This is a genomic window from Streptomyces sp. WAC00040 (assembly GCF_056835925.1).
Genome location: NZ_JAKQZE010000001.1, coordinates 1,250,474 through 1,305,587, shown reverse-complemented (window position 1 = coordinate 1,305,587; position 55,114 = coordinate 1,250,474). Strand labels below are relative to the sequence as shown.

General features: G+C 71.9%; 55 protein-coding genes and 1 pseudogene (2 of these 56 cut by a window edge). 29 read left to right on the top strand and 27 right to left on the bottom strand.

Features of this window, described 5'->3' with window-relative positions; all coding sequences use genetic code 11:
* On the bottom strand, positions 1-1,545 hold the 5' portion of the coding sequence (locus MDN94_RS05875; protein WP_482724897.1) for a DNA repair helicase XPB. Its footprint begins 111 nt before the window's first position; only the first 1,545 of its 1,656 coding nucleotides appear in the window; it begins with the start codon at positions 1,543-1,545; its stop codon lies off the left edge, out of view.
* Positions 1,546-1,652: 107 nt separating this feature from the next.
* On the opposite strand from MDN94_RS05875, the gene MDN94_RS05870 reads away from it, so the two are divergent.
* Positions 1,653-2,216 (top strand): VanZ family protein, encoded by a 564-nt coding sequence (locus tag MDN94_RS05870; RefSeq protein WP_482724896.1) that lies wholly within the window; start codon positions 1,653-1,655, stop codon positions 2,214-2,216.
* On the opposite strand, the gene MDN94_RS05865 is transcribed toward MDN94_RS05870, so the two are convergent.
* Positions 2,182-4,650, bottom strand: a complete 2,469-nt coding sequence (locus tag MDN94_RS05865; protein WP_482724895.1) for a helicase-associated domain-containing protein — start codon at positions 4,648-4,650, stop codon at positions 2,182-2,184. The genes MDN94_RS05870 and MDN94_RS05865 overlap by 35 nt on opposite strands.
* 140 nt (positions 4,651-4,790) lie before the next feature.
* Between MDN94_RS05865 and MDN94_RS05860 the strand changes: the two genes are divergently transcribed.
* On the top strand, positions 4,791-5,825 hold the full coding sequence (locus tag MDN94_RS05860; RefSeq protein ID WP_482724894.1) for a hypothetical protein: 1,035 nt from the start codon (positions 4,791-4,793) through the stop codon (positions 5,823-5,825).
* A 156-nt stretch (positions 5,826-5,981) separates the two neighbouring features.
* Here the strand turns inward: MDN94_RS05860 and MDN94_RS05855 are convergent, their stop codons facing one another.
* From MDN94_RS05855 to MDN94_RS05840, 4 genes are read right to left on the bottom strand one after another with little or no spacing between them, the layout of a single operon-like run.
* On the bottom strand, positions 5,982-6,959 hold the full coding sequence (locus tag MDN94_RS05855) for an ABC transporter substrate-binding protein (RefSeq protein WP_482724893.1): 978 nt from the start codon (positions 6,957-6,959) through the stop codon (positions 5,982-5,984).
* A gap of 13 nt (positions 6,960-6,972) precedes the next feature.
* Positions 6,973-7,803 (bottom strand): ABC transporter ATP-binding protein, encoded by an 831-nt coding sequence (locus MDN94_RS05850; protein WP_482724892.1) that lies wholly within the window; start codon positions 7,801-7,803, stop codon positions 6,973-6,975.
* The gene (locus MDN94_RS05845) at positions 7,803-8,870 is read right to left on the bottom strand and encodes a FecCD family ABC transporter permease (protein WP_482724891.1); all 1,068 of its coding nucleotides are present in this window, start codon (positions 8,868-8,870) and stop codon (positions 7,803-7,805) included. Before MDN94_RS05845 ends, MDN94_RS05850 begins: the two co-directional genes overlap by 1 nt.
* Positions 8,867-9,877 carry a FecCD family ABC transporter permease gene (locus MDN94_RS05840; protein WP_482724890.1) on the bottom strand — a complete coding sequence of 337 codons (1,011 nt, stop codon included), beginning with the start codon at positions 9,875-9,877 and terminating at the stop codon, positions 8,867-8,869. The genes MDN94_RS05845 and MDN94_RS05840 overlap by 4 nt, the downstream gene beginning before the upstream one ends.
* A 144-nt stretch (positions 9,878-10,021) precedes the next feature.
* Here MDN94_RS05840 and MDN94_RS05835 point away from each other — a divergent pair, with 144 nt between their 5' ends.
* Positions 10,022-10,657: an HAD family hydrolase gene (locus MDN94_RS05835; RefSeq protein WP_482724889.1), complete on the top strand. Its 636-nt coding sequence runs from the start codon at positions 10,022-10,024 to the stop codon at positions 10,655-10,657.
* Here the strand turns inward: MDN94_RS05835 and MDN94_RS05830 are convergent.
* Complete coding sequence (locus MDN94_RS05830; protein ID WP_159690605.1) at positions 10,636-10,884, bottom strand: hypothetical protein; 249 nt, start codon at positions 10,882-10,884, stop codon at positions 10,636-10,638. The genes MDN94_RS05835 and MDN94_RS05830 overlap by 22 nt on opposite strands.
* Before the next feature lie 181 nt (positions 10,885-11,065).
* On the opposite strand from MDN94_RS05830, the gene MDN94_RS05825 reads away from it, so the two are divergent.
* Positions 11,066-11,449 (top strand): cold-shock protein, encoded by a 384-nt coding sequence (locus tag MDN94_RS05825; protein WP_005315833.1) that lies wholly within the window; start codon positions 11,066-11,068, stop codon positions 11,447-11,449.
* 97 nt (positions 11,450-11,546) lie between these two features.
* Here the strand turns inward: MDN94_RS05825 and MDN94_RS05820 are convergent, their stop codons facing one another.
* From MDN94_RS05820 to MDN94_RS05805, 4 genes are all read right to left on the bottom strand, one after another.
* Entirely contained in the window at positions 11,547-12,425 is an 879-nt protein-coding gene (locus tag MDN94_RS05820; protein WP_482724888.1) for a 1,4-dihydroxy-6-naphtoate synthase, read from the bottom strand.
* Entirely contained in the window at positions 12,422-13,111 is a 690-nt protein-coding gene (locus MDN94_RS05815; protein WP_482724887.1) for a futalosine hydrolase, read from the bottom strand. The genes MDN94_RS05820 and MDN94_RS05815 overlap by 4 nt, the downstream gene beginning before the upstream one ends.
* 21 nt (positions 13,112-13,132) lie before the next feature.
* Positions 13,133-13,612: a DUF2771 domain-containing protein gene (locus MDN94_RS05810; protein WP_441265193.1), complete on the bottom strand. Its 480-nt coding sequence runs from the start codon at positions 13,610-13,612 to the stop codon at positions 13,133-13,135.
* Positions 13,613-13,754: 142 nt separating this feature from the next.
* Complete coding sequence (locus tag MDN94_RS05805) at positions 13,755-15,107, bottom strand: MFS transporter (protein ID WP_482724886.1); 1,353 nt, start codon at positions 15,105-15,107, stop codon at positions 13,755-13,757.
* 491 nt (positions 15,108-15,598) lie between these two features.
* On the opposite strand from MDN94_RS05805, the gene MDN94_RS05800 reads away from it, so the two are divergent.
* The 4 genes from MDN94_RS05800 to MDN94_RS05785 all read left to right on the top strand — a co-directional run bounded on the left by MDN94_RS05800 (position 15,599) and on the right by MDN94_RS05785 (position 22,365).
* Complete coding sequence (locus tag MDN94_RS05800; RefSeq protein WP_441265191.1) at positions 15,599-16,543, top strand: DUF3027 domain-containing protein; 945 nt, start codon at positions 15,599-15,601, stop codon at positions 16,541-16,543.
* Positions 16,544-17,356: 813 nt separating this feature from the next.
* The gene (locus MDN94_RS05795) at positions 17,357-20,503 is read left to right on the top strand and encodes a sacsin N-terminal ATP-binding-like domain-containing protein (protein WP_482724885.1); all 3,147 of its coding nucleotides are present in this window, start codon (positions 17,357-17,359) and stop codon (positions 20,501-20,503) included.
* A 113-nt stretch (positions 20,504-20,616) separates the two neighbouring features.
* Entirely contained in the window at positions 20,617-21,699 is a 1,083-nt protein-coding gene (locus MDN94_RS05790) for a cation diffusion facilitator family transporter (protein ID WP_482724884.1), read from the top strand.
* Between the two features lie 12 nt (positions 21,700-21,711).
* Positions 21,712-22,365: a class I SAM-dependent methyltransferase gene (locus MDN94_RS05785; RefSeq protein WP_482724883.1), complete on the top strand. Its 654-nt coding sequence runs from the start codon at positions 21,712-21,714 to the stop codon at positions 22,363-22,365.
* 211 nt (positions 22,366-22,576) lie between these two features.
* Here the strand turns inward: MDN94_RS05785 and MDN94_RS05780 are convergent, their stop codons facing one another.
* The 3 genes and pseudogenes from MDN94_RS05780 to MDN94_RS05770 all read right to left on the bottom strand — a co-directional run bounded on the left by MDN94_RS05780 (position 22,577) and on the right by MDN94_RS05770 (position 24,768).
* Positions 22,577-23,488 carry a hypothetical protein gene (locus tag MDN94_RS05780; RefSeq protein ID WP_482724882.1) on the bottom strand — a complete coding sequence of 304 codons (912 nt, stop codon included), beginning with the start codon at positions 23,486-23,488 and terminating at the stop codon, positions 22,577-22,579.
* A 274-nt stretch (positions 23,489-23,762) separates the two neighbouring features.
* A pseudogene (locus MDN94_RS05775) lies at positions 23,763-23,885 on the bottom strand (DUF397 domain-containing protein); the annotation flags it as partial.
* Positions 23,854-24,768 (bottom strand): helix-turn-helix domain-containing protein, encoded by a 915-nt coding sequence (locus tag MDN94_RS05770; protein ID WP_482727013.1) that lies wholly within the window; start codon positions 24,766-24,768, stop codon positions 23,854-23,856. The gene MDN94_RS05770 and the pseudogene MDN94_RS05775, both read right to left, overlap by 32 nt.
* Before the next feature lie 169 nt (positions 24,769-24,937).
* Between MDN94_RS05770 and MDN94_RS05765 the strand changes: the two genes are divergently transcribed.
* Positions 24,938-25,456, top strand: a complete 519-nt coding sequence (locus MDN94_RS05765) for an ATP-binding protein (protein WP_482724881.1) — start codon at positions 24,938-24,940, stop codon at positions 25,454-25,456.
* On the opposite strand, the gene MDN94_RS05760 is transcribed toward MDN94_RS05765, so the two are convergent.
* Entirely contained in the window at positions 25,414-26,013 is a 600-nt protein-coding gene (locus MDN94_RS05760; RefSeq protein WP_482724880.1) for a hypothetical protein, read from the bottom strand. The genes MDN94_RS05765 and MDN94_RS05760 overlap by 43 nt on opposite strands.
* A 275-nt stretch (positions 26,014-26,288) precedes the next feature.
* Here MDN94_RS05760 and MDN94_RS05755 point away from each other — a divergent pair, with 275 nt between their 5' ends.
* Complete coding sequence (locus tag MDN94_RS05755) at positions 26,289-26,696, top strand: VOC family protein (protein WP_482724879.1); 408 nt, start codon at positions 26,289-26,291, stop codon at positions 26,694-26,696.
* Between the two features lie 52 nt (positions 26,697-26,748).
* On the opposite strand, the gene MDN94_RS05750 is transcribed toward MDN94_RS05755, so the two are convergent.
* Entirely contained in the window at positions 26,749-28,056 is a 1,308-nt protein-coding gene (locus MDN94_RS05750; RefSeq protein ID WP_482724878.1) for a phytase, read from the bottom strand.
* Positions 28,057-28,455: 399 nt separating this feature from the next.
* Here MDN94_RS05750 and MDN94_RS05745 point away from each other — a divergent pair, with 399 nt between their 5' ends.
* The 4 genes from MDN94_RS05745 (at position 28,456) to MDN94_RS05730 (ending at position 32,550) form a co-directional block, all read left to right on the top strand.
* Complete coding sequence (locus MDN94_RS05745; RefSeq protein ID WP_482724877.1) at positions 28,456-28,947, top strand: hypothetical protein; 492 nt, start codon at positions 28,456-28,458, stop codon at positions 28,945-28,947.
* A 292-nt stretch (positions 28,948-29,239) separates the two neighbouring features.
* Positions 29,240-29,698, top strand: a complete 459-nt coding sequence (locus MDN94_RS05740; protein WP_482724876.1) for a hypothetical protein — start codon at positions 29,240-29,242, stop codon at positions 29,696-29,698.
* A gap of 15 nt (positions 29,699-29,713) precedes the next feature.
* Positions 29,714-31,954, top strand: a complete 2,241-nt coding sequence (locus MDN94_RS05735; protein WP_482724875.1) for a DUF6571 family protein — start codon at positions 29,714-29,716, stop codon at positions 31,952-31,954.
* A 2-nt stretch (positions 31,955-31,956) separates the two neighbouring features.
* Positions 31,957-32,550, top strand: a complete 594-nt coding sequence (locus tag MDN94_RS05730; RefSeq protein WP_482724874.1) for a hypothetical protein — start codon at positions 31,957-31,959, stop codon at positions 32,548-32,550.
* Between the two features lie 187 nt (positions 32,551-32,737).
* Here MDN94_RS05730 and MDN94_RS05725 read toward each other — a convergent pair whose 3' ends face one another.
* Together MDN94_RS05725 and MDN94_RS05720 are read right to left on the bottom strand one after the other, a co-directional pair.
* Positions 32,738-35,179, bottom strand: a complete 2,442-nt coding sequence (locus MDN94_RS05725) for an HAD-IC family P-type ATPase (RefSeq protein ID WP_482724873.1) — start codon at positions 35,177-35,179, stop codon at positions 32,738-32,740.
* An 87-nt stretch (positions 35,180-35,266) separates the two neighbouring features.
* Complete coding sequence (locus MDN94_RS05720; RefSeq protein ID WP_482724872.1) at positions 35,267-35,566, bottom strand: DUF2530 domain-containing protein; 300 nt, start codon at positions 35,564-35,566, stop codon at positions 35,267-35,269.
* A 205-nt stretch (positions 35,567-35,771) separates the two neighbouring features.
* Between MDN94_RS05720 and MDN94_RS05715 the strand changes: the two genes are divergently transcribed.
* The gene (locus MDN94_RS05715; protein WP_482724871.1) at positions 35,772-37,226 is read left to right on the top strand and encodes an NCS2 family permease; all 1,455 of its coding nucleotides are present in this window, start codon (positions 35,772-35,774) and stop codon (positions 37,224-37,226) included.
* Between the two features lie 132 nt (positions 37,227-37,358).
* On the opposite strand, the gene MDN94_RS05710 is transcribed toward MDN94_RS05715, so the two are convergent.
* Positions 37,359-37,541 (bottom strand): hypothetical protein, encoded by a 183-nt coding sequence (locus tag MDN94_RS05710; protein ID WP_005315906.1) that lies wholly within the window; start codon positions 37,539-37,541, stop codon positions 37,359-37,361.
* A 129-nt stretch (positions 37,542-37,670) separates the two neighbouring features.
* On the opposite strand from MDN94_RS05710, the gene MDN94_RS05705 reads away from it, so the two are divergent.
* From MDN94_RS05705 to MDN94_RS05685, 5 genes are all read left to right on the top strand, one after another.
* Positions 37,671-38,117, top strand: coding sequence for a MarR family winged helix-turn-helix transcriptional regulator (locus tag MDN94_RS05705; protein WP_482724870.1), 447 nt, complete (start codon positions 37,671-37,673; stop codon positions 38,115-38,117).
* 64 nt (positions 38,118-38,181) lie between these two features.
* The gene (locus tag MDN94_RS05700) at positions 38,182-39,531 is read left to right on the top strand and encodes an MFS transporter (protein ID WP_482724869.1); all 1,350 of its coding nucleotides are present in this window, start codon (positions 38,182-38,184) and stop codon (positions 39,529-39,531) included.
* Between the two features lie 211 nt (positions 39,532-39,742).
* Positions 39,743-40,312 (top strand): RNA 2',3'-cyclic phosphodiesterase, encoded by a 570-nt coding sequence (gene thpR / locus MDN94_RS05695; protein ID WP_482724868.1) that lies wholly within the window; start codon positions 39,743-39,745, stop codon positions 40,310-40,312.
* 261 nt (positions 40,313-40,573) lie between these two features.
* Positions 40,574-40,729 (top strand): hypothetical protein, encoded by a 156-nt coding sequence (locus MDN94_RS05690; protein WP_482724867.1) that lies wholly within the window; start codon positions 40,574-40,576, stop codon positions 40,727-40,729.
* A gap of 332 nt (positions 40,730-41,061) precedes the next feature.
* Complete coding sequence (locus MDN94_RS05685) at positions 41,062-42,051, top strand: aldo/keto reductase (RefSeq protein ID WP_482724866.1); 990 nt, start codon at positions 41,062-41,064, stop codon at positions 42,049-42,051.
* A 186-nt stretch (positions 42,052-42,237) separates the two neighbouring features.
* Here the strand turns inward: MDN94_RS05685 and MDN94_RS05680 are convergent, their stop codons facing one another.
* Positions 42,238-42,762, bottom strand: a complete 525-nt coding sequence (locus MDN94_RS05680) for a MarR family winged helix-turn-helix transcriptional regulator (RefSeq protein WP_482724865.1) — start codon at positions 42,760-42,762, stop codon at positions 42,238-42,240.
* Positions 42,763-42,785: 23 nt separating this feature from the next.
* Here MDN94_RS05680 and MDN94_RS05675 point away from each other — a divergent pair, with 23 nt between their 5' ends.
* The 4 genes from MDN94_RS05675 (at position 42,786) to MDN94_RS05660 (ending at position 45,470) form a co-directional block, all read left to right on the top strand.
* On the top strand, positions 42,786-43,295 hold the full coding sequence (locus tag MDN94_RS05675) for a carboxymuconolactone decarboxylase family protein (RefSeq protein ID WP_482724864.1): 510 nt from the start codon (positions 42,786-42,788) through the stop codon (positions 43,293-43,295).
* 120 nt (positions 43,296-43,415) lie between these two features.
* A complete protein-coding gene (locus MDN94_RS05670) occupies positions 43,416-43,880 on the top strand; it encodes a hypothetical protein (protein ID WP_482724863.1) in 465 nt (154 codons plus the stop codon).
* 123 nt (positions 43,881-44,003) lie between these two features.
* Complete coding sequence (locus tag MDN94_RS05665; RefSeq protein ID WP_482724862.1) at positions 44,004-44,420, top strand: acyl-CoA thioesterase; 417 nt, start codon at positions 44,004-44,006, stop codon at positions 44,418-44,420.
* Positions 44,421-44,561: 141 nt separating this feature from the next.
* Positions 44,562-45,470, top strand: a complete 909-nt coding sequence (locus MDN94_RS05660; protein WP_482724861.1) for an alpha/beta fold hydrolase — start codon at positions 44,562-44,564, stop codon at positions 45,468-45,470.
* A gap of 30 nt (positions 45,471-45,500) precedes the next feature.
* Here MDN94_RS05660 and MDN94_RS05655 read toward each other — a convergent pair whose 3' ends face one another.
* Genes MDN94_RS05655 through MDN94_RS05645 form a run of 3 tightly spaced genes read right to left on the bottom strand, consistent with a single transcriptional unit; the run spans position 45,501 to position 47,869 of the window.
* Complete coding sequence (locus MDN94_RS05655; protein ID WP_482724860.1) at positions 45,501-46,508, bottom strand: hypothetical protein; 1,008 nt, start codon at positions 46,506-46,508, stop codon at positions 45,501-45,503.
* Between the two features lie 34 nt (positions 46,509-46,542).
* On the bottom strand, positions 46,543-47,226 hold the full coding sequence (locus MDN94_RS05650) for a GDSL-type esterase/lipase family protein (RefSeq protein ID WP_482724859.1): 684 nt from the start codon (positions 47,224-47,226) through the stop codon (positions 46,543-46,545).
* A gap of 34 nt (positions 47,227-47,260) precedes the next feature.
* Positions 47,261-47,869 carry a TetR family transcriptional regulator gene (locus tag MDN94_RS05645; protein WP_482724858.1) on the bottom strand — a complete coding sequence of 203 codons (609 nt, stop codon included), beginning with the start codon at positions 47,867-47,869 and terminating at the stop codon, positions 47,261-47,263.
* A 96-nt stretch (positions 47,870-47,965) separates the two neighbouring features.
* On the opposite strand from MDN94_RS05645, the gene MDN94_RS05640 reads away from it, so the two are divergent.
* Both MDN94_RS05640 and MDN94_RS05635 read left to right on the top strand, forming a co-directional pair.
* The gene (locus MDN94_RS05640) at positions 47,966-48,805 is read left to right on the top strand and encodes a class I SAM-dependent methyltransferase (protein WP_482724857.1); all 840 of its coding nucleotides are present in this window, start codon (positions 47,966-47,968) and stop codon (positions 48,803-48,805) included.
* Positions 48,806-48,837: 32 nt separating this feature from the next.
* The gene (locus tag MDN94_RS05635; RefSeq protein WP_482724856.1) at positions 48,838-49,812 is read left to right on the top strand and encodes a YncE family protein; all 975 of its coding nucleotides are present in this window, start codon (positions 48,838-48,840) and stop codon (positions 49,810-49,812) included.
* 36 nt (positions 49,813-49,848) lie between these two features.
* On the opposite strand, the gene MDN94_RS05630 is transcribed toward MDN94_RS05635, so the two are convergent.
* Positions 49,849-50,610, bottom strand: a complete 762-nt coding sequence (locus MDN94_RS05630; protein WP_482724855.1) for a TetR/AcrR family transcriptional regulator — start codon at positions 50,608-50,610, stop codon at positions 49,849-49,851.
* A gap of 49 nt (positions 50,611-50,659) precedes the next feature.
* On the opposite strand from MDN94_RS05630, the gene MDN94_RS05625 reads away from it, so the two are divergent.
* Both MDN94_RS05625 and MDN94_RS05620 read left to right on the top strand, forming a co-directional pair.
* Positions 50,660-51,661, top strand: a complete 1,002-nt coding sequence (locus MDN94_RS05625) for an ATP-binding cassette domain-containing protein (protein ID WP_482724854.1) — start codon at positions 50,660-50,662, stop codon at positions 51,659-51,661.
* Positions 51,658-52,491 (top strand): ABC transporter permease, encoded by an 834-nt coding sequence (locus MDN94_RS05620; RefSeq protein WP_482724853.1) that lies wholly within the window; start codon positions 51,658-51,660, stop codon positions 52,489-52,491. Before MDN94_RS05625 ends, MDN94_RS05620 begins: the two co-directional genes overlap by 4 nt.
* On the opposite strand, the gene MDN94_RS05615 is transcribed toward MDN94_RS05620, so the two are convergent.
* Positions 52,481-53,110: a Uma2 family endonuclease gene (locus MDN94_RS05615; protein WP_482724852.1), complete on the bottom strand. Its 630-nt coding sequence runs from the start codon at positions 53,108-53,110 to the stop codon at positions 52,481-52,483. The genes MDN94_RS05620 and MDN94_RS05615 overlap by 11 nt on opposite strands.
* Before the next feature lie 210 nt (positions 53,111-53,320).
* Here MDN94_RS05615 and MDN94_RS05610 point away from each other — a divergent pair, with 210 nt between their 5' ends.
* Positions 53,321-53,686 carry a cupin domain-containing protein gene (locus tag MDN94_RS05610; protein WP_482724851.1) on the top strand — a complete coding sequence of 122 codons (366 nt, stop codon included), beginning with the start codon at positions 53,321-53,323 and terminating at the stop codon, positions 53,684-53,686.
* Between the two features lie 105 nt (positions 53,687-53,791).
* Here the strand turns inward: MDN94_RS05610 and serC are convergent, their stop codons facing one another.
* Both serC and MDN94_RS05600 read right to left on the bottom strand, forming a co-directional pair.
* Positions 53,792-54,910, bottom strand: a complete 1,119-nt coding sequence (serC, locus tag MDN94_RS05605) for a phosphoserine transaminase (RefSeq protein WP_482724850.1) — start codon at positions 54,908-54,910, stop codon at positions 53,792-53,794.
* 82 nt (positions 54,911-54,992) lie between these two features.
* A protein-coding gene (locus MDN94_RS05600; protein ID WP_482724849.1) for a GTP-binding protein crosses the window boundary here: on the bottom strand, positions 54,993-55,114 show its end. 505 nt of this gene lie beyond the right edge of the window; the window shows 122 of its 627 coding nt (coding positions 506-627); its start codon lies off the right edge, out of view — the gene reads right to left on this strand; the stop codon is at positions 54,993-54,995.

Here is a 55,114-nt window from a genome sequence, read left to right as displayed (position 1 = left end):
CGTGTCCCTCGCGACCACCGAGTAGAAGTGCGCCTTGTGGCCGTCCGCCTTCGGCCGCAGCACCCGGCCGAGGCGCTGTGCCTCCTCCTGGCGGGAACCGAACGTCCCGGACACCTGGATCGCGATCGTCGCCTCCGGCAGGTCGATCGAGAAGTTCGCGACCTTGGACACCACCAGCACGCTGATCTCGCCGTTGCGGAACGCGTCGAAGAGCTTCTCGCGCTGGCTGTTCGGCGTCTCGCCCTTGATGACCGGTGCGTCCAGGTGCTCGCCGAGCTCGTCGAGCTGGTCGATGTACTGGCCGATGACGAGGGTCTGCTGACCCGCGTGCTTGCGCACCAGCTGCTCGGTGACCCTGCGCTTGGTCGCGGTCGTCGCGCAGAAGCGGTACTTCTCCTCCTGCTCGGCCGTCGCGTACGCCAGCCGCTCGGAGTCGGTCAGGTTGACCCGTACCTCCACGCAGTCCGCCGGTGCGATGTAGCCCTGTGCCTCGATCTCCTTCCACGGCGCGTCGAAACGCTTCGGGCCGATGAGGGAGAAGACGTCCGACTCCCGGCCGTCCTCGCGCACCAGCGTGGCCGTGAGGCCGAGCCGGCGGCGGGCCTGGAGATCGGCGGTGAACTTGAAGACCGGCGCGGGCAGCAGATGCACCTCGTCGTAGAGGATCAGGCCCCAGTCGCGGGAGTCGAAGAGCTCCAGGTGGGGGTAGATGCCCTTCCGCTTGGTCGTCAGCACCTGGTAGGTGGCGATCGTGACCGGGCGGATCTCCTTCTTCGTGCCGCTGTACTCGCCGATCTCGTCCTCGGTCAGCGAGGTGCGCTTCACCAGCTCGTGCTTCCACTGGCGGGCCGAGACGGTGTTGGTGACGAGGATCAGGGTGGTGGCCTTCGCCTGGGCCATCGCACCGGCGCCGACGAGGGTCTTGCCCGCGCCGCAGGGGAGGACGACCACGCCGGAGCCGCCGTGCCAGAAGCCCTCGACCGCCTGCCTCTGGTACGGGCGGAGCGCCCAGCCCGACTCGTCGAGCTCGATGGCGTGCGCCTCGCCGTCGACGTAGCCCGCGAGGTCCTCGGCCGGCCAGCCGAGCTTCAGCAGCGTCTGCTTGATCTGGCCGCGCTCCGAGGGGTGCACGGCGACCGTGTCCGGGTCGATGCGGGTGCCGACCAGCGGCTGGACCTTCTTCGACCGCAGGATCTCCTCGAGCACCGGCCGGTCGGTGGAGGTGAGGACGAGTCCGTGGGTGGGGTGCTTGGACAGCGTGAGCCGGCCGTAACGGGCCATGGTCTCCGCCACGTCGACGAGGAGGGCGTGCGGCACCGGGTAGCGGGAGTACTCGACCAGTGCGTCGACGACCTGCTCGGCGTCGTGGCCGGCGGCCCTGGCGTTCCACAGGCCGAGCGGCGTGACCCGGTAGGTGTGGATGTGCTCCGGCGCGCGCTCCAGTTCGGCGAAGGGCGCGATGGCGCGACGACAGGCGTCCGCCTGCTCGTGGTCCACCTCGAGCAGGAGCGTCTTGTCGCTCTGGACGATCAGCGGTCCGTTCAACGCCACACCCTTTCGGTCGGGCCGGTCCGTCCGTCCGGGACACGGCCAAACATCCAGTGTCCCGCATCGCGGGGCTGTCCGGGCGGCGCGCGGGTAGCAGGGTTGTCATGACCACAGATGAACGACCCCGCGAGTGGGGCAGAACCCTCCTCCGCGCATGTCTGATCGTCTGCGCCTTCGCCGCTCTGGTGCTGTTCTCCGCCGTCCTGGCCCGGCTGACGCTCACGCCGTCGCACGCCTCCGAGGGCGTGGCTACGGCGAACCTGCGCCCCGGAGCGTCCCTGCGGCAGTACGCCGAGGAGTACACGTTCCTGGCGGCCGCCAAGCAGGCCGGCGGCAATGTGCTGCTCGGCGTGCCCTTCGGCGTGCTGCTGCCGGTGCTGGTGCCCCGGTCGATGCGGCTGCTGCGGGTGATCGTGCTCACGATCGTGGTGATGGCGCTGGTGGAGCTGGCGCAGGGCGCGATCATCACCGGCCGGGCCTTCGACGTGGACGACGTGATCCTCAACACCACGGGGGCGCTGATCGGTTACTTCCTGCTGGGGCGCAGGCTGGGCCGCGCGTGGCGACGGCGGCGCGGCGAGGCGGAACCGGACGAGCCCGCGACCGGACGCTCCCGCCTTCTCGGTGGGCGGCTCACACGTCGTCCGCCAGTTCCGCCACGCCCGTGATGCGGTGCAGCGGATACGTCCTCACCTCGTCCGCGGTGTGGTCGAACGCCGTCACGAAGCCGCCCTCCACGCGGACCGGCGCGATGACGCGCTGGCTGGCGGCGCCCTCCGCGTTGACGTAGCCGATCCACACCGCGGATCCGGTGAGCGCGGCGGCCTGGACGGTGGCCAGGGTCTCCGCCGACGAGGTGCGGGGCAGCTCGCCGCCCTGCGGCCCGTCCTCGTCGGCGGCGGGCTTCCGTACGACGCCGGCCGCCATGTCACCCGCCCTGATCGCCTTCACGGCCGCGCCGAGCAGCGTGCCGTCCGGTACCGGCGGCCCCTCCGGGACGGGGGCGGGAGGTGTGCGCGGCGGGGTGCGGCGGGCATGGGCGCGGGTGATCAACACGTCGCCCTCGGTGGACTCGGCGGCCGGTGCGTACCCCATCGCCCGCAGGCCCTCGAGCAGCGTTCCCGGATCGCTCTGGGCGGCGAGCACGGTCGGCCCCAGGCGGCGCAGCCCGAGACCCTGCGAACGCTTGTCGGCGAGGATCTCTCCTAGGAGGGCGTCGTCGTCGCAGCGCACATAGGCGGAGGCGGCGCCGATGCGCAGATGGCCGTGGCGGCGGGCGACGTCGTCGACGAGGTAGCTGAGCGGCTGCGGCACGGGCGTCCGGGAGTGCGCGGCCAGGAAGGCGTGCACGTCGGAGGCGGCCATGCCGGCGTCGAGTGCCCGTCGCACGGAGCCGGGCGTGAAGCGGTAGACGGTGGCGCCGCCCTTGGACTCGATCTCGGCGAGGACGGCGAGCGTCTCCGCGAGGGGACGGTCGAGGGGCCCCGGCGCGACCGCCGTGAGGTCGGCCTGGAGCAGGACATGGTCGAGCGGCTCCGGCAGGAGCGGCGCGAGCGAGGTGACGGCGAGGGCGCGCCGGTCGGCGAGCGTGCCGTCGGCTCCGGTCCCCTCCCTGCCGAGGAGGGCGCGGCCGTGCGCGGACAGCGCGCCCCTGCCCGTCACGCCGAGCAGCTCCGCCTCCGACAGGGTCCATGCCGCGACACGTGCCCGCAGGTCCTTCGTGGAGCCCGCCGCCTCGGCGCGCAGCGGCCGCTCCCAGCGCAGCCGGGACAGCAGCGACTCGGGGGCGGGCGCGGTGCCGTGCGCAAGCTCCGCCGCCAGTTCCAGGACGCGCCGGCGCACCTCCACGGCGGCCGAGCGGTCCAGGTCCGGGCCGAGGACGGAGAGCGTGCGGCCCTTGGCGTCCTGGCTGCCGACGAGGCCCGGCGTACGCGTCGCCGTCAACCAGGCGACGGCCAGTTCACCCCACCGCTCCGCCGTCGGGCGTTCGAGCCACTCGTCGTACGCCGGTGTCGGCGCGTACCGCTCGTCCGCCTCGCCGTCGGAGGCCAGCAGCCCCGCCGCGTAGGCCAGTTCGATCCAGAACGCGGCGAGCTGCTCGCTGGTGTCCAGCGCCGCGGCCGTCCGCTTGAGGTCCCGCACGGCCAGACCTCCGGCGCGCAGCACCGGCGGGCCGCCCTCGTGCCAGTCCTTCAGCAGGTCCTCGACCGTGGTCAGCGCCGTGTAGGCCTGCCCGGCCGCCGCGCCGTCCACAGCCTGTGGACCGTATTCCGCGGCGGGCGTGACGGCCGGCGGTACGGGCTCCGGCACCCGGTGCGCACGACCCGCCCGCAGATGCAGCGCCACTTCCCGCGGCAGCACCACGGTGCGCGCCGACGCCGGCAGCAGCAGACCGCGGTCCCTCAACCAGCGCACGGGCGGCGTCGGATCGGCCGTCACCTCCCCGTACGGAGGCCCCCACACCAGACGGTCCAGGACCGCGAGCGCGTCGGAAGGGGCCGTGTCCAGCAGCGCCGCCATCCGCGTCCGGTCCGTGAACAGGGCGGTCAGTGAGGCGACCGCCGACACCGGGTCGTGCGTCGTCGGCAGGCCCGCGGCCGCCACGATCTCCTGGAGCCGGCCGGGCGACATCCCGGCCGTCGCCTCCGTCACCGAGGGACCGAGCCCGGTCGGCGAGGGACGGTTCGGCGACGGCGCGAGCAGCTCACGTGCCGTGCGCACCAGCCGAAGCCGGTCGTCGCCGCCCCACACCAGGGCCTGTCGGCGCAGCGCCTCCAGTGCGTCGGGGAGGGCCGCTTCGACGTCCGCGTCGCCGTCGTCGCCCGCCATCAGCGCGAGCAGGGTCCCGTACGGCGCCGGGTCCGGCGCCACCGCCAGTGCCTCCGCGGTCTGCAGGGCGAACCGGTCCAGCCGCTCCAGCGCCCGGACGACCGAAGCGCGGGTACCGGCCCGGGTGGCGAGCTGGGTGACGTCGTTCGGCACCGGGCTCAACAGATCGGGGCGGGCGCGCAGCAGCGCGGCCAGCTCCTCGTCGTCGCGGGCGCGCAGCGCCTCCGCGAGCGTGCGCGGGCTGCCGCCGCGTTCTTCGGGCATGGTCCCCATCCGCCCCACGTTAGCCCCTGGAGCGCTACCGTCGGGGACGGGACGGCCCGGGAAGGCGGGCCGGCTCTTGGCGTCCGCCGGCCTGCGCACGGGAACACCGGGGAACGCCGGGCACACCGGGAACGTCAGGGGAACCGTCGGTGGGGATCGAGAGCGACCAGCTGGTCTACGACTATCTGAGCCGTGTCGGCGACCTGGCCCAGCAGGCCCAGCTTCCGTCCGGCGAGCGCATGCGGCTCGTGACGACGCTGCGGACCGAGATCGAGAAGCAGCGGACGAAGTTCGGCGGGGACAGCCCGGCGGGCGTACGCCGCATCCTCGGGCGGCTCGGCACGCCGGACGAAGTGGTGGCGTCGGCGACGTCGGCTCCCGCGACCTCGGCCACCGCACGGGACGCCGAGGGGGCGCAGCCGGCGCCACGTCAGGCGACCCCGGCGGAGCGGGACATGGCGCGTCCGCGGGGACGGCGTCGCGTGCCGCGGCCGCGCACGGGCGACGCGCCCGCGCCCGCGCCGACGCCTACGCCTCTGCCGCGTGAGGCCGCGTCGCCTCCGCACCTCGCCGGCATGGACGAACTGGGCCCCTCCGGCTCCGAACCGGACTGGTGGCGTATCGATCCGGCGCCGTTCGGCGCGGGCGACGCCGTGGCCGGGTTCGTCGGCGGTGTGGAGATCCCCGAGATACTGAAGCCACCGCCGTCGGAGGACGAGAACGAGGCCGAGGACGGTGACCCTGAGGGCGAGGACGCCGGTGCCGGGGCGGGCGGGCGCCGCCGTTCGCTCAGGCGGCTGCTGCGCCGCCGCGCCGCCGACGCCGACACCTCCGCCGGGCCCCGGCCCGGGCTCGGCAGCCCGATGCTGCTGCTCGCCGCGGCGCTGCTCGTCGTCGGCGCGATCCTCGGCTCGCTCGTCGCGCTCGGCCTCGGCTGGCTCCTCGCGTACGGCTCTCGCCGGCTGTCCCGCACGGAGGTCAGGTTCGCGGTGCTCGGCCTGCCGGGCGCGGCTGTGGCAGGCGGCGCGCTGTGGCTGTGGGGCCGCATCAACGGCCAGTGGGGCGAGGCGATTCCCGAGGACGGGATGCGGGACGCCCTGACGGGGACGTGGCCGTGGGTGGTGAGGGGGGCGGCGGTGGCGTCGGCGGTGTTCTTGGTGTGGCGGTCGAGGCGGCCGCGCTGACGCCTGCGGCGCGCCTTTCCCCTACCCGCCCCTTCTCGAAACCCGGCTCCGCCCGGACCGGTCACCGCGCTCCGCGCGGTGTTTCAGGGGCTCTGCCCCGGTTCGGGAAGGGGCAGGGGCGGGTGAAAGCCCGCGCAGCGGCCCCGCCCTCGCTCGCTACTTCGTCAGGTCCGCCTCGAGTTCGTCCAGGATGCGGGACGCCGCCGTGTAGCCGATGCCCTGGATCCACAGTTCGTCGTCCACCGCGAACACCTTGTTGGTCTCGACCGCCTTCATGCTCTTCCACAGCGCGCTGTCCAGCGTCTGCTTCTGCTTCGCCTTCTCCGGGTCGCCGTACGTCGAGTGGAAGACGACCTCCGCGTCCGCGAGGTCGATCTTCTCGGGGCTCACGTCGTAGGAGAAGCCGTCCTTGGCCTTGTCGGTGATGGCCGGGCGGCCCAGGCCGACGTCCGCGAGGATCGTCGAGATGTAGTTCTTCTTGCCGTAGATGCGGATGTCCGCGCCCTCGACGAAGCGGACGACGTTGACCTCGGTCGCCGCCGCCTTCTCCTTGCCACCGAGTGCATCGGTGACCTTTACGGCGTGCGCCTCGTACGCGGCGACGGCCTTTGCCGCCTCCGCCTTCTTGCCGAGCGCGTCCGCGTGGGTCCGGAAGTTCTCCTTCCAGGGCTCGCCGGTGGTCTCGGTCATCACCGTCGGCGCGATCTTCTTCAGCTCGGCGTACTTGTCGCCGTGGCGGATCTTGCTGGTGAGGATCAGGTCGGGCTTTAGCGCGGCGATGGCCTCCAGGTTGGGGGTCATCATCTCGCCGACGTCCGTGATGCCTTCGAGCTTGTCCTTGGGCAGGTAGTTGAGGAAGCCGGACTCGGTGCCGGTGTGGGTGGCGCCGACGGGCTTCACGCCCAGGGTGATCGCGGAGTCGAGCTCGGCGGTGTCGAGGACGACGACGCGCTTCGGCGCGTCGGGGACCTCGACGTCGCCCATGGCCGTCTTCACCGTGTGCTTGCCGCCGGATGCCGCCGGGTCGGAGGGAGTGGGGGCGTCGTCGTTCGCGCCGCAGGCGCTCAGCGTCATCGCGGCGGTGAGGGCCAGGGAACCGGCGAGGACGCCGCGGCGGCGAAGCATGCTGCTCATGAACGGGAACCTTTCAGACGGACTGTGAGGTGGACGTGGGGGTCTTGGGCCGGCCCGGCGGGGCGTAGGGCGCTCCCGGCACGACGAGCGGCGACCCGGTCACCGGGTCGGGGACCACGACCGACTCCATGCCGAACACCTCGCGCACCAGGTCGGCGGTGACGATGTCGGCCGGGGCGCCTTCCGCGACGATCCGGCCGGCCTTCATGGCGACGAGATGGTCGGCGTAGCGGGCGGCCTGGTTGAGGTCGTGGAGCACGGCGACGACCGTGCGGCCGCGTTCGTGGTTCAACTGCCGTACGAGGTCGAGCACCTCGACCTGGTGCGCGATGTCGAGGAACGTCGTCGGCTCGTCCAGCAGCAGCAGGTCCGTCTCCTGCGCGAGCGCCATCGCGATCCACACGCGCTGCCGCTGACCGCCCGACAGCTCGTCGACGGGACGGTCGGCGAGGGCTGTGACGTCCGTGCGTTCCATGGCGTCCGTCACGGCGCGCTCGTCCTCCTGCGACCACTGCTGCCACCAGTGCTGGTGGGGCTGGCGGCCGCGGGCCACGAGGTCGGCGACGGTGATGGCCTCCGGGGCGACCGGGGACTGCGGCAGCAGCCCGATCGAACGGGCGATCTTCTTCGTCGGGATCGTGGACAGTTCCGCTCCGTCGAGGAGGACCGCGCCGCCCTTCGGCTTCAGCAGCCGGCCCAGCGCCCGCAGGGTGGTCGACTTGCCGCAGGCGTTGGGGCCGACGATGACGGTGACCCGACCGTCGGGGACCGCGAGGTCGAGTTCGTGAACGACCGTGCGGTCCTCGTAGGCGAGCGTCAGCTCGCGCGCCGTCAGCCTGCTCACTACTTACCTCCAACGGTGCGGCTGCGAACGATCAGCCAGATCAGGTACGGAGCGCCGATCGCGGCCGTCAGCACACCCACCGGGAGCTCCGTGGGCGAGAACATCCGGCGGGCCGCGAGGTCGGCGAGGACGACGATCACTGCGCCGAGCAGCGCGGAACACAGCAGCGGGATCTGCGCGGTGCGGGTCATACGACGGGCGATCTGCGGTGCGAGCAGCGCCACGAAGTCGACGGGCCCGGCGGCGCCGGTGGCGATCGACGCGAGTACGACCCCGAGGAGCACCAGCCCGAGCCGTACCCGTCCGAGCCGTACGCCGAGGGCGGTCGCGGTGTCGTCGTCCATGGAGACGGTGCGCTGGGCGCGGGCGGCCCACAGCACGGCGGGCAGCAGGACGAGCAGCGTCCAGCCGAGCGGCGCGGCCTCCTCCCAGCCGCGGCCGTTCAGCGACCCGGTCATCCAGATCTGTGCCTGCTGGGCGACGAGGTAGTCGCCCTTGGTCATGAACAGCGTCGTGACCGAGCGGAGCGCGATGGCGAAGCCGATGCCGATGAGGACGAACCGGGTGGCGTGCAGCCCGCCGCGCCAGGCGAACACGTACACCAGCGCGGCGGCGACGATGCCGCCGGTGACGGACAGGTACGGCAGCACCGAGTACGAGGTGACGCCGAACGTCATCGCACCCACGGTGAGCGCGCTCGCGCCCTGGCTGATGCCGATGATGTCGGGGCTGGCGAGCGGGTTGCGCGCGACGGTCTGGATCAGCGCCCCGGCGACGCCGAAGGCGGCGCCGACGAGGAGTCCGAGGACCATACGGGGCAGCCGCAGCGTCCCGACGACGAGTTCGTCCGGCGAGGGCTGCCCGAGGACGACCTTGAGCACCTCGGCGGGGGCGACGAAGCTCTCGCCGACGCCGAGGTAGGCGACGCAGGCCGCGGCGAGCACGGTGGCGAGGCCGAGGGCGACGGCGGCGGCGCGGCGGTGCAGCAGGAAGCTGCCGCGGGCGGTGCGCACGAGGGTGTGGCCGGCGGGCCGGATCCGGCGGCCGGTGAGGGTCTGCGCGCTCATGCCGGCACCGCCTTGCGGCGGACCAGGGTGACGAGGAACGGCACACCGATGAGCGCTGTCATCACGCCCGCCGGGACCTCGCCGGGCGGGAAGACGATCCGGCCGATGACGTCGGAGACGAGCAGCATCACCGGGCCGACGAGGGCCGCCATCGGCAGCACCCACCGGTGGTCACCGCCGACGATGGCGCGGGCGATGTGGGGAACGGCCAGGCCGATGAAGGCGATCGGGCCGGCCGCCGCCACCCCGGCGCCGGTGAGCACGGTCGCGCCGACGCCGCCCACGATCCTTACCGTGGCGACGTTCTGGCCGAGGCCCTTCGCCATGTCCTCGCCGAGCGCCAACGCGTCCAGGCCGCGGGCCACGGAGACCACCAGGACGGCGCCCACGAGCAGGAAGGGCCAGATCCGGCCGACCACTTCGGCGTCGCGGCCGGCGACCGAGCCGACCTGCCAGAAGCGGAACTCGTCCAGCGCCGCCGCCTTCGTCGTCAGGACGCCCATCGTCACGGAGACCAGCAGGGCGTTGATCGCCGCGCCGGCGAGCGCCAGTTTGACGGGCGTCGCGCCGCCCCGGCCGCGGGCGGCGATCGCGTACACGGCGACCGAGGCGATCGCCGCGCCGACGAAGGCGAACCAGACGTATCCGCTCAGCGTGTGCACCCCGGCGAAGGCGATGGCCAGCACCACGCCGACCGAGGCGCCCTGGCTGATGCCGAGGATGCCGGGGTCGGCGATCGGGTTGCGGGTGATGCCCTGGAGGACGGTGCCGGCGAGGGCCAGTGCCGCGCCGACCATCAGTCCGACGAGGGTCCGCGGAACCCGCAGTTCGCGTACGACTTCGGCGTCGGGGCTGTGTCCGCCGTTCAGTACGGCGTCGAGGACGGCGGTCGGGGCGACCGAGCGCGCCCCGACCGCGAGGCTGAGCAGCACCGCGAGCAGCAGGGCAGCGACGGCGGCGGCCGTCCACCCGATGCGGCGGGCCGCGAGCGCGCGTCTGGCTGACATGGGAACCAATCGAGGTGCGGTCGTGTCGGGCGTGAGGACGGGCCGAGGCCGGTGCGCAGCGCCGGTACCGGGCCGAGGTTGGTAAGGCTTGGCTAAGTCTATGCGTCCGAAAATGCGTGCCTACGGGTGGGCACAATGACCCTTATGGCCTCTCACTCCGCCCGGCGCCCCCTGACCGTCGGCTTCGACCTCGACATGACGCTCATCGACTCGAGGCCGGGCATTCGGGCCGCATTTCGCGCGCTGTCCGAGGAGACGGGCGTTCCGATCGACGCCGACCTCGCCGTCTCGCGCCTCGGGCCGCCGTTGGAGCAGGAGTTGGCGCACTGGTTCCCGGACGAGCAGATCCAGGAGACGGCCGACAGGTACCGCGAGATGTACCCGGTGTACGCCATCGCCCCGACGCCCGCGATGCCCGGTGCCCGTGAGGCCATAGCCGCGGTCCGGGAGTCGGGGGGCCGGGCGATCGTCGTCACGGCGAAGCACGAGCCGAACGCGAAGCTCCACCTCGCGCACCTCGGCATGGAGCCCGACGAGACGATCGGCTGGCTGTGGGCGGAGGCCAAGGGGGAGGCGCTGCACGAGCACGGGGCGAGCGTGTACGTGGGCGACCACATCGGTGACGTGCGGGGCGCGCGGGTCGCCGGCGCGCTCTCCGTGGCGGTGCCGACGGGTCCTTGCGACGCGGACGAACTGCGCGCGGCGGGTGCGGATGTGGTCCTCGACGACCTGACCGCGTTCCCGGCGTGGCTGCGTTCCTACCGCGCGGATCCGGCCTGACGCCGCTGCGCGGCGATGGAACGCAGCACGCCCGCGGCGGCGACCATGAAACCGACGCCCATCAGCATGCTCACCATGTAGGCGACGGTCGGAAAGGGCTCGGTGCCCAGGAACAGCGGTGCCACCGTGACCAGAGTGGCCACGGCGCCGATGATGAACAGGACGGCACCGGCACGCACCAGCCCGTCGCCCGGGGCGGGAGCGGTGGCGGGAGGAGTAGCAGTCATTCGGCCAGGGTAGTTCCCTTGCGCGTACGAACCGACCGGGGACGTCTTGTCACCAGCCTCTGGACCATTAGCCTTGGGGGTGGCGGGTCAGGCGACCCGCTGTAGTGCTATCAAGAGCCGTTTTTCGGCGGACCGACTTGCGGTGCCCCAGCGCCCAACGAGTACGAGGACGAGGACAGACGTGCCTACCGGCAAGGTCAAGTGGTTCAACAGCGAGAAGGGCTTCGGCTTTCTCTCCCGCGACGACGGCGGCGACGTCTTCGTGCACTCCTCCGTACTCCCGTCCGGGGTAGAGGCCCTGAAGCCGGGCCAGCGCGTCGAGTTCGGTGTGGTGGCCGGCCAGCGCGGCGACCAGGCACTGTCGGTGACGCTGCTGGACCCGACGCCGTCCGTGGCGGCCGCGCAGCGGCGCAAGCCGGACGAGCTGGCGTCCATCGTGCAGGACCTCACCACGCTTCTGGAGAACATCACCCCGATGCTGGAGCGCGGCCGTTACCCCGACAAGGCGCAGGGCGCGAAGATCGCCGGCCTGCTGCGCGCGGTGGCGGACCAGCTGGACGTGTAGCCGTCCCGCGGCGGACGACATGGCACCCGGCGCGGAAGGACCCGAAGTTCCGGGTCCGGCGCCGGGTGCGTCGTCGTCGCGTGAACGCGCGGGTGCGTCAGACGAAGTCGAGCGCGCCCGGGCCGAGGGGCGGTACGAGCCCTTCTGCCGCGGCGCGTGTGAGCAGTCCGCGCACGGCCGCGTAGCCGTCGTCACCGAGGTCCGCGGTGAACTCGTTGACGTACAGCCCGATGTGACGGTCGGCGACCGCGGGGTCCATCTCCTGGGCGTGCTCGAGCACGTACGGCCGCGAGGCCTCCGGGTCGTCCCACGCCATCCGTACGGACGTCCGGGCCGACTCGGCGAGCAGGCGCAGGGTCTCCGCGCCCAGCGACCGCTTGGCGATGATCGCCCCGAGCGGGATCGGCAGGCCCGTCGTGGACTCCCAGTACTCGCCCATGTCGGCGAGTGAGTGCAGCCCGTAGTCCTGGTACGTGAAGCGGGCCTCGTGGATGACGAGTCCGGCGTCGACCTTGCCGTCGCGCACGGCGGGCATGATCTCGTGGAACGGCATCACGACCACCTCGCCGACGCCGCCCGGCACGACCTCCGCTGCCCACAGCCGGAACAGCAGGTACGCCGTCGACCGCTCGCTCGGCACGGCGACCGTCTTCCCGCTCAGTCCCGCGGAGCCTTCGGCCCGGGAGGTCCCCCCGGCGCCCGGCTCCCGCGTGAGGACCAGCGGGCCGCAGCCCCGGCCCAGCGCGCCGCCGCACGGCAGCAGGGCGTACTCGTCGAGCACCCACGGAAGCACCGCGTACGACACCTTCAGCACGTCGTACGCGTCGGCACCCCCGTGCTCGGCCCATCCGTTGGTGAGGTCGATGTCCGCGAACGTCACGTCCAGCGCGGGCGCGCCGGGGACCCGGCCGTGGGCCCAGGCATCGAAGACGAAGGTGTCGTTCGGGCAGGGCGAGTACGCGATACGCAGGGTCACGGTTGCTCCTGAATGACGGGGGCGAGCTGCTGGAACGCCTTCCGCAAGGCGGACAGCGCCTCGCCGATGCGCCAGGCCGCGCGGTCGCGGGGGCCGACGGCGTTGGAGACCGCGCGGATCTCGACGACGGGCACGCCGTGGGCGGCGGCGGCCTCGGCGACGCCGAAGCCCTCCATCGCCTCCGCGGCGGCACGCGGATGCCGGCGGGCGAGCTCGGCCGCCCGGGCGGCGCTGCCCGTGACCGTGGACACGGTCAGTACGGGCGCGTGGGTGGCGCCGATGGTCGCGGCGAAGAGTGCCGACAGGCCGGCGGGCGAGGGATGCACGGTACGGCCGAAGCCGAGCGTGTCGACGGGCAGGAAGCCGTCGGGCGTGTCGGCGCCCAGATCGGCGGCGACGACGGCGTCGGAGACGACGAGCGATCCGACGGGCGCGTGCGGCGGGAAGCCGCCGCCGATCCCGGCGGAGACGACGAGACCGTACGGCGTGCGGGTCACGGCCAGGGCGGTGGCGGTCGCCGCGGCGGCAGCGGCGGGGCCGACCCCGCCGACGAGCACGTCGTAGTCGGGGGTGCGCGTCAGCGTGTAGCCGCCCGGGAGCGGCACGGCGGCGGCATCCGGAGGGCCGGCGTCCGCGACGACGGCGGCGGCCTCCGCCGCCACCGCGGTCACGACAAGCACACGCACGGTGTCACCCTCCGGTCCCGGTCAGGACTCCTTCTCGAACTGGAAGTTCCAGATGCCGACGACCTTCTGGCCCTTGGTCTCCATGACGCTGACGGCCGTCTTGGTCGTCGGCTCGCCGGTCGCGGAGGAGAAGAAGGCGTTGCCGGGGATCGTCCGGTACGTCTTCTTGAAGGGCTCCTGCTCCACCGGCTGCGCGCCGAACAGCAGGGTCCAGCCGTTGTCCGCGATCTCCGGGTCGACGCCCATGCGCACCTGGTCGTCCATGGCGACCTTGATGGTCTTCGACGGCTTCTTGGTCAGGCAGCCCTGGATCTCGGACTCCTTGATCGCCTCGCCGTCGTTGTAGCAGGCGGCCTCCGCGTGGACGGAGTCCGAACCGATGGTCACCGTGACGAGCGGCGTCGGCTTGTCGCAGGCGGAAAGGACGAGGAGCCCGGCGGAGACGGCACCGAGAGCGGCAGCGGCCCGGCGGCGCTTGCCCGAGAAGAACGCAACGGTCATGAGCCGAAGGCTATCGGGCGTGCTTCGCCCTGCCGCGCGGGGGTGCGCGGCGCGGCGGCCCGAAGCACGCCCCGGTTACGCCGCGGGAGGTACCCGTGACCGCATGTAGCACGGCCGGCGGGGCGCCTTGCGGGGGCCGGAGCTAAGCCGCCCGGGCCTTCGGCGTGGCCCCGCGGTGACGGGCCGCTTCGAGCAGTCCGCGTCCCGCGGAGACGGCTCCCACCGCCACGATGCCCGCGGCCACCGACATGCCCACCACGCCGTTCAGCGGCAGCACGATGCCGATCGCGCCGCCCACCACCCACGCCATCTGAAGCAGCGTCTCCGACCTGGCGAACGTCGATGTGCGGACCTGCTCCGGCACGTCCCGCTGGATCACCGCGTCCAGGGACAGCTTCGACAGCGCCTGGGACAGCCCGGCCGTCGCGCCGAGGAACGCCACCATGCCCGTGCCGAAGAAGACGGCCGCCGCGACGGCCGCCGTCAGCACGAGCAAGAGCATCGTGACGATGATCGCCTCCGGGGCGCGGGCCTTGAGCCAGGCGCCGATCGCCGTGCCGAGCGCGTTGCCCACGCCGGCGGCGACGCCCACCATTCCCAGCGAGACCGCGGCCGACTGCCCGGCGAGCGGATGCTCGCGCAGCAGGAACGCGAGGAAGAAGATCAGGAACCCGGAAAGCGCGCGATGCGCCGCGTTCGCCTGGAGGCCGTGCAGCACCGACGGGCCGACCGTCCGCAGCGTCGGCCTCTTCTCGCCGTGCGCGAGCATGAGCACGGGCGTCTCGCCCTTCGCCGAGTCGACCTTGGGCGGCATGGTGAAGGCCCAGTACGCGCCGAGGACGAACAGCGCGCAAGCCCCGTACAGCGGCCACTGCGGGCCGATCTGCTGGAGTCCCACACCGATCGGCGCCGCGGCGCCCGTGGCCAGCAGACCTGCCAGCGTCACCCGGGAGTTCGCCTTCACCAGCGCGAACTTCGGTGGCAGCAGCCGTGGCACGACGGCACTGCGGACCACCCCGTACGCCTTCGACGACACCAGCACGCCGAGCGCCGCGGGATACAGCTCCAGGCCGCCCGTCGCGACCGCGCCGGACATCGTCAGCGCCAGCAGCGCGCGGGCGAGCATCGCGCCCGCCATGGCTGCGCGCCGGCCGTGCGGGATGCGGTCGAGGAGGGGGCCGATCACGGGAGCGAGCAGGACGAAGGGCGCCATCGTGACGGCCAGGTACAGCGCGACCCGGCCGCGTGCCTCGTCGGTCGGGACGGAGAAGAAGACCGTGGACGCCAGCGCGACGGTGATCATGACGTCGCCCGCGCCGTTCACGGCGTGCAGCTCGATCAGCTTCCCGAGGCCCGATTCGCCGGCGCCGTGCGCGTGTGTCGCCCTGCGGATGCCGCGGGCGGTGCCGGTGAACGGAAGGTGCAAGGCACGGCCGACCGCCCGGCCCGCCCTGCGGGCCGGGCCGTCTCCTTCGGACGACCTTGCGGCTGCCACCCCGTCATAGTGCCCCAAGCCCGGCTGCCCCGAACCGGTTCCCCGCCCGAGGTGCGGCGTGTTTTCTCCTTGCGGAGTTCTGTGGGTGTTCCCGCGGTGCTCCCGAGTGGATACGTGACCGGTCCGTGCCGGGCCGCCGCCCGGTTCCTGCGGTCCCCGACCTGTTCCCCGCCCCCTTCCTGCCCTGTTCCCGCACCGTTCGTGCCGGTCGCGGCGGCCCTTTCGCCGGTGCCGGTTCGGCCCGTGTTGTGACGGGCAGGTGGGCTGCGGGCGAAGGAAGGGGTAGCGTGCGTAGCGCGCCACCGGCGGTTGTTCTCGGCCGCGCGCCTCTTCGGCATCCCGCAGAATGGATGACGTTAGGTGTGCCCGGGATCAGGACGGTCCGGGCGTGTGGACGTCGATGCGGCCCTCTGGTCCGCTCCGTGCGCCGCCCCGTACCTCGTCATCGGCCGAGCGCATCCGTGAGACGGCGTAGGAGAGAAGCGAGACTAGTGAGTGCTGCGACGACGCGAAGCCGTACCCCCGACCGCCTGTGCGCCGAGGCGGTAGACCTCGCCAGGGAGGCGGCCGAGGAGGCCGCGGCGCCCGGGGTGGTCGGAGAGCATGTGTCGCTCGTCTCCGAGGGGGATCGGGTCGTCACGCACTTCTTCGAGTGCCAGGAGCCCGGCTACCGCGGTTGGCGCTGGGCCGTGACCGTCACCCGCGCCTCACGGGCGAAGAACGTCACCCTTGACGAAACCGTCCTGCTGCCCGGCCCCGATGCGCTGCTGGCGCCCGAGTGGGTCCCGTGGAGCGAGCGGCTGCGGCCCGGCGACATGGGTCCTGGAGACCTGCTGCCGACGGAGGCCGAGGATCTGCGCCTCGAGCCCGGCTACAGCGGCGAGGACGAGCCGCCGCCGAACTCGGTCCTCGCGGAGCACCCCCCGACGCACGACCTGGTCGAACTGGCCGAGGCGGAGGACGCGGAGTTCACCGACCGCAGGCCGGCGATCGAGTCCACGACCAACAGCGGCCGTGGCCAGATCGCGGCGCTCGCGGAGGAGCTGGGCATGCGCCGTGCGCGCGTGCTGTCCCGGTACGGGCTCTACGCGGCGGCCGACCGCTGGGAGGAGTCCTACGGCGCGAAGACGCCCATGGCACAGGCTGCCCCGGCGTCCTGCGTCTCCTGCGGCTTCCTGGTCCCGATCGCGGGCTCGCTGCGGCAGGCGTTCGGCATCTGCGCGAACGAGTTCTCGCCGGCCGACGGCCGGGTGGTCTCGCTGGCGTACGGCTGCGGCGGCCACTCGGAGGCCGCGGTGATGCCGAAGCCGCCGACACCGCCGCCGCCGGTCTTCGACTCCATGGCGGCGGACGAGTTCCCGCTGCGTCCGCCCCGTGACGGCGGCTCCGTCCCGGAGGAGCCCGACGGCACGTCGGACGACCTCGGCCACTCCTAGGGGACCGGGCCGCGGCCCGACGACACCCGGGCCCCGGCCCGGGGCGTGTGGCGACGGCCCACCCGGCACGCAGGGCCGCAGCCCCGCCTCTCTCGGCGCGGACGGTCCTGCCCTGTGCGGATGGGCCCGGGCCCCTCGCTCCTCGCGGCCCGGGCCCGCGATGCGTTGCTCTGGGCGGGTGCGTGGCGAGGGTTCCGCGCGGGTGCCGTGCGTGGCTCGCGCCGCTGCGTGCCTGCCGGCGTGCGGGTGCCCGGCCACGCCCGGAGGGTGGCGACGGCCCCGCACGGGTCCTGAACCCGCGCTCCTCGCGGACCGGGCCTGACCCGCGCCTCGGGTTCGGAGGTTCCGTGTCCCGTCCCGCACCCGGTCCGGGGGCAATGGCCCGTCTCCGGGCCGTGCTCACCGGGCTCAGGGGTCGTGGGTCGCGGCTCCTCGGCCGGGGACGCGCCCGAGCTGTACCCCCCGCTTCCTCGGGCCCATGGCCCGTTCTGCCCCGGTGCGTCGCGGCGTTCCGGGCGGGGGCCGACGGCGGGTCGGGTGATCCCGGGCTCCAACGGCGTCACTCGACCCGCACGCCGGTGACGCGAGCCCGGCCCCGCGGCGTGCCGCGGTGGTGGGGGCCGGTGGTTCCGGCGGTGTGTCGCAGGGGGCTTGGGGCCGCGGCGCAGGGGGACACGCCCGGTGCGTCGCGGCGGGCGGTGGGCGCGGGCCGCACCCCGCGCCGGTACGCGGTACCTTCGGGCGCATCAGGAGTCGCAGCAGGCCGGCGTGGCCGGCCACGCGCCCGGGAGCCGTAAGAGAGTGGAGCACAGCGTGAGCGTCAGGACGACCGAGTGGGCCGACCCGTTCGGGACGGCGCGGCTGCGGCGCGGCGTGCTCGACGCGTGGGGCGCGAGCCCCGCCCGCTTCCGGGAGGACGCCAACGCCGAGGAGGACCTCGCCCTCGGCGGCTACCGGGACCGCCTCGTCGTCGAACTGGCGCAGAATGCCGCCGACGCCGCGGCCCGTGCCGGTGTCCCCGGCCGGCTGCGGCTGAACCTGCGGCACGTCGGCGCGGACGGCGAGCCCGCGGTGTTCGCCGCCGCGAACACCGGTGCCCCGCTGGACGCCACGGGCGTCGAGTCGCTGAGCACCCTGCGGGCCTCCGCGAAGCGTGAGGGGCACGAGGCGGCCGTCGGCCGGTTCGGTGTCGGTTTCGCCGCTGTCCTCGCGGTCAGTGACGAGCCGGCCGTCATCGGCCGTCACGGCGGCGTGCGCTGGTCCCTGGCGGAGGCCAGGGAGCTGGCGGGCCGGGCCGCCCAGGCCAGCCCCGGCCTCGGGGACGAGCTGCGCCGCAGGGACGGCCACGTACCGCTGCTGCGGCTGCCGCTGCCCGCGGAGGGCACCGCGCCGGAGGGCTACGACACGGTCGTCGTGCTGCCGCTGCGCGACGGCGCCGCCGTGGACCTCGTCGAGCGTCTGCTCGCCGGCATCGACGACGCGCTTCTGCTCACGCTGCCCGGCCTGGCCGAGATCGTCATCGAAACCCCCGACTCGACGCGGGTGTTGAAGCGTCACGAGCAGGAGCCGTACGTCCGCGTCGAGGACAGCGTCCACGGCGAGCGCCGCTGGCGGGTCGTCAGCCACGGCGGGGCGACCGAGCCGGCGCTGCTGGCGGACCGGCCGGTCGAGGAGCGGCTGCGGCCGCACTGGACCGTCACGTGGGCCGTACCCGTCGACGACGAGGGCGCGCCCGCCCGGCCGCTCACCGCGCCCGTGGTGCACGCGCCGACGCCGACCGACGAGCCCCTGGGCGTGCCCGCGCTGCTCATCGCGTCGCTGCCGCTGGACACGACCCGCCGCCACCCGGCCCGTGGGCCGCTCACCGACTTCCTGGTGGAGCGCGCGGCGGACGCGTACGCCGAACTGCTCGGCGGCTGGCAGCCGGTGACCACCGGGCTCATCGACCTCGTGCCCGGCCCGCTCGGCAAGGGCGAACTCGACGGCGCGCTGCGGGCGGCGATCCTGCGGCGCCTGCCGCGTACCGCGTTCCTCGAGGCGGCGGTCCCGCGTGACGTGTCCGACGAGGACACCGGACTGCCGGACCAGGTGACCACCGGCGGTCTGCGGCCCATCGAGGCGGAGGTGCTGGAGGGCGCGGGCACGGATACGGTGCGCGTCCTTGCGGAGGTCATGCCGACGCTGCTGCCCGCCGGCCTCGAGCGCCGGGTGGAGCTGCGCACGCTGGGCGTGGCACGGGTGCCGCTCACGGAGGCGATCGACCGGCTGGCCGGCCTGGAACGCGAACCGGCCTGGTGGCACCGCCTGTACGACAGCCTCGCCGGCGTCGACCCGGACCGCCTGTCGGGTCTGCCCGTCCCGCTCGCCGACTCGCGCACCACCATCGGCCCGCGCCAGACACTGCTTCCGCTCGCGGACACCCCGGCCGACCTGGCCCGCCTCGGCCTGAAGGTCGTCCACCCGGACGCCGCACACCCGTTGCTGGAGAAGCTGGGGGCGCTGCCCGCGACGCCGCGCGCCGTTCTGCGGACGCCGCAGGTGCGCGCGGCGGTGGCGGCCTCACTCGACGAGGGCGAGGTGTGGGACGAGGATGCCGACACGCTCGACGCCGAGGAGCTCGCCGAGACGGTGCTCGCGCTTGTCCGCGACGCGGAGTTGGAGCCGGGCGACGAGCCGTGGCTCGGCGCGCTCGCCCTGCCCGACGAGGACGGCGAACCGGCTCCGGCCGGCGAACTGGTCCTGCCGGGCAGCCCGTTCGCGTCGGTGATGCGCGAGGGCGAACTCGCCCTGTGCGACGCGGAGCTGGCCGAGCGGTGGGGCGAACAGCCCCTCGCCGCCTGCGGCGTACTCGCGAACTTCGCCCTGGTTCGCGCAACAGACGTCGTCCTCGACCCCGATGAACTCGAGCCGCGCGAAGGCGACTTCGCCGAGCCCGACGACGCGGGCCTGCTCGACGCGGTGGACGTGTGGTGCGAGGACGTCCTCGACCGGCTGCCGGACACGCCCGTGCCGCCGGTCGCCACGGAGATCGTCGCCGTGCGCGACCTGGACCTGGTGGACGACGACCGCTGGCCGCAGGCGCTCGCACTCCTGGCACAGCCGCCGCTGCGGGACGCGCTCACCCAGTCCGTACGGATCCTGCTGCCGGACGGCACGACGGAGACCGTGCGCCCGTACACGGCGTGGTGGCTGCGCGACCATCCGGTGCTGGACGGCCGCCGCCCCGCCGGTCTGCGCGCGTCGGGCGCGGACCCGCTGCTGGAGGGCCTGTACGAGTCGGCCGACACGACGGGCTTCGCCGACGCGCAGGTGCTGCACGCCCTCGGCGTCCGCACCTCCGTCGCGGCGCTGCTGGACGAGCCGGGCGGCGCGGCGGAGCTGCTGACCCGGCTGGCCGATCCCGACCGTGAGGTGACCGGCCGACAGCTGCACGGCCTCTACACGGCGCTCGCCGACCTGGACCCCGAACAGGTCACGCTCCCCGACGAGCTGCGCGCGGTGGTGGACGGAGAGGTACGTGTGGTGGACGCCGGCGACGCCGTCGTCGCGGACACCCCTGACCTGCTGCCGCTGTGCGCCGGTCTGCCCCTGCTTCCGGTGGCGCCGACGCGCGCGGCGGACCTGGCGGACCTGTTCCAGGTCAGGCGCCTGAGCGAGACGGTGGACGCGGACGTCACGACGGAGGGCGAGGAGCACGAGGTCCCGGAGTCCGTCCGTATCCTGCTGGGCCCGGCGACGCCGGAGTCGTACGTCGAGCACGAGGAGCTGGTCGCGGGCGGCACCGAACTCGACTGGCGCCGCACCCCCGACGGCGTGCTGCACGCCGCGACGCTGGAAGGCGTGGCTGCCGGTCTCGCCTGGGCGGCGGGCCAGTGGCCCCGCCGCTTCGAGGTCGCGGCGCTGCTGGAGGACCCGTCCCGTACGGAGGAGCTGGCGCGGGACCGGTGGTTCGACGCGTAGTCCGTCGCCGGGGACCAAGTGCTGTCCGCGCGTACTTGCGAGACAATCGCACCTGGTCACAGGGCGTATGACGGCTGTAGCCGCAAAGTGATTCCTGTGCGACGGTGGGTGCCATGGCGGGGATTCGGCACACACATGCGAACGGGCACCACCACCACGGCGGCGATCACGAGCACCACGGCGATCACGACCACGGTCCTGTGCACGGCGGGGCGCGGCACCGTCTCGCCCACCTCCTTCGGCCGCACAGCCACGAGTCCGGTGACAAGGTCGACGCGGCGATGGAGACGTCCCGCGACGGGATGCGCACGCTGTGGATCTCGCTCGTGGTGCTGGGAGCCACGACTGTCGTCCAGGCCGTCATCGTCGCCCTGTCCGGGTCGGTGGCGCTGCTCGGCGACACGGTGCACAACGCCGCCGACGCGCTGACCGCCGTCCCGCTCGGCATCGCCTTCATGCTGGGCAGACGCGCGGCGAACCGCCGTTTCACGTACGGCTACGGACGGGCCGAGGACCTGGCGGGCATCGTCATCGTGGCCGCCATCGCGGCGTCGGCGGTCGTCGCCGCCTGGATGGCCGTCGACCGGCTGCTGAACCCTCGCGACATCACGCACCTGTGGGCGGTCTCGGCGGCGGCGCTGGTCGGTTTCGCGGGCAACGAGTGGGTCGCCCGCTACCGCATCCGCACCGGCCGGCGGATCGGCTCCGCCGCGCTCGTCGCGGACGGCCTGCACGCCCGTACGGACGGATTCACCTCGCTGGCCGTCCTGTTGGGCGCGGGCGGCGCCGCGCTGGGCCTCCGGTGGGCCGATCCCGTCATCGGTCTGCTGATCACCGCCGCCATCCTGCTGGTCCTGAAGGACGCCGCCCGCGAGGTCTGCCGGCGTCTGATGGACTCGGTCGACCCGGCCCTTGTCGGGACGGCGGAGACCGCGCTGCGCGGTGTGGAGGGCGTGCTGGACACCGGGCAGGTGCGGATGCGGTGGATCGGACACGCCCTGCGGGCCGAGGCCGACATCGTGGTCGACCCGCAACTGACCGTCGTCCAGGCGCATTCGCTGGCCGTCGCGGCCGAGCACGCGCTGATCCACGCCGTACCCAGGCTGACCGCGGCCACCGTCCACATCGACCACCGTCCCGTCGAGGGCGATCCACATGCGGCGCTCGCCCACCACGGCATTGTCGGTGCCGGCTGAAAGGATCGGCGGATGAGCAACTCCGCAGCGATCACCGCGTACTGGGATGCAGCCGCCGCCGACTTCGACGCCGAGCCCGACCACGGCCTGCGGGCCGCCGGGACCCGCGCCGCCTGGTCCCGACTGCTCACCGCATGGCTCCCGTCGGGCCCGTCGTCCGTGCTGGACGTCGGCTGTGGCACGGGCTCGCTCTCCGCTCTGGTGGCGGAGGCCGGGCACAGGGTCACCGGGGTCGACCTGTCGCCCCGGATGGTCGACCAGGCCCGGGCCAAGCTCTCCGCCGCCGGTCTCCCGGCCCGTTTCCTGGTGGGCGACGCGGCGGCACCGCCCACCGGCGACGAGCGGTTCGACGCCCTGCTCGCCCGCCACCTCGTGTGGACCCTGCCCGACCCCGTGGCCGCCCTCGCCGACTGGACGGCCCGCATCCGCCCCGGCGGCACGCTGATCCTCGTCGAGGGCCGCTGGCGAGAGTCCGGCCAGGCCGGTGCGGAGTACGTGGCGGGCGCGGAGGCCCTGCCCTGGCACGGCGGCGTCACGGCCGCCGACCTGTCGGCCGCCGTGCGGCCTCTCGTGGCCGACCTGCGCGTCGAACCCCTCAGCGGTGACCCGGCCTTGTGGGGCGGCCCGGTGACGGACGAGCGTTACGCCTTGATCGCCCGCGTCTGACGGCGTCGCCGGCCCGGGACGCCTACGGGTCCCCGGCAAGGCACCCTTTGCTCAGGTGCGTACCTCGGACCGCGAGACCCACGTGCACGGCCCCACCGCCGACGGCGACCGAGAGGTCTGTCGACGATGATGCGCCACCTGCCGCAGCCGTCGGATTCTGCATCGTCGCACAACCACGTCGGCCCGCCGGCGCCGGCGACGTATGCCCCGGTCAGCACGCCGCCGCCAGGCCCGCGGCCGGTGGGCAGTCGCGGCAGCGGCCCGGTTCCGCCGCGCGGAAGGCGCGTTCGCAGCCGCCGTCGCAGGTCTGCCAGGGGAGGGCGGCGGGGGCCGTGGGCCGGTCGGGGAGGGGCGGGGGGAGTTCGCGGAGGCGGTAGGCGAGGATCCGGGCCGGGCGGGCCCGCAAAGGCTCCGGCAGGCGGGTCGTGAGGTGGGTGGTGATGTCCTCGGGGCCGACGCCCTGTTCGAGCCACTGGGTGACCGCAGGGGCGAGCTGGTCCGCCTCGCGCCGGGACAGGATCAGCCTGCGGTCCACGATGCGCAGCGAGGCCAGGATCACCGCGGCGCGGGGGTCGGGAGCGGGGTGGCCGGCCGGGTCCGCCGCGGGCTCCGGTTGTGCGGTGGCCGTCTCCATGGCGGGCGCCGGGACCGGTTCGTGGTCGGGCTCCGCCCGGGGCCCGGGCGCGGGCTTCTGCGGTGGCGACGGCTCGGCCGCCCTTCGTAGCCGTGGCGGCGAGGGCGGCCGTGGGGGCTCCGGGTCGTCGCCCGGTGGCAGGGGCGGCACGTCGTGGAAGAACGTCCGCGTGCGAAGCCGGCCGCTCGGACCGCGCTCGCGGCGCCGCTCCAGATAGCCGTCGGCCTCCAGCTCCCGCAGGGCCCGGGAGATGAGGATCTCGCCCTCGGTGAAGTGCTCGCAGAGCGCGTCGATGCGGACGGGTGCGCCGTCCGGCAGCGACAGGATGTAGCCCGCGACGCCCACGGTGACCGCGCTGCCCCGGCGCCGGAGCAGGGAGTTGGCGATCACCGTGAAGTCACCGGCGAGCCGGGTGCGGACGTGGATCACGCCGGAGGTCGGAGCTCCGGCGGGGGCGCGCAGGGCCGCGTTAGACTGCCGTTCAGCCATCGGGAAGGGGCTTCTTCCTGGGTGGTGAGGCCCTCGATCGGGATTGCCGTCCCGGCCGGGGGCCGTCATATGTCTGAGGTCGTTGCCGTGAACGTAACGGCCGACTTCCCGCCCCCGCAAGCCGGTCACCCGTTCAGGTGATGCGGGGGAGGGGAGGGTGGGCAGGTGGTTCTTTCCCTCAGGTTCTTCGGGGGAGTTCGTGGCTCACCGACCCCTCGCGGGCGAGGTCCCGGCGGGCCGGGAAGACCGGCGCGCGGACCGGGTCCCGCTCGGCTCAGGCCCGGTCGGCTTCCTTCAACCCGCCTATGAACGCGGTCCAGGACGTCGTCGTGAAGGTGAGCGCGGGACCTTGCGGAGCCTTGCTGTCACGTACCGGAACCACGCCGGGGATTTTGTCGGCGACCTCGACGCAGTTGCCGCCCTCCTGATTGCTGTAGCTGCTCTTTCGCCAGGCGGCGTCGCGCGGACCGGGAAGGGAGCTCGGGGTCACGGTAGTCCTCCTCCATCGCGGATCGGATCATGGTGAGCGACCTGCGCGGGGGCAGGGCCGCTGCCCGCAGCCGATCGTAGGCCACCGCGAAACGCCGCACATCCGGCCGGTCTTCGAAGAGCTGACCGTGGTCCGCGCCTTCCGTGTAGGCGACTTCGGATCCGTCCGCCAGGGTCAGCACGGTCAGCGAGCCGCCCAGCACGTCGTGCGCGCCTTCGTCGAACGGCAGGACCTGCACCGTGATGTGCGGCTCGGCGGCGGCCTCCAGCAGACGCGCGAGCTGGCGTCGCATGACGTCGTCCCCGCCGATCCGCTTCCGCAGCACCGTCTCGTCGAGGATCACCAGCAGCTCCGGGCGGTCCGGCGAGCCGAGCCGCTTCTGCCGCTCCAGCCGGGCGGCCAGCCGCTCCTCCAGGTGCTGTTCGTCCCGGTGGGACAGGCCGACGCTCAGGACGGCCCGGGCGTACTCCTCCGTCTGCAGGAGACCCGGCACGACGTGCGCGGTGTACTCACGGATGGCCTCGGCCCGCGCCGAGTACGCCATGAACGTCCGCGACCAGTCAGGGAACGACTCCCGGTAGACGTGCGGCCACAGGTCGACCAGCAGCCCGTCCGCTCCGAGCGCCTCGTCGAGCGCCCGCGCGAGCTCCAGCGTCGGACGGGCGCCGGACGCCCGCTCGACCTGCGTGATGCGGGTGCTCACCACATGGGTCTTCGCCCCCAGTTGCGCCTGTGTCAGACCTGCTGCCGTCCGCAGGCGGCGGACCCGGCAGCCGAAGAGCGCGGCCATCGACTCCTCGGGCTCAATTCCTTTGGCCATGGGCTTACTTCCGTTCCTTACGGCTTGCGGTGTAAGGCTGCATGCCCTTCCGAGCGTAGAGCCGCGCGACCACTCTTGAACACGGAACGTCACGGTCCGTACACCCACGGGTCGTGCCTCAGGAGAGCGGCGAACCGGGATGGGCGACACAGTGCTGAAGACCATGACGACGCCGGGCGAAGGCCCGGACCACCAGCGGGCGGCGGGCGAAGAGCCGCGCGCAGAAGGCCGGTTCTCAGCGCTGTTCGGCCCGACACCCCGGGGCGCGCGGCTGGCCCGGCGGGTCGCCGTGCGGCACCTGGCCGAGTGGGGTCACCCCGCCGACTCCGACCTCTCCTGCACAGTCGCCCTGCTGGTGGCGGAGCTGGCCGGGAACGCCGCGCGGCACGGGCGCGTGCCGGGACGGGACTTCCGGCTCCGGCTGACGCTCGAGGCGAGGCGGGTGCGCGTCGAGGTCTCCGACGCGTCCTCGGTGCATCCGCCGACCGACGTTCGGACCCCCGCGGCCGACGACGTGTCGGGCCGGGGGCTGGTTCTGGTGGACGTACTGGCCGACCGCTGGGGCGTGGAGCCGCGCCGCCCCGCCGGGAAGACCGTCTGGGCCGAAGTGGTGGCTCAGTGCCCGCCCTTGGGCTCCATGCAGCCGCCCTCGACGTAGTGCCCGTGCGCCTGTGCCTCTGCCGGGTCGGCCAGGGTGCCGGTGATGCACGGACCGGCGTCCGGGATGCTGAACGTGAAACCGGGGGCGGCGCCTGTTCCGTACACCTCCACCGTCTCCGGCGGATAGCCGAGACGGCCGAGTGCGGAGCGCAGCGCCTTCTCGTCGTGTACGCCCACCAGGCCGGCGGTGATCCGGCGGGCGTGCGCGTCGCCCCGGCAGCGGGCGTCGGTGTCCAGGAGCGCCTGTGCCTTGTAGGCGTGGTTCTCCGCGACCTTGCGGGACCACGGGTCGGTGGGCGCCTCGGAAGGAGCCGGTTCCTCGGACGGCTTCACCGGTGCGTCGGCGCAGATCTTCGCCACCTCCGGGAACCTCCGGTCGTGCGCGGCCTTCGCCGCCCTGGTCCGCGCTTCGTGGTCCATGGCCGGGATGCTCGACGTGTCGGGCGTCGCAGTGGCGCCCGGGTCGTCGCCGACGACGGTTCCACAGCCGGCGACGAGAGGCAGCGAGAGCAGCACGGCGGCAATGCCGGTCACAGCGGGGGCGAGACGTTTCACCTGGGCACTCCGGCGGTCAGGGGAGGGGCGGGCGTACGCGCTCCGTCGATCCTTCCGCCCTGTTGGGGGCGCTGTCATGAGTACGCCTACTTACCCGGGTGCGCCGTGCCCGGCCGGCGGCTAGGCTCGGCCGGGTGACTGCCGGGTCGGCCATGGGCCACGCACGAGTGAGGCGCCCGGCCTCGGCGTGAGCGCGGGGCGGGCCAGGGGCCCGCCGCTGTCTCTCCTCTCTGACATGTCCCTTGAGGAACCAAGACCTGGAGAGTCGCCACACCATGCCTGCGCAGCAACCACCCGTCACATCCGTCCAGCTGAACCACACCGCCGTGTACGCCAAGGACCGGCGTCTGTCGGCCGAGTTCATCGCCGCGATCCTGGGCGTCGAAGTCGCCGCGCCGTTCGGGCCGTTCCTGCCCGTGGACCTCGGCAACGGCGTCACGCTCGACTACTACGAGCTCGCCGACGAGCCGATCCAGTCGCAGCACTACGCGTTCCTGGTGCCCGACGAGCAGTTCGACACGATGATCGCCCGTCTGGAGGCGGTCGGGGTCACGTACTACGCCGACCCGAGCCACACCGAACCGGGCGCGATCAACCGCCTGTTCGGTGGTCGTGGCGCGTACTTCGACGACCCGAGCGGCCACAACATGGAGATCATGACCCGGCCCTACGCACGGCCGTAGCGGACGCCGCACGCGCGGGGGCGGCGTCCGGCCGCCCCCGCGCGTATCGGGCTCAGTCGACGGTGTCGAGGACGTCGGCCAGGTCGACGAACTTGAAGTTGGTCGCCTCGCGGTCACCGTCCCCTGGGGAGTCGTGGCCGTCCTGGACGACCAGCAGGCCGTTCGGGTACCGGTGGCCGAGCGGGGCGTTCAGCACGGCCGCGCCGTCGCACTCCTCGGAGCCGTCGAGGGTGGCGGAGGCGGCGGTGACGCGGAAGCCGCCCTCGTACTCGTTCTTGTCACCCACCTCGCGGTCGTAGAGGGCGAAGCTGTTGTCGCCCTGGCCCGAGGCGATCACATAGCCGTCGCCGTCCGGCTCGGTGAGCAGGGCGAGCCCTTCGACGTCGGCCGCCAGCCGGGTGCCGCCGTAGCCCGGGTCGGCGCCGGGCGTGCACTCCTCGGTCTCCTCGTCGTACGTGCCGGGGACGCCGTACTCGCGGACCTTGTCGAAGAGGACGGGCCTGCCGGTGAGGTCGGCGGGCATCCGCCAGACGCCCACGCGCTCCTGGCCCGCGTAGAGCATGCCGTTCGCCGGGTCGACGACCATGCCCTCCACCTGGGGCAGTTCACCGGGCTCGCCGCACGGGGACCAGGACGTGCCGTCGGGGAGGCGGAACGCAGAGGGCAGTTCGACGGTGCGGATCTTGCGGTATCCGACCGTGCCGTCGGGACCGGCGGTGATCTCCAGCAGGGCGATGCCCGTCCGGTTGCGGCGGCTGGCCAGGGCGTAGGAGCGGCCCGTCGACCGGTCGGTCCAAGTGGCCAGGCCGTACGCGGTCGCCTGCTCGTTGATCTCGTCCTGGCCGGAGGAGAACACGGGCGCGGCCGCGGGATCGGTGACATCGGTCAGCGGGCCGCCGGGGCGGTCGCGGTCGATGCGGTAGAAGCGCAGCCGGTCGTTGCCGCGGTCACTGACGACGGCGAGGTCCGCCCGCCCCGTCCCGAGCCGGAGGCCCTGGAGAAGATCGACGTTGTTGAAGCGCCCGGGGGCGTCGTCCTCCGTGGCCGGGGCGGGTGCCGCGATCGACTGGACCTGCCGTGCGTCGAGGTCGTAGACCCGCAGGCCGCCCTCCTTCGCCGTGGCGACGACGAGGCTGCGGCCCGGGTCGGCGGCGTTGCGCCAGATCGCGGGGTCGTCGGCGTTGGCGTTGCCGCCCGCCTCGTCGTCGTAGAGCGTGGCCGTCTCCGCCCGCGGCTGGACGGCGGGCAGGGCGTCGGCCCGGCCGTGCGGGTGAGCCGCGGCGGGCACGGTCGCGGCGACGGCCGCGAGGGCCGTGCCTGCCACGAGAGCGGCGGTACGGAGGGGGCGGCGCGGGGTCACATGAGCTCCTCTATGTCGAGTACATGACGCTTCGCTCGTCGTAGTGGACCCTCGTTGCGCCCGGTGGGCAATGCGTGATGGCCGTATGACGCCCAAGTGAATTCGGCAGAGCCGATGCGCGCCGGGGGCGGCGGGGCGCCGCGGCCGGCGGTTCGCGAGGGCTTGCGAGTCGGTCTGCGCGCCGGTCAGGGAGCCCGTGCCGACCGGTGGGGTCCCTATGTCTTGGTCAAGGGAAATGGTGACGCGTCGGGTCAGGGAGTCAGGCGATGTGGCTGACCTGGACGCCGGCATTGCCGTCGACCAACGTTGAGCCGGCCGTGCCGGCAGCAGGCACCGACTGCGCATCCGGTGCAGCGACGGCCCGGCACACCGCCGAATTGCACGGCTAGGCTCACGCCCATGAGCGAAGATCACGACGCAGAGCCGGTCTTCGTCCGCTCCAAGTGGGGGACGAATCGTTACGTCTACAACGCGGACAACCCTGTGGGGATGGCACTCATCATCGCGTCCCTGCTCTTCGCTGCCGGCGGTATGTACTCGCTCCACGACAGTTCCTCCTGGAGCGAAGGGGAACTCCATGACGCGGTCCATGCGGCTGTGGACAGCCTCAACGCGGCACCCCAGCAGGTGGGCGGGTGGAGGGGCGACTACGAGGAGCTGATAGCCGACGCGATTGAAGCCAGCGGTGAAGGCCCCGAACACGGCACTGTGAGCGTTTCGTCGGAGATTTACAGCGCGAACAACGTGGAGGAGCCCGACTCGGACAGCTTCGAGGTCACGACGGACGACGTCGAGGCTGTGTACTGTCTGCGCGTCTCTCCGTCCGCACCCGAGACCTTCACCGCCATCACCGTCAACCTCGAGGTGACCGTGGATGCCGACACCTGCTGACCCTGGTGGATGCCTGGGAGCGACGGCGGTGTCGTTCGGTTGTTCCTGCACGAGAGAAGCGGCAGGGCCGGCGCTCCCCGACACGATGAGCACACCTCCGGAAACGGTGCCGAAGGCCCTCGGCCCCGCTGACAGCGACCTCGGCCTCTGGTTCTCGCGACAGCCCACGAGTCGGGTGGGAACGTAGGAGGTTCCGCCTCGTCCGTGCATCGGATCATTCGCCTGTGGCGGGTTGTTGATCAGGCGGCTAGCGTGTCGTGAGTAATTTCCTTACGACACGGGGGTGTCGACGATGTCGTTCGACAACGAGTGGGCCGCGGCCAAGACAGTTGCCATGAACTTGAACAGCGCCGACGGCGCGGGCGGTTCCAAGCCGAAGCCGGGTTCTGTCGACTATGTGGTGGAGGACGACGAACTCGGTGACATAGGCCATGCCGCGTTCGGTCTGTTCAGCGGCCTCGAGTCCGGTGGGAAGCATGCGGCAGCGGCGAGCGAGACGGCAGGGACGAGCCTGACGGGTGACGGCTTCGACTCCGGTGCGGCGCTGACCGAGGTGAAGCAGACCTGGGACACACAGGTGAAGACACTTCTCCAGGCATGCGCCCACATCTCCAACCACCTGGACCACACCAAGAAGTCCAGCAAGAAGGACGACGACTGGATCCAGGCTCAGTTGCGCATCATCGGCCCGTTGGCCCCCGGCGACGACGGCGCCGTATCCGCCTCGCAGATCGACAAGTACTTCCGTTAAGGAGCCGCAGCCGCCATGCCCACCTTCGAGCAGCTCCTCAACGCCAAGCTCGGCCCTCTCGACACCGCGGTCACCGAGTGGACCGAGATGATCACCAAGCTGACGCAGCTCCAGACCGACGCCAAGGCCATGAAGACAAAGGCCGACAAGGCCACCTGGAAGGGCGAGAACGCCAGCGTCACCAAGGAGTTCGTCACCAAGACGGCCAAGGAGTTCAACGACGCCGTCACCGAGGCCGAATCCGTACGTGACCTCCTCAAGGACGCCCACGCTCTGCTCAAGACTGCTCAGAGTGACCTCAAGGCCGCGTACGAGAACCCGCCGCCGGGCATCACCATTTACCCCGACGGAGTCATCAGTCACACGGTCCACCCCGACCGCCGGTCCAAGGACAGCACCGAATCCGTCGCCACCGAGGCCCAGTTCGACCACTACCGCCAGAAGTTGGAAGGCATACTCAAGCGTGCCGCCGAAGCGGACGAACTGTGCGCCTGGGGCCTGCGGGCCCTGATCAAGAACCACCCCAACGACTTCGGCAGCACAGACCTCGGCGGTGTCGCCGACGCCAAGCGGATGCGTGCGGAGGAGACGCAGCAGGCCGCGAACGGCCGTGAGGCTGCCAAGTTGTACGCCCGCTGGGAGCACCTGGACGACAAGGAGCGCGAGCGGCTGCTGCAGCTGGCCGAGGGCGGCAAGGACTCGCCGGCCTTCGCCGAGCAGCTCATGACGAACCTCAGCTACCGGGGCCGCGACCAGCAGGAGGCCGTGCTCCTGCTCGCCGGTGGCCTGGAGAGCGGCGGCCGCGACGGCCAGGTCTCGGCCGCCGACGCCCGCCTCTACAAGGCCCTGTCCGGTTCCCTCGCCACCGCCACCGGACCCGACTCCTCGATCGGTTCCCCCGGCGGCGTCACGGCGGCCTGGACGGACAAGCTCATCACCACGGCCCGCGACGGCAACGGCCTGTCCAACCGGCATCCTGGGTACATCGGGGGCGGCGCCGCCACACTGAAGGACCTCACCGACCTGATGGCCGCCGACGTCGGCGACCCGGCGTACGACCCGAAGGACCAGAAGTCCTCGCCGTACGACAAGGACCAGGGCGACCCGCGCTACAGCGAAGCCTTCCTCACCGAGGTCGGCGACACCATCCGCGAGTGGGAAACGACCAACGACGACGCCTACGACGGCGTCATGAAGAACTGGCAGGGCACGCAGGAGGACCCGATGAAGGGTCTGATGAACGCCATGAGCCGAAACCCCTCCGCGGCCACCAGCTACTTCGACCCGAACACCACGGACAACCTCAAGTACTTCCTGGAGGACCGTGACTGGCCGGGCGGCGCTGTCGAGGACAAGATGCCCGACGAGCTGAAGCAGACCTCGGCCCGCACCGAGTTCGGCGCCGCGCTGGAGGCCGCTGCCACGGGCCGGGAACCGGGGAGCCCGCTGCACGGAGTCCCCGCCCACCATGACGGCGCGGAGACCGCGATCTTCGAGCGGATCGTCAAGGAGTACAGCGGCGACGAGGATCAGAAGAACCAGAGTGCCGTGCCCCTGTCCATGCGCACGAGCATGGGCAACATGATCGGCGACTACGCATCTGACGTGCACCAGATCCTCGGCAAGAACCTGGACGGGCCCACCGAGTTCAACAACCTCGAGATCGACCGGGGAGATCTCACGCGCATCATGCGCGGCGTCGCCGAGGACCCGAAGGCGTTCGCTGTCATGCACCACTCGCAGAGCGTGGTCATCGGCGAGGGGATGAGCCAGTTTCCGGCGGACTCGTACCGCAAGGAGGATCCCGAACTGCGCGCCTGGGTCAAGCAGTCCGCGTCGGTGCTCGGCCACCTCGACGGAGTGCGCGGAGACGTCATCTACGACCTCGGCCAGGCGGAGAAGGACGCCAACGGCTGGAACAAGATGATGAACTACCACATCATCGGCGCACCCCTGACGGCCATCCCCATCGCCGGCGACGTGCTCCAGCGCTCGATCGACGTCGGCACGGCCGCGTACATGAACGACCTCAACGCCAAGGTTGATGCGGAAACCCGCAACAACATGATCAACCACTTCGAGAACGGCGAGAACCAGATGTACGCCATGATGCGGGAGACGGCCATGGCGAAGGGCCTCGGCGAGGACGAGCTCGACGCGACCCCGGGCGAGTACGAGGACGGTCTCCAGCCGACCGCCGAGCAGTGGTACAAGAACGGCATCGAAGACGCCGACATGAAGATGGGCCAGCCGTAGTCATGAACAAGAAGCGCCTTGTCCTGCCGGCCGTACTCGTCATCGCCGCGGCTGTCGTCACCGCGGTCACCCTGTGGCCGACGGAGCTGAAGGAACTGCGCGAGCGGAACCTGTGTCTGGGGACGCTGACCGAGAAGACCGCGGGTCTGCTCCAGGACGGCAAGGGCGGGGATGTCCTCGTCGACGAGTTCGTGCCGAACAGCTCGGGATCCGCAGCCAAACCGGCGGACCCGATTTTCTCCACCATCTGCTTCGTCAACCGGGAGAACCCCGGTGCCGGCAGCAAGGGCGTTCGGGGCCAGTACACCCTGGACGTAAGGCCCACCGGCACCCTTCGTGATCAACCGGAGGGTGCCACCGAGATCGGAGAGGGCCTCTCCGGCTGGGTGAGCCCGCGCCAGAGCGAGGTCCAGATGCCGGCCGGGTGCGCGAAGAAGATGAAGTCGACCGCCGCGGACGTCACGGTCACCCTCAAGGTCTCACCCGCGGTCGTCGTCGGACGGAAGTGGGACAACGCATCGCTGACAAAGGACTCGCGCACCGTGATCCTGGAGGCGGTCGAGAACCTGGCCAAGCAGTACGACTGCGCCCCCTGACCGCCGCCCGGGCTGAGGCCGCCCGCTGCCGCTCGGTGCCGCGGCGGGGCCATCAACGTGATTCCGCGCGATCTTCCCGCTTCTACGGCCGTCTCGGGGGGCATCCGCGGCGTCGTTCGGCGCGAGCGGGGAAGCGGCACGCCGTGTTCGGCGACGGCCCGGTCGAGGAACGGGCCGTCCGGTCCTGCTACGCGGGGAAGCGCCGCCCCACCACCCGCCATGACAGCTCCAGCAGCGCCGCCGCCACCGCCGCGATCACGACGCCCGTCCACGGCATCGTCGTACCGACCAGCTTCAGCGCGAAGAAGTCCTGGAGCCACGGCACCGTCAGCACCAGCAGGAAGCCCAGTCCCATCGCCGCCACCAGGCCGATCCGCCACCACGTGTAGGGGCGGGCGATGATCGCGAGGACCCACATGGCGACCAGGAACAGGGTCAGCGTCGCCACGCTCGTCTCCGCGGCCAGCGAGGCCGGGCCCGAGTAGTGCGAGCGGGCCAGCAAGTACGCGCAGAAGCTCGCCGCCGCCGCGATCACGCCCGCCGGTACGGCGTAGCGCATCACCCTGCGGACGAAGTGGGGCTTGGCGCGCTCCTTGTTGGGGGCGAGCGCCAGGAAGAAGGCCGGGACGCCGATGGTGAGGGTGGAGAGCAGGGTCAGATGCCGGGGCAGGAACGGGTACTCGACCTGGCTGCAGACCACGAGGATCGCGAGGAGCACCGAGTACACGGTCTTCGTCAGGAAGAGGGTGGCGACGCGGGTGATGTTGCCGATGACCCGGCGGCCCTCCGCGACCACCGAAGGCAGCGTCGCGAAGCTGTTGTTGAGGAGCACGATCTGAGCGACGGCCTTCGTCGCCTCCGAGCCCGACCCCATGGCCACGCCGATGTCCGCGTCCTTCAGCGCGAGGACGTCGTTGACGCCGTCGCCGGTCATGGCGACCGTGTGGCCGCGGGCCTGCAGCGCGCCGACCATGTCGCGTTTCTGCTGCGGACCGACCCGGCCGAAGACCGCGGCCCCGTCCAGCTCCGCGCCCATCGCCTCGCGCTCGGCCGGCAGCTTGCGCGCGTCGCGCGTCGAGCCGGCGCCGGGCAGGCCGAGCTTGGCCGCGACCGCGCCCACCGAGACCGCGTTGTCGCCGGAGATGACCTTCGCGGCGACGTCCTGGTCGGCGAAGTAGCGCAGGGTCGCCGACGCGTCGGGGCGCAGACGCTGCTCCAGCACGACCAGAGCGGCCGGCGACTTCTCCTGCGGGGCTTCCAAGGTGCCTTCCGCCCGCGCGAGGAGCAGCACCCGCAGGCCCTCACGGTTGAGCTGGTCGACCTCGGCGAGGGACGGGTTGCCGGCGGGCAGCAGCACATCGGGCGCGCCGAGGAGCCAGGTGGTACTCGCGCCGTCGCCGTCCGCGAGGGTCGCGCCGCTGTACTTGCGGGCGGAGGAGAAGGGCAGCGCGGCGGTGCAGCGGTGCTCCCCGCCGTCCGGGTAGGACGCGATGACGGCCTGGAGCGAGGCGTTCGGCCGCGGGTCGGACGCTCCGAGGGCGCCCAGGACCGCCCGTACGTGCTGCTCGTCCGCGCCGTCCAGCGTGCGCAGTTCGGTGACGTCCATGCCGCCCTCCGTGAGGGTGCCGGTCTTGTCGAGGCAGACGACGTCGACACGGGCGAGGCCCTCGATGGCGGGGAGCTCCTGCACCAGGCACTGCTTGCGGCCCAGGCGGATGACGCCGATCGCGAAGGCGACGGAGGTGAGGAGGACGAGCCCCTCGGGGATCATCGGCACGATGCCGCCGACGGTCCGTGCGACCGAGTCCTTGAAGTTGTCGCCCTTCGCCACCAGCTGGCTGACGATCAGTCCGATCGCGGTGGGGACCATCATCCACGTCACGTACTTGAGGATCGTGGAGATGCCGGAGCGCAGCTCGGAGTGGACGAGCGTGAAGCGGGACGCCTCCTCAGCGAGCTGTGCCGCGTACGCCTCGCGCCCGACCTTCGTGGCCGTGAACGCGCCGCCGCCCGCGACCACGAAGCTCCCGGACATGACCTGGTCGCCGGGCTGTTTGAGGACGGGGTCGGCCTCGCCGGTCAGCAGCGACTCGTCGACCTCCAGGTTGTCGGCCTCCACGATCTCGCCGTCGACGACGACCTTGTCGCCGGGGCCGAGTTCCATCAGGTCGCCGAGGACGATCTCGGAGGTGGAGACCGCGGCGGCGACACCGTCCCGGCGCACTCTCGGTTTCGCCTCGCCGATGACCGCGAGGGAGTCCAGGGTCTTCTTGGCGCGCAGTTCCTGGATGATGCCGATGCCGGTGTTGGCGATGATCACGAAGCCGAAGAGGCTGTCCTGGATCGGCGCGACGAAGAACATGATCACCCACAGCACGCCGATGATGGCGTTGAAGCGGGTGAGGACGTTGGCGCGGACGATGTCGACGGCGGAGCGCGAGCTGCGTACGGGGACGTCGTTGACCTCGCCCCGTGCGACCCGTTCCGCCACCTCCGCGGACGTCAGGCCGGTGGCGGGCGGCCGGCCGCCCGGTGGCCGCCGGGGGTGTACGGGGTCGAGTTCTGCGCCCGCGTCGATGACGGGTCCTTCCGGCTCGGGGCCGCGGCCCATGTCCGCCCGCTGCGTCATGGTTCCGACGTTACGGCCGGGCCGGTCCGTTCACCCCCCGGCGGCCGGAAGATGGGACCACGGTCGGAGACGAATCCCCCTGGGGGACTACGGAGCAGGCGGGGCGCCCGGTTCCGGGTGCTCTTCGGCGCCGGCCGCGTCGGCGTTCCTGGCGCGGTTGATCGCGGCTTCACGGGTGCGTACGTACCAGATGCCGATGAGCCCGAGGCCCGCGCCGGCCAGGCAGGTCCACACCCACCAGGTCAGGTCGCGGTCGTCGAACCAGCCGTAGAAGGGGACCTGGACGAGGAACATCACGAACCACAGGATCGTGCCGCCGGTGATGGTGGCGACGATCGGTCCCTCAAGGGGTTCGGGTGCCTCGTGCCGGGGGGTCCATTTCGCCATGCGCACAGTGTAGGCGCGGTGGGCGGGACGGCTGAGGGGCCGGCAACCACAAGGGTCTACGCGCGGAGAGTGGCGATCTTTTGTTCATATGTTCATACTGAAACTGATTCCGGCCGACTGGTTTCCTTCATTGGATCATCCAAGTCTGGCCGGTTTTCTCTGCCCTTCTCGTGTCGCCCCCTTTAGCGTCGTCTGAGGTTTCCGCATGCCCCCCACGGCCACCGTCGAGGTCGGGTCTCCCGGCCTGCCGCCCACGTCCCCGCAGCCGTCCGGCGGTCTGGACCGCTTCTTCAAGATCACCGAACGCGGCTCCACGGTCGCCCGCGAGGTCCGGGGCGGATTCGCCACCTTCTTCGCGATGGCCTACATCCTCGTGCTGAACCCGATCATCCTCGGCAGTGCGAAGGACATGTACGGCCACCAGCTCGACGGCGGCCAGCTGGTCACCGCCACCGTGGTGACCGCGGCCTTCTCGACCCTCCTGATGGGCGTCATCGGCAACGTCCCGATCGCGCTCGCCGCCGGCCTCGGCGTCAACACGGTCGTCGCCCTCCAGCTCGCGCCCCAGATGGCCTGGGCGGACGCGATGGGCATGGTCGTGCTCGCCGGTGTCGTGGTCATGCTGCTGGTGGCCACCGGCCTGCGTGAGCGCGTGATGAACGCCGTCCCGCTCGGGCTGCGCAAGGCGATCGCGATCGGTATCGGCCTGTTCATCATGCTGATCGGGCTCGTGGACTCGGGCTTCATCACCCGCATCCCGGACGCCGCCCACACCACCGTCCCGCTCCAGCTGGGCACCGGCGGTCATCTGCTCGGCTGGCCGGTCCTGGTCTTCGCACTCGGCACGCTGCTCACCCTTGCGCTGATCATCCGCAAGGTGCCCGGCGCGATCCTCATCTCGATCGTCGTCATGACGGCGCTCGCGATGATCGTCCATGCCGTGGCGGACATCGAGTCCTGGGGGCTGACGACGCCCGAATGGCCGGGCAATCCGCTCTCGACGCCCGACTTCGGCCTGCTCGGCCAGGTCAGCCTGTTCGGCGGCTTCGGGAAGGTCGGCCTGCTGACCGGCGTCCTGTTCGTCTTCACCGTGCTGCTGTCCTGCTTCTTCGACGCGATGGGCACCATCCTCGCCGTCGGCGACGAGGCGAAGCTCATGGACAAGGACGGCAACTACCCGGGCATCAACAAGGTCCTGGTCGTCGACGGCCTCGCCGTCGCCGCGGGCGGTGGCGCCTCCTGCTCCGCCAACACCTGCTTCGTGGAGTCCACGGCCGGCGTCGGCGAAGGCGCGCGTACAGGTCTGGCGTCGGTCGTCACCGGCGCGCTGTTCTCGCTGGCGCTGTTCCTCACGCCGCTCGCCACGATGGTCCCGTCCCAGGCGGCGACGCCCGCGCTGGTCGCGGTCGGCTTCCTGATCCTGGCCGGTTCGGTCAAGGACATCGACTGGAGCGACTTCACGATCGCCGCGCCGGCGTTCCTGGCGATGGTGATGATGCCGTTCACCTACTCGATCACCCACGGCATCGGCATCGGCTTCATCACGTTCAGCGTGCTGCGCCTGGCCGTCGGACGCGGACGCGAGGTGCCCGTGGCGATGTACGCGGTGTCGGCGGTGTTCGTCTTCTACTACGCCATGCCGGCTCTCGGTCTCACCTGACGGGTCGTCCTCGCACGAGGGCCGTGCCTGCGTGACGGCCGCCCCTGTCCGACGGGTCGGCCTGGCCGAACGCTGCCGCGTGATCGTTTCTGCGGGGCCGTCCGGCGGGCGGTCGGGGCGCGCGAGGGGCCCTCAGGTGACGCCGTAGAACTTCTCCGTCTCGTCGACCGCCGCTTTGAAGCGCTCGTCGAAGTCGTCGCGAATGAGCGTCCGGACCACATAGTCCTGGACGCTCATTTGTCGTTTCGCCGCATGCTGCCGGAGCCGGTCGAGCAGCTCACCGTCCATGCGCAGGCTGAGCACAGTCGATTTCATGCGGCCAGGGTCGCCGGACTCCTGCCGCCGGCACGTCACTTTCCGGCTGCCTCTCACTCATATGGGTGACGCATCCATCAGGCCCGTAACCGCTGGTCTTTAGCCAGAGTAATGAGTTACGCTAACAACATGCCTGACCTGTCCCACGGCACTGACGCGGACGTCGCCGCCGTGAACTCGCTCCGCTCGGCCGTCATGCGGCTGGGCCGCCGCCTGAAGCACCAGCGCGTCGACGAATCGCTGAGCCCCACCGAGATGTCGGTGCTCGGCACACTTGCCCGCTGCGGTTCGGCCACCCCCGGTGAGCTGGCCCGCAAGGAACACGTGCAGCCGCCGTCGATGACCCGCATCGTGGCGCTGCTCGAGGCCAAGGGACTCGTCCGGCTCGAGCCGCACCCCGACGACCGCCGGCAGAAGGTGGTCAGTCAGACCGAGCAGGCAGAGGCCATGCTCGAGGAGTCCCGCCGCAAGCGGAACGCCTGGCTGGCCTCGCTCGCCGAAGGTCTGGACGAGGCGGAGTGGGCGAAGCTGCGCGAAGCCGCCCCCGTCCTGGAGAAGCTCGCACACATGCAATGACCGCGGGTGGAACAGCGCGCCCACCCGTACGCCCCACATGAAAGGCCAAAGGAGGCGAACCCTTTTGAGTACGGGATCCGGAGCAGACTCCGCCCCCGCACCGACCGACCCCGACACCCTGTCCCCCCGGCACGACCGCAAGCAGAGCATGTTCAGCTCGCTGAAGATCCGTAACTACCGGCTCTTCGCCACCGGACAGGTCGTGTCCAATACCGGCACCTGGATGCAGCGCATCGCCCAGGACTGGCTGGTGCTCAGCCTGACCGGATCCGCGTCCGCCGTCGGCATCACCATCGCGCTGCAGTTCCTCCCCATGCTTCTCCTCGGCCTGTACGGCGGGGTGCTCGCGGACCGGCTGCCCAAGCGGCAGCTGCTGCTCGCCACCCAGGCCGCGATGGGCCTCACCGGCCTGGCGCTCGCCGTGCTCACACTCAGCGGCCACGTCCAGGTCTGGCACGTCTACCTGACGGCCTTCCTGCTCGGCCTCGTCACCGTCGTCGACAACCCGGCCCGGCAGTCGTTCGTCGCCGAGATGGTCGGCCCCGACCAGCTGCGCAACGCCGTCTCCCTCAACTCGGCCAACTTCCAGTCCGCGCGCCTCGTCGGACCTGCCGTGGCCGGTGTGCTGATCACCGCCGTCGGCAGCGGATACGCCTTCCTGCTCAACGGCCTCTCCTTCATCGCGCCCATCGCCGGACTGCTGATGATGCGGGCCCGCGAGCTCCACAAGGTCGAGCGCGCCCCGCGCGGCAAGGGCCAGCTGCGCGAAGGACTGCGGTACGTCGCCGGCCGGCCCGAGCTGATCTGGCCGATCGTCCTTGTCGGCTTCATCGGCACCTTCGGCTTCAACTTCCCGATCTGGCTGTCCGCGTTCGTCGACGACGTCTTCCACGGCGACGCCGGTACATACGGCCTGCTCAACACGCTGATGGCCGTCGGCTCCCTGGCCGGCGCGCTGCTCGCCGCCCGGCGCGGCACCTCGCGGCTGCGGCTGCTGGTCGGCGCCGCGGTGCTCTTCGGAGTGCTGGAGATCGTGACCGCCTTCGCCCCTGCGTTCTGGATCTTCGCGGTGATGATGGTCCCGATCGGCATGTTCGGGCTGACGGTCAACGTGACCGCCAACTCGAGCATCCAGATGGCGACGGACCCGCTGATGCGGGGCCGTGTGATGAGCCTCTTCATGATGGTCTTCACCGGCGGCACGCCGCTGGGCGCGCCGCTCGTCGGTTGGATCACCGACACGTACGGCGCCCGCGTCGGCTTCGCCGCGGGCGGCGCGGTGGCCGCGGTGGCGGCGGTCGGCGTCGGCGTGATGCTGGCGCGGGTCGGCGGCCTGCGACTGTCGGTGGGCTGGCACCGCGGGCATCCGCAGGTGCGGTTCGTGGAGCGAAAGAAGCTGACGAGGGTGGCGTAGCCCGGCGGCTCCGGCGTTGCCGGCAACTTCAGCCTCGCCGGCGTTTGAGGCGCGGGGGTGCGGTGGGGGGTCCCCAGGCCGCCAGGCGCAGGGGAGGAGCCCCCCGCACCCGCGCGGAGCGCGGTGGCGGGTCCGGGCCCAGCCTTCGGGAAGGGGCGGGGTGGGGAAAACGGCCCGCGCAGCGGAGCCCCCGCGCGGCACACTGAACCCCATGAGACTCTTCGCCGCCGTACTCCCGCCCCCCGCGGCCGTCGACGAACTCGCCACCGAGGTCGCAGTCCTCCGTCGGCTTCCCGAGTCCGGCAGTCTCCGCTGGACCGGGCACGCCGGGTGGCACTTCACGCTCGCGTTCATGGGGGAGGTCGCCGACGAGCTCGTGCCCGAGCTGCGGGAGCGGCTGGCGCGGGCGGCGCACAGGACGTCGGCGTTTCCGCTGCGGCTCCACCGGGGCGGGCGGTTCGGGCACCGTGCGCTGTGGGTCGGGGCGGCCGGCGATCTGGAGGAGATGCGGCTGCTGGCCGAGCGTTCGGACGCCGCTGCCCGCCGCGCCGGCGTGAGCATGGAGGAGCACCGCCGCTACCAGGCGCATCTGACGATCGCCCGGGCCCGTGACGCGGGTGACCTGCGTCCGTACGTCGAGGCGCTGGCCGAATTCGAGGGCACCCCGTGGCAGGTCGCCGATCTCGCCCTCGTACGCAGCAACCTGCCGGTCGGCGGAGTGGCGGGCGAGCAGCCCCGGTACGAAGTGGTCGGTTCCTGGCCCCTCGGGGGCGGGGGTTAACCTCGACGGGTGAATCCCAAGACCAGAAACCAGATCATGGCCGCGGCGCTGGTGCTGATGTTCGTGATCGTCGCCGTGTCCGCCGCCTTCGGCTGACGCGTCCGCGACCGGCCGGCCGAACACATGGGCAGGTATCCGCCTTCGCACGGCGATGAGCCGCCCGGCGCCGGGATCCGGCGCCGGGCGGCTCGCCGTCGAGGAGCCGTACATGCCGGGCGACGGACCGCCCTTGACGACCGGCGCGGGTGGCGGGAGCGTCCGGTGGACGTTGCGCGCGCCCGGCGGGACGCCGAGCGGACCCGTCGTCGTGGGCGGCACCGTCCATGTGCGGGCGACCGGGTGTACGCGACGACCTGGCGGGACCGGCTGTACGTCGCCGAGGCCGGCGGGCGCGCGGGCTGCGGCGACTGCGCCTGAGCGCGCCTGACGGCCGGGCGGTGCACCCGGAGGAGATCGCGGCGGGCCACCGGCACCCTGTTCGTCTGTGACGGGGACACGGTCGGGGCCGTCCGCTGCGGCCGGCTGCTGTGGGCGGCGGCCTCGAGCGTCTGGGAGCGGCCGGTCCCGCTGGGAGCCCACCGGGTGCTGTTCCTTGCGTCGAGCCGGGACGGGGCCGGGGGCTCCTGCAACCGCGCGGACGCGGAGACCGGGCGCCGGGGCCGACCTCGCGCCCGGTGTCCCTCAGGACCAGTCCTTGCGCGGAAATGGTGCTTGCTTCGAGCGCGCTCGAAGGCGTTGGCTAGGACGTCATGAAGTACACGCAGCTCGGACGCACCGGACTCAAGGTCAGCCGACTCGTCCTCGGCACAATGAACTTCGGCCCCCAGACCGACGAGGCCACGAGCCACGGCATCATGGACTCGGCCCTCGGCGCGGGCATCAACTTCTTCGACACGGCCAACGTCTACGGGTGGGGCGAGAACAAGGGCCGCACGGAAGAGATCATCGGAAGCTGGTTCGCCAAGGGCGAGGGCCGCCGTGACAAGGTCGTGCTCGCCACCAAGGTGTACGCGAACATGGGCACGGACGGTGAGGCCTGGCCCAACCACGACAAGCTCTCGGCGCTCAACATCCGCCGTGCGGTGGACGCTTCGCTCAAGCGCCTGCGGACCGACCACATCGACCTCTACCAGTTCCACCACATCGACCGGAGCACCCCGGTCGAGGAGATCTGGCAGGCCATCGACGTACTGATCCAGCAGGGCAAGATCCTCTACGCGGGTTCCTCCAACTTCCCCGGCTGGAAGATCGCCCAGACCAACGAGACGGCCCGCCGTCTCGGTTCGCTGGGCCTGGTCAGCGAGCAGTGCCTGTACAACCTGGCCGAGCGCCGCGCCGAGATGGAGGTCATCCCGGCCGCCCAGGAGTACGGCCTCGGCGTCATCCCCTGGTCGCCGCTGCACGGCGGACTGCTCGGCGGGGTGCTCAGGAAGGAGAACGAGGGCTCCCGGCGGGCGACGGGCCGCAGCGCGGACGCACTGGCCGACACGGCCGTGCGGGAGAAGGTGCAGGCGTACGAGGACCTGCTCGACAAGCACGGCCTGGAGCCCGGTGAGGCGGCACTCGCCTGGCTGCTGACCCGTCCGGGCGTGACGGGCCCGATCGTCGGCCCGCGCACGGCGGAGCAACTGGAGTCGGCGCTGCGCGCGCTGGAGGTGGAGCTGAGCGAGGAAGTGCTCACGGGTCTCGACGAGATCTTCCCCGGGCCGGGCCCCTCCCCGGAGGCCTTCGCCTGGTGACCTCGGCCGCCGCTCCCTGCCGGGAGTGGCGGCCCACGCCCGCCTCACGCGCGGGGGAAGTCGGCGGTGGTGAGCGTGAGGCCGGCGGGGGTGCCGGTGAGATCGAGGTCCGTGCCCAAAGGCGACGGCCGTCTCCGTCGTGCGGTCGCCCGCCTTCGGGTCGGTGCAGCACGGAACCGGAACGCGTCAGGCGCCGCTCAGCCAGCCCGCCGCGTCCAGGCGGATGCTGCCCGGAGGGGTGAGTGTGCGCAGGGCGGATTCGAGGTCGCGCAGGCGGTCGGCGCCGATTGCCCGCGCCCATTCCGCGCGCAGTTCGTCGAAGATCGCCGCCGAGCGGGCGAGCGCGTCGAATCCGTGCGGGGTGAGACGGATCAGCTTGCGGCGGGCGTCGGCCGGATCGTCGGCGCGTTCCGCGTAACCGAGGGAGAGCAGGCGGTCGATGGTCTTGCCGGCCGCCTGTTTGGAGATGCCGAGGCGTCGGCCGAGGTCGCTGGCGCCGGCCCCTTCCGCGCCGATGGCCTGCATGGCGAAGCCGTGGGCGGGCCGTACGTCGGGGTGGCCCTGCTCGGCCAGTTCGGCGTGCAGCCTGTCGATGAGCGAGCGGAACCCGGCGAAGAGGAGCAGGGGCAGCTCGTAGCCGGGCGGGTCCGCAATCGTCTTGCGCTGTTCGACAACCTGGTTTACGTTCTCGGAGAGCGGTTCGTCAACCATGTTGTCCATTGTAGGAGCCGGCCATGTTCACCGAGCACACCCTGGAATCCGCCCCGCCCGCGTCCCGCCGTGCCATGGAGGCCACCGCCAAGCGGCTCGGCCGTCTGCCGTCGGCAGTCGCCAGACTCGCCGAGTCACCCCACCTGCTGGAGGGCTTCCTCAAGCTGAGCGCCGCCTTCGAGACGACGACGCTCGACCCGGTGGCCCGTGAGGTCGTCGTCATGACGGTCGCCGCACGCAACGAATGCCATGTGTGCGTGGCCATGCACACCGGAAAACTGCGCATGCTCGGCGCCGACGAGGAACTGATCGCGGCGCTGTCCGAGCAGCGTGTGCTGCACGACGAACGGCTCGAGGCGGTACGGCGGTTCACGCTCGAGGTGTTCCGTACCGCCGGCGCCGTCGGGGACGAGGAGCTGCGCGACTTCCTGGCGCACGGCTTCACCTCGCAGAACGCGCTGGAGGTCGTCATGGGCATCGGCGCGTACACGATGTCGACGTTCGCGAACCGGCTGACGCGGGCCGCGCTCTGAGGAGGGGCGGGATCCGGCCGTTGTGGGCCGGGGGTGCCGTGTCCTACTTCCCTTCCCGGGTCGTACATGCCGCAATGCCCTCACCAGCCCGTGACCCCCCACACGAAGGCGGATTCCCCCATGAGTAACTCTCTGAAGAACAGCACCCTGCTCGCCGGCGCCGCCCTGGCCGCCGCCACCCTCGCCATGGCGCCCGCCGCCCACGCGGTGACGCCCGAGACGGCGACCCTGTCCTTCGACTGCGGCTCGTACGGCTCCGGCACCGCCACCCTCAAGGCCGCACAGGACGGGACGGCCGCGACCATCGACCTCTCCACGACGGCCGTCACCGCACCCCTGCCCATCGGTGCGAACCGCGTCCGGTCCACGCTCACCCTGTCCAGGAACGGCACGGACACGGCCACGTTCACCGGCAGCTCCAACCCGGCGATCCCCGCGGGCGGCGCCGTCTCCACCGGCCCGCTCGACGGCACGGTCGCGGCCGGCGACAGCCTCGAGGCGAAGAGCCTGACCGTCGTGGTCTTCGGCATCACCGCCGAGTGCACGGCCACGTCTTCGCAGAGCCCGGGTCCGTTCGTCTTCTGACACCGGTCCCTGCTGCTCGCGGCCCGGCCCACGACCCCACCGAGGGCCGGGCGCGCACGGCCCGCTGTCCCACGGCCCCCGCCGGCGGGAATACCGGCCCGGACCACCCTTGTTGCCGTCGGCATGACCTTCTTCGCCGACGTGACCGTGCGGGGCTACGAGCTCGACACGCAGGGCCATCTGAACCAGGCCGTCTATCTGCAGTACGCCGAGCACGCACGCTGGGAACTGCTCCGTGCCGCCGGTCTGCCGCAGGAGAAGCTGCTCGCCAGCGGCGTGGGGCCGGTCGCCCTCGAAGTGACGGTCAAGTTCCTGCGCGAGCTGCGCGGCGGCGACGAAGTCCGGGTGACCTGCCGGTTCGTCTACGAGGAAGGCAAGACCTTCACCGTCGAGCAGCAGATCGTCAAGGACGACGGCACGGTCGCCGCCGAGATCTCCGGCGTGGCGGGCATGCTCGACCTCACGACCCGCAGGCTGATCGCCGACCCGCGCGCCCACCTCGCCTCCCTGGCCGACAACCCGGACCTGCTCACCGGCTGACGCCGAAGGCGTGGAACCGGCCCGGCGCCGGCCGAAGGATCAAGTACCGGCCAGGAAACACCCTCCAGCTCCCCTGGCGGAACCGACGCCCGCGCGGATTCGTTGGCGCAAGCGCCGGTTGCGAGATCTGGAGGGGAAGTCGTGGACGACGCGGTTGTCGAGGCCGTCCGAGCGTTGGTGCCTGGCGGGGCGCTGCGCGGCGAACTGGACCGGCACGGCCGGAAGTTGCGCTGGATCGAGGCGGGCGAGGGCGAGCCGGCGGTAGTGCTGGACGCCCCGAGCGCCGGGTCGTCGATGATGTGGACGCCGGTGCTGGCGCCTCTCGCCCGCTGCACCCGGGTGATCGCGTACGACCGGGCGGGACTCGGCCTGAGCGACCGGGTTCCCCGGCTCTCGCTCGACTCGGCCGTCGAGGATCTCACCGCGCTGCTCTCACGGACCGGCGGCGGTCCCTGCGTCCTCGTCGGCAACAGCTGGGGCGGCCAGCTGGCCGAGCTCGTGGCGTGGGCCCGGCCGGACCTGGTGGCGGGGCTCGTGCTCCTCGACCCCTCGCACGAGGAGTTCCAGCCGTGGGCCGGACGGATGGCCGAAGGAACGTACGCGCGTCAGCTCGCGATCCGTACCTCTCTCCGGCTCACCGGCCGGTCGAACCACCGGCATGCCGTGCGTGAGGCATCCCGCGCGTCCGACGATCCGCGGGTGCGGGACCTGCTGGTCACCGCCTGGCTCGCCGCCTCCGGAGGCCGGCAGCAGGTGCGTACAGCCGTCGACGAGTACCGCATGATCGTCAAGGCCACGCCCGAGATCCGGCGCCGCCGCGCCGCGTCGGGACTGCCGGACGTGCCCGTGACGGTCCTCAGCGCGAGCCGGGGGATGCCGAAGGGGATGCGACGCCGGTGGACGGAGCTCCAGAAATCCGTGGCCGCGTCCGTGGCGGGCGGGGAGCACGCCGTGGTTCCGGCCGCGGGACACTACATCCAGAGCAGCAGGCCGGACGTCGTCACCCAGGCGGTGCTCGCCGTCCTGGAGCGGGCCGGGCGCACCGGCTGAGACCCTCGCGGCAGGGGCGGCGTCGGGGTTTCAGCCCGGGAGCTTCAGGTCCATGCAGCCGCGTTGCCCGGCCGAGCGTTCGGCGAAGCCCTTGAGGGCCGCTCGGGCGAAGTCCTCGACGTCCTCGTGGACGTAGACCGTGCTGGAGATCGTGAAGACCGCGCGGGCGCTGGTCCCGGGGCACTCGGCGGTGGCCCAGAGGAAGTCGCTGCCGTTGCGGCCCGCGTCCTGGCCGGGCTCGGCACCCGGGTACCAGGCCTGTGCGAAGGGGCCGAAGTAGGCGCGGACCTGGAACAGCTCCTCGGCGCGGGCCTTGGTCTCGCCGAGCACGCAGCTCTCCGTCACCAAGGAGTCCGCCGTCGGCGTCTCCTTGATCCAATGGACGGTGTCCATGTCGCGCATCGGGATGCCGGCGCACGTTCCGTTCGCCTCGAAGCGGGACTTCTCCTCCGGCTCCGCGGGGACGGAAGGTATCCGGCCGCCGGGCTCGGCCTCGCAGTTCCAGTGCTCGGCCGCCCGGACCGCGGTGGCAGAGGCGAGTTCGGCGGTGGTGCGGCCCGCCACCGCCCGGCCGCGGCCGGCCGTACCGACGACGACGGACGCGTCCTTGTTGCGGCAACTCAGCACCACGGCGGTGCTGTCGAGGTCGTTGTAACCGTGCCAGCCGCCGCCCAGCGACATCGGCAGGGTGCCGGTCCTGCTCGAGCGCAGCTCGTCGAACACGCCGCGGGCGCCGTCGTCGTCGCGGGCGGATTCCGGGATCAGGGCGATGGTGAGCGTCGTCTTCCCGACCACGCAGAACTCGTAGCCGTCGGACCCGCCGTGGTGCAGGTCGTTCGGCAGTCCCTGCTCCGTGTCGTAGCCGGTGAAGACCGCCGACTCCTCGGGCGGGATCAGGCCCTGGCAGTACGTCGCCAGCTTGTTTTCGTAGCGCCAGCGCTTGCCCGTGTCGCTGAGCCGGTACCAGCCGTAGCCCGCGACGACGGCGAGTGCCAGCGGCAGCGCCACGTAAAGCGCCAGGCGGTGTATGACGGCCATCTGCGTGCACCCAAATTCTCTGCGGCGTGGCCGCTCAGGCGGCGACGCCGTACGCCCCGCCCAGTCCCCATGCCTGGTGCATGGCCGTGGCGAACGCCCCGGCCAGTTTTATCTCGCCACTCGGGCCGGGGTGGGTGCCGTCGTAGGTGTCGGTGTCGAGGTCGTACGACGGCGGGTGCGAGGCCAGCAGCAGCGGCGACGCGGACGTGTCCAGGTCGGCCACCGCCTTGGCGAGCAGGTCGTTGAACCTTTCGCACTCGGCGGCGAAGGGCCGGTCGGACCGGGCGCGGATGTTCGGGATGACCGGGAGCATGACGATCCGGACGCGCGGGTTGGCCAGGCGGGCCTGCCCGATGAACTCCCTTACGTTCCGGGCGGTCTGGTCGCTGTCCGTGTAGAAGCCGAGGTCTATCAGGCCCAGCGAGACCAGGAGGACGTCGGCCCCCTCCGCGGCGAGGGTCCCGCGGATCAGGGGAGCCATGTGCAGCCAGCCCTCGCCCCAGCCGGCCAGATGGCGGCGGGCGGGGCCGGGGAAGCCGGGGTCAGCGTACCGGTGGGACACGGGCGCGTTCGCCTCCGTGTCGTACAGCTCGCGGCGCGGGCCCACGATCTCGAAGGGCTCGCCGAGTGCGGTGAGGTGCTGCCACATCCGGTAGCGCCAGGTGAAGTCGCCGGCGCGTCCGATGGTCATGGAGTCGCCGACGAACAGGAATCGCATGGTCGACATCATCGCTGAACCCACCGGTAACCCGTCACTGGTGTGCCATGTGAGGCCCGCCACCCGCCAGTGCCGCGACAAGTCGCCGGATCTGCGCGTGGGGGTCCGGAGTGCCCGGGTGGCTCGTCATCAGCAGGTGGTGGACCGTGCCGACGAGCGCGAGGGCGACGGACTCCGCGTCGAGCCGGCCGTCGACGCGGCCGAGGCGCTGTTCGGCCCGCAGGTACGCGGTGACCGCTTCCTGGACGGTGGTGAAGCCCGGTGCGCCCGCCGCCATCGCCTCGCGGAAGCGGATCGCGACGCCGGGGCGGGTGAGGGCCAGCCCGGAGACGGTCGGCCCCGTGGAGGTGAACAGCGCGGTGGCGACCTCGGTGAGGTTCGCGGTGACGGTGTCCTCGCCCGCCCGTGAGGGGAGCCGGTCCGCCAGGGCAGCCGTGCGGGCGAGCCGGTCGAGGACCAGTTCGGCGACGAACTCGTCGAGCCCGCCCGCGAAGTGCGCGTGCAGCAGCCCCTTGGAGCAGCCCGCCTCCTCGGTGACGGCCCTGCTGGTCAGGGCGCCGGGGCCGCCCTCGGCCACGACTCGTTCCGCCGCGGCGAAGAGGCGTTCGCGGGCGTCGGGGACGGCTACTCCACGGGGTGACATCCAGGGCCTTCCGGGTCTTCTGCGTGGCGCGATGGACAGAATGGGCGAGCGCCCATACTGTTTGGGCATACGCCCATTCTAGCGGGAGGCAGCGTCGTGGAACACATCGTGAACACCGAGCAGGAGCAGGCCTGGAACGGGTACGAGGGCACCCACTGGGCCCGCAACCAGGACCGCTGGGACGTCGTCAACCAGGGCTTCAACGAGGCGCTGCTCGCTGCCGCCGCCCTCGGCCGCGGGGACTCGGTCCTCGACGTCGGCTGCGGCGCCGGCGCCACCACCAGGCTCGCGGCCCGCCGCGCGGCCGACGGGCACGCCACCGGCCTGGACCTGTCCCGGCCGATGCTGGAGCGCGCCCGGGAGTCCGCGCGCGCCGAACACCTCCTCAACGTGAGCTTCGAGCACGGCGACGCCCAGGTCCATTCCCTCGAGGGCCGGGGTTTCGACGTGGCGATCAGCCGCTTCGGCGTGATGTTCTTCGCCGACCCGGTGGCCGCCTTCGCCAACATCGGCGGCGGCCTGCGCACCGGCGGCCGTGCGGCGTTCCTCGTCGCCGGCGGGGACGGCAACGAGTGGATCCAGGCGCTGGCCGGCCTGCGGGACCTGCTGCCGATGGGCGGCTTCGGCGCCACCGGCGGGCCCGGCATGTTCTCCCTGGCCGATCCCGGCCGCGTCCGCGAGGTCCTCACGGCAGCCGGGTTCACCGGCATCGCGGTCGAGCCCGCCGAGGCGTACGGAACATGGGGACGTGACGCCGAGGACGCCACCGCGTTCCTCATGGGCTCGGGACCCGGCCGCCATCTGCTGAGCCAGGTCGACGAGGCGACCGGCGAGCGGGCCCGGCGCCGGCTCACGGACATCCTGCGGCCGTACGAGAAGGACGGCGCCGTCCGGCTGCGCAGCACGGCGTGGCTGGTCACCGCCGTACGCCCGTAGGAGACGCCCGGCCGGGATGGCAGGCTTGGGGCATGCGTTCGCTTCCGTACGTCACCGGCCTGGCGGCCGCGCTCGTGCTCGCCGCCGCCTGCCCCGTCGCCGCGGCCGACGGCGGGCCCGAGGGGTTCACCATCAAGGACCCGCGGATCACCGAGTCCAGCGGGCTCGCGGCGAGCCGGGCGCACCCCGGGATCTACTGGACGCACAACGACCAGGACCGACCGCGGATCTTCGGCGTCGACTCGGCGACGGGCGAGACGGTGGCGACGATCACCCTGCGCGGCGTCGGCGAGCCGAGGGACATGGAGGCGATCTCCGTGGGCCCCGACGGCAACATCTACGTCGGTGACATCGGCGACAACCTCGACGGCAGCTGGGACCACGTCTGGATCTACCGCTTCCCCGAGCCGGAGCGGCTGCGCGACCAGACCGTCACCGCCACCCAGTTCGACGTGAAGTACGCGGACGGCGCCCGCAACGCCGAGGCGCTGATGGTGCATCCGAAGACCGGCCGCGTCTACATCGCCTCGAAGAACGAGGACGGCGGCGGTCTCTACGAAGGCCCCGCCACGCTCGACGCCAAGGCCACCAATGTCTTCCGGCGGATCGGGGAGGTGCCGTGGGTGACCGACGGCGCCTTCTCGCCGGACGGCACGGAACTGGTGCTCCGCTCCTACTTCAGCGCCCGCGGCTACGAGTGGAAGGACGGCCGCCTCGGGGCCGACCACCGTGTCCGCGCGCCGATCCAGGGCCAGTCGGAGTCGGTGACGTACACGACGGACGGCACGGCGCTGATGATCGGCACCGAGGGGGAGCAGAGCCCCGTCGAGCGGGTGCCGGTCGAGAAGGAACCGGGCTCCGGAGGCGAGGCGAAGAGTCCCGGCGCGCCGGCGGACGGCGGGAAGGCCGCCGGGAACGACGAGAAGGGCGACGTGACGACGTACGGCCTGCTCGTGCTCGGCGGCGGCGCGGTGCTGGTCCTCGCGCTGCGTCGGCGACGGGGCTGAGGCGTTCGGCCGCGGGCCCGTCGGGCCCCGCGGCCGTCAGGCGTCCTTCGCCCGTACGCGGACCAGCGTCTCGAACCCCTCGACCAGGCGTTCGAGGCCGAAGGCGAAGTGGTCGAAGTCCGAGGTGAAGGCGTCCTCCGACAGATGCGCCAGGGTCGGATACTCGCCGCTGACCATGGCCTTCGACAGGAACGGCTCCTGAGCGCGCCAGAACTCCTCCTCGCTCTGCCCGGTCTCCTTCGCCGCCTCCGCGGCGTCGAGCTCCATGCGCGCGATGCCGGTGACGAAGCTCTGCACCGCGATGATCACGGAGATCAGCTCCGGGTCCGTCAGCCGCATGTTCCTCAGCGCGAACAGTGAGGCGTCCAACCCCCGTACGGCGCTGGGGCCGAGGACCGTACGCGACTGGTTGACCTTCAGCAGCCAGGGGTGCGCCCGGAACAGCTCGAGGTGGGCGCGGCCCATCGCGCGTACGGCGTCCTGCCAGGTGTCGGACTCCGGCGGGTGCGCGTCGTTCTCCAAGGGCTCGCCCATGACGCGGTCGAGCATCAGGTCGAGCAGCTCGGCCTTGCCGGGCACGTAGCGGTAGAGGGACATCGTGCCGGTGCCCAGCTCGGTGGAGAGGCGGCGCATGGAGACGGCGGCAAGGCCCTCCGCGTCGGCGATCTTGATCGCGGCGCCGACGATCCGGTCGAGGGTCAGGCCCGGCTTGGGGCCGCGTGAGGGTCGCTCGCCGGTGCCCCAGAGCAGTTCGAGGCTGCGCGAGACGTCTTTGCTGCCGCTCGTCTCAGTCGTCATGGGGTCAGCGTAATCGCCTGGACAGAAACTGAGTACGGTGTACCCTCATATGGGTACGCCGTACTCAGTTGACTCGTCTCGGAGGGGCTCAGTGGACGAATACGCCGTCTCGGCAGAAGGACTGGAGAAGCGGTACGGGGACAAGCGGGCCCTCGACGGCTTCGATCTCGCCGTGCGCCGGGGCACCGTGCACGGCCTGCTCGGACCGAACGGCGCCGGCAAGACCACCGCCGTCCGGGCCCTCGCGACCCTGCTGCGGTTCGACGGCGGCCGGGCGCGGGTGGCAGGCGCCGACGTGCGGCGCGAACCGCGGCAGGTGCGCCGGCGCATCGGCCTCACCGGCCAGTACGCGGCGGTCGACGAGGTGCTGACCGGCCGGCAGAACCTGGAGATGTTCGGCCGCCTCTTCCATCTCGGCGGCAGGCGCGCCGCGTTGCGAGCCACCGAACTGCTGGCGCGGTTCGACCTGGTGGAGGCAGGCGACAAGGGCGTGGGCACGTACAGCGGCGGAATGCGCCGCCGGCTCGACCTCGCCGCGTCGATGATCCTCGCACCCGATGTGCTGTTCCTCGACGAACCGACGACCGGACTCGACCCCCGTTCGCGCGGCGAGGTGTGGGACGCGGTGCGCCGGCTCGTCGCAGGCGGCACGACCGTCCTGCTCACCACCCAGTACCTCGAGGAGGCCGACCGGCTCGCCTCCCGCATCACCGTCATCGACCAGGGCCGGGCCATCGCCGACGACACGCCCGACGGCCTGAAGAACAGGGTCGGCGGCGACCGGATCGAGGTCGTCGCGCGCGAGGCGGCCGACCTCCCGGCGATCGCCAAGACCGTGGCCCGGGTCGCCGACACCGACCCGACCACCGACGAACCGGAACGCCGGATCCACGCACCGGTGACCGACCGGGTCGCGGCCCTCACCGAGGTCGCCCGCACCCTTCAGGACGAACGGATCCCCGTGGAGGACATCGGGCTGCGCAGGCCCAGCCTGGACGACGTGTTCCTGCGCCTGACCGGACACGGCACACAGACCCAGGAGGCGGCGTGAGTACGACGGACCTGGTGGACCTGAGCCTCGACGACGGGCACGGGCGCGCCTACTGGGCGGTGGCCGACTGCTGGAACGTGGTCCGGCGCGGACTGACCCACTACCGGCGCCAGCCCGTCCTCATCGCCTGGCAGCTCGGCTTCCCGATCATCTCCGTGCTGCTCTACGGCTACGTCTTCGGCGGCGCGATGAAGTCGCCCGACGGCGGCAGCGTCCGTGACTTCCTGATGCCGGGCATGTTCGCCATGACGATGGCCTTCGGCTTCATGAACACGGCCATGGCCGTGGTCACGGACGCGACGAAGGGCGTGATCGACCGCTTCCGTTCGATGCCCATGGCGCCCTCCGCCGTGGTCACCGGCCGGGGCGTCAACGACCTGATCGTCGCCTGCGCCGAGCTGACGATCCTCGCGGCGACCGCCTTCGCGATGGGCTGGCGCACGGACGCCGGACCGCTGAAGGCAATCGCGGCGTTCGCACTGCTGCTGCTCCTGCGGTTCTGCCTGATCTGGGTGGGCATCCTGCTCGGCCTGCTCGTCCCCACCCCGGAGGCGGCCGGCGGCCTGTACGCGGTGGCCTTCCCGCTGACCATGATCTCGAGCGTCTTCGTGCCACCGTCGACGATGCCGGACTGGCTGGGCACCATCGCTGCCTGGAACCCGATCTCCTCCACGGCCGCGGCGGCCCGCGAGCTGTTCGGCAACCCGGTCGCGAGCGACGGCAGCTGGATCCAGGAGAACTCGCTGCTCATGGCGGTGGTGTGGCCGATCATCGTCACGGCGGTCTTCGCACCGCTCGCGGTGCGGCGCTTCCAGCGGCTCAGCCGTTGACGTCGTCGGACCGGCGAGGCGCCCCGGCCTTCAGCAGTTCGGCCGCGTCGAGCTTCACCTCGGCACCGATCGAGGCGGGAAGGGCGATCTGCTGGCCCGGGGCGTAGACCTCATGGCTGTCGTACTCGCTGGTGAGCGGGTTGGTGAGCACGTGGATCCTGGTGTGCTTGCGGTCGACGATCACATAAACGGGGACCTTCGCCTGGGCGTAGGCGATGACCTTGTTCCGGAGGTCGTTGCGGTAGTTGCTGGAGGTGACCTCGACGACGAGCCGGAAGACGGCGGGGTCGTAGCAGTTGTTCCGGACCAGATGCTCGTCGATGTCGGCGTCGACAACGGCGAGATCCGGGATGGCGTAGTCCTCGGGGCCGTCCGGCAGCCACAGCCCCACACCCTGGAGTACCTCGGTCTCACCGCCGTCCAACCCGGCCAGCATGAACGGGCGCATGAGTTTGGTGAGTGCCCTGGCATGCGCACTGTCCGGAGAGGGAGTCACGGTGAGGATGCCTCCGATGATCTCGACGCGATGGCCGGGGAGCAGCTCCATGAGGCGATTCGCCTCTTCGAGCAGCGTCGGCGGCTCGCCGTCACAGGGGTGCTCGACTGCTGCGGCAGACATGCGGGCCTCCTGGTGGCTGGTGTCGAGAGCATCATCGTAGGACGCGGCACCCACCGGCGTCCGTTAGGCGGATCGTCACACCATCGAGCGGTCATGCACGGGGCCGCTGACCGGCGCGGTTCCGTGCTGCCTCGACCGTGGGGGCCGCCGGGGCGAGACTGGAAGAGGCCGGGGAGCGCGAGTCGACCGGTCCCGGCCGTGGAGGCGATCATGACCGCGACCACGCGCGAGGAGACCCCCGTCGTACTCGAGGGCGGCGGTGTGGAGCTGAGGATGAAAGAGGCCGGCGGCGGTCTGTCCGTCGCCTACATCCATCTGCCCAAGGGCACGGACATGGGCCCCGCGCTCAAGGGGATGCCCGGGGACCTGTGCCAGTGCCCCCACTGGGGATTCCTGTTGAACGGCCGGATCAGGATGCGGACCGCTTCGGGTGAGGAGACCTACGAGGCGGGCCAGGCGTACTACTGGTCGCCCGGCCACGCTCCGGAGGCCATGGAGGACACCGACGTGGTGGAGTTCTCGCCGACGGCGGAGTTCGCCGAGGTGATCGACCACATCAAGGCGCAGTCGGGGTGAGGGACCGCGGCGACAAGGCGCACTCGGGGTGAGGGACCGCGGCGACGCGGGTGACACGAAGGGCCCGGCGTCACGGACGCCGGGCCCTTCGTGTCACGGCCGGTGCTAGAGCTTCTCGATCACGTGGTCGATGCACGCCGTCAGCGCCTCGACGTCCGCCGGGTCGATCGCCGGGAACATCGCCACGCGCAGCTGGTTGCGGCCCAGCTTGCGGTACGGCTCGGTGTCGACGATGCCGTTCGCGCGCAGTGCCTTGGCGACCGCGGACGCGTCGATCTCGTCGGCGAAGTCGATCGTGCCGATGACCTGCGAGCGCTTCGCCGGGTCGACGACGAACGGGGTCGCGTACTTGGACGCCTCCGCCCAGCCGTACAGGGTGCGCGAGGAGGTCGCGGTGCGGCGGACGGACCAGTCGAGGCCGCCCTGGCCGTTGATCCACTTCAGCTGCTCGTTCAGCAGGAAGAGGGTGGCCAGCGCCGGGGTGTTGTACGTCTGGTTCTTCAGCGAGTTGTCGATCGCCGTCGGCAGCGAGAAGAACTCCGGGACGTGCCGGCCGGAGCCGTGCACGCGGGCCGCGCGCTCGAGGGCGGCGGGGGAGAAGACGCCGATCCACAGCCCGCCGTCCGAGGCGAAGGACTTCTGCGGGGCGAAGTAGTAGACGTCCGTCTGCGCGATGTCGACCGGCAGGCCGCCCGCGCCGGAGGTGGCGTCCACCAGGACCAGCGCGCCGTCGTCGGCGCCGGCGACCCGCTGGATCGGGGCGGCGACACCGGTGGAGGTCTCGTTGTGGGTGAAGGCGTAGACGTCGACGCCCGCCTCAGCCTGCGGCTCCGGGTGGGTGCCCGGGTCGGAGGAGATGACCGTCGGGTCCGCCAGCCACGGCGCGAGCTTGGCGGCCTTGGCGAACTTGGAGGAGAACTCGCCGAACGACAGGTGCTGGGACTTGTTCTCGATCAGGCCGTGGGTCGCGATGTCCCAGAAGGCGGTGGACCCGCCGTTGCCGAGAATCACCTCGTATCCCTCGGGGAGGGAGAACAGCTCACGCACGCCGTCACGGACCTCGCCGACCAGGTTCTTGACCGGGGCCTGGCGGTGGGACGTGCCGAGGAGGGAGGTGCCGGTGGCGGCCAGCGCGTCCAGCGCCTCCGTACGCACCTTGGAGGGGCCCGCGCCGAAACGGCCGTCGGCGGGCTTGATGTCAGCGGGAATCTGGATATCAGCCACGTTCGGAGCGTATACCGCTCCGGCCGCGGGGCGGGGACGTGGTCCGGCGGCTGAGACGGGGCGCGCGCCCCCCGCCGCCGGGTCAGACACCGTGGCCGCCGCGGAGTGCGTGCAGATGTTCCACCAGGGCGATCAGCACGAACTTGCTGGACGAGTGGTCGCGGGCGTCGAACTCGACGAGCGGCACGCCGGGCGGGAGGGCGA

What these genes read in the sequence shown, in the direction of transcription:
- MDN94_RS05870 (WP_482724896.1), top strand. Translation starts at nt 1,653, where the DNA reads ATGACCACAGATGAACGACCCCGCGAGTGGGGCAGAACCCTCCTCCGC.
- MDN94_RS05865 (WP_482724895.1), bottom strand. Translation starts at nt 4,650, where the DNA reads ATGGGGACCATGCCCGAAGAACGCGGCGGCAGCCCGCGCACGCTCGCG.
- MDN94_RS05855 (WP_482724893.1), bottom strand. Translation starts at nt 6,959, where the DNA reads ATGAGCAGCATGCTTCGCCGCCGCGGCGTCCTCGCCGGTTCCCTGGCC.
- MDN94_RS05845 (WP_482724891.1), bottom strand. Translation starts at nt 8,870, where the DNA reads ATGAGCGCGCAGACCCTCACCGGCCGCCGGATCCGGCCCGCCGGCCAC.
- MDN94_RS05840 (WP_482724890.1), bottom strand. Translation starts at nt 9,877, where the DNA reads ATGTCAGCCAGACGCGCGCTCGCGGCCCGCCGCATCGGGTGGACGGCC.
- MDN94_RS05835 (WP_482724889.1), top strand. Translation starts at nt 10,022, where the DNA reads ATGGCCTCTCACTCCGCCCGGCGCCCCCTGACCGTCGGCTTCGACCTC.
- MDN94_RS05830 (WP_159690605.1), bottom strand. Translation starts at nt 10,884, where the DNA reads ATGACTGCTACTCCTCCCGCCACCGCTCCCGCCCCGGGCGACGGGCTG.
- MDN94_RS05810 (WP_441265193.1), bottom strand. Translation starts at nt 13,612, where the DNA reads ATGACCGTTGCGTTCTTCTCGGGCAAGCGCCGCCGGGCCGCTGCCGCT.
- MDN94_RS05790 (WP_482724884.1), top strand. Translation starts at nt 20,617, where the DNA reads ATGGCGGGGATTCGGCACACACATGCGAACGGGCACCACCACCACGGC.
- MDN94_RS05785 (WP_482724883.1), top strand. Translation starts at nt 21,712, where the DNA reads ATGAGCAACTCCGCAGCGATCACCGCGTACTGGGATGCAGCCGCCGCC.
- MDN94_RS05780 (WP_482724882.1), bottom strand. Translation starts at nt 23,488, where the DNA reads ATGGCTGAACGGCAGTCTAACGCGGCCCTGCGCGCCCCCGCCGGAGCT.
- MDN94_RS05770 (WP_482727013.1), bottom strand. Translation starts at nt 24,768, where the DNA reads ATGGCCGCGCTCTTCGGCTGCCGGGTCCGCCGCCTGCGGACGGCAGCA.
- MDN94_RS05765 (WP_482724881.1), top strand. Translation starts at nt 24,938, where the DNA reads ATGGGCGACACAGTGCTGAAGACCATGACGACGCCGGGCGAAGGCCCG.
- MDN94_RS05755 (WP_482724879.1), top strand. Translation starts at nt 26,289, where the DNA reads ATGCCTGCGCAGCAACCACCCGTCACATCCGTCCAGCTGAACCACACC.
- MDN94_RS05745 (WP_482724877.1), top strand. Translation starts at nt 28,456, where the DNA reads ATGAGCGAAGATCACGACGCAGAGCCGGTCTTCGTCCGCTCCAAGTGG.
- MDN94_RS05740 (WP_482724876.1), top strand. Translation starts at nt 29,240, where the DNA reads ATGTCGTTCGACAACGAGTGGGCCGCGGCCAAGACAGTTGCCATGAAC.
- MDN94_RS05735 (WP_482724875.1), top strand. Translation starts at nt 29,714, where the DNA reads ATGCCCACCTTCGAGCAGCTCCTCAACGCCAAGCTCGGCCCTCTCGAC.
- MDN94_RS05730 (WP_482724874.1), top strand. Translation starts at nt 31,957, where the DNA reads ATGAACAAGAAGCGCCTTGTCCTGCCGGCCGTACTCGTCATCGCCGCG.
- MDN94_RS05725 (WP_482724873.1), bottom strand. Translation starts at nt 35,179, where the DNA reads ATGACGCAGCGGGCGGACATGGGCCGCGGCCCCGAGCCGGAAGGACCC.
- MDN94_RS05720 (WP_482724872.1), bottom strand. Translation starts at nt 35,566, where the DNA reads ATGGCGAAATGGACCCCCCGGCACGAGGCACCCGAACCCCTTGAGGGA.
- MDN94_RS05715 (WP_482724871.1), top strand. Translation starts at nt 35,772, where the DNA reads ATGCCCCCCACGGCCACCGTCGAGGTCGGGTCTCCCGGCCTGCCGCCC.
- MDN94_RS05710 (WP_005315906.1), bottom strand. Translation starts at nt 37,541, where the DNA reads ATGAAATCGACTGTGCTCAGCCTGCGCATGGACGGTGAGCTGCTCGAC.
- MDN94_RS05705 (WP_482724870.1), top strand. Translation starts at nt 37,671, where the DNA reads ATGCCTGACCTGTCCCACGGCACTGACGCGGACGTCGCCGCCGTGAAC.
- thpR (WP_482724868.1), top strand. Translation starts at nt 39,743, where the DNA reads ATGAGACTCTTCGCCGCCGTACTCCCGCCCCCCGCGGCCGTCGACGAA.
- MDN94_RS05685 (WP_482724866.1), top strand. Translation starts at nt 41,062, where the DNA reads ATGAAGTACACGCAGCTCGGACGCACCGGACTCAAGGTCAGCCGACTC.
- MDN94_RS05680 (WP_482724865.1), bottom strand. Translation starts at nt 42,762, where the DNA reads ATGGTTGACGAACCGCTCTCCGAGAACGTAAACCAGGTTGTCGAACAG.
- MDN94_RS05675 (WP_482724864.1), top strand. Translation starts at nt 42,786, where the DNA reads ATGTTCACCGAGCACACCCTGGAATCCGCCCCGCCCGCGTCCCGCCGT.
- MDN94_RS05670 (WP_482724863.1), top strand. Translation starts at nt 43,416, where the DNA reads ATGAGTAACTCTCTGAAGAACAGCACCCTGCTCGCCGGCGCCGCCCTG.
- MDN94_RS05665 (WP_482724862.1), top strand. Translation starts at nt 44,004, where the DNA reads ATGACCTTCTTCGCCGACGTGACCGTGCGGGGCTACGAGCTCGACACG.
- MDN94_RS05655 (WP_482724860.1), bottom strand. Translation starts at nt 46,508, where the DNA reads ATGGCCGTCATACACCGCCTGGCGCTTTACGTGGCGCTGCCGCTGGCA.
- MDN94_RS05650 (WP_482724859.1), bottom strand. Translation starts at nt 47,226, where the DNA reads ATGCGATTCCTGTTCGTCGGCGACTCCATGACCATCGGACGCGCCGGC.
- MDN94_RS05645 (WP_482724858.1), bottom strand. Translation starts at nt 47,869, where the DNA reads ATGTCACCCCGTGGAGTAGCCGTCCCCGACGCCCGCGAACGCCTCTTC.
- MDN94_RS05635 (WP_482724856.1), top strand. Translation starts at nt 48,838, where the DNA reads ATGCGTTCGCTTCCGTACGTCACCGGCCTGGCGGCCGCGCTCGTGCTC.
- MDN94_RS05630 (WP_482724855.1), bottom strand. Translation starts at nt 50,610, where the DNA reads ATGACGACTGAGACGAGCGGCAGCAAAGACGTCTCGCGCAGCCTCGAA.
- MDN94_RS05625 (WP_482724854.1), top strand. Translation starts at nt 50,660, where the DNA reads ATGGGTACGCCGTACTCAGTTGACTCGTCTCGGAGGGGCTCAGTGGAC.
- MDN94_RS05615 (WP_482724852.1), bottom strand. Translation starts at nt 53,110, where the DNA reads ATGTCTGCCGCAGCAGTCGAGCACCCCTGTGACGGCGAGCCGCCGACG.
- MDN94_RS05610 (WP_482724851.1), top strand. Translation starts at nt 53,321, where the DNA reads ATGACCGCGACCACGCGCGAGGAGACCCCCGTCGTACTCGAGGGCGGC.